We start from the raw sequence: 56,231 nt of genomic DNA on the forward strand, positions 1-56,231 counted from the left end.
ATCGATGCGCTGGCCCTGGTGCTGGGTGAGCGCGCCGACGCCGGCGTGGTCCGCGAAGGCGCCGCCCGGGCCAGCATCAGCGCCACCTTTTCCACCCCGGCCGGGCTCGACGCCTGGCTGGCCGAACACGATCTCACCGGCGACGAAGGCACGGTGCTGCTGCGCCGCACGGTCGACGCCAGCGGGCGCGGCAAGGCCTTTATCAATGGCGCCGCCGCCACGCTGGGCCAGCTGCGCGACATCGGCGACCGCCTGGTCGATATCCACGGCCAGCATGCCCATCAACTGCTGCTGCGCCCCGACGCCCAGCGCCTGCTGCTCGATGCCCATGCCGGGCTCACCGCGCAGGCCGGCGCGGTAGCCGAAGCCTGGCGCTCGTGGCGCGCGTGCGTGCGCCAGCGCGAAACCGTCGAGCACCGCTCGCGCGAGATGCAGCTGGAACGCGAGCGTCTCGAATGGCAGGTCGGCGAGCTCGAGAAGCTGGCGCCGCAACCCGGCGAATGGGAAGACATCCAGGCCGAGTACAACCGGCTGTCGCACGCCGCCGGGCTGATCGAGGGCAGCCGCGCCGCGCTCGAGGCGCTGTCCGAGGCCGATGGCTCGGTGCTGTCCGGGCTTAACAGCGTGGTGCAGCGCCTGCGGCAGATGGCTGACGTCGACCCCGCGCTGGGCGACGTACTGGCGGCGCTGGACCCGGCGCTGGTCCAGGTCGAGGAGGCCGCTCACTCGCTCAACCGCTACGTCGACCGGATCGACCTGGACCCCGAACGCTTGCAGGTGGTGGAGGCGCGCATGCAGGCGCTGCACACCACCGCGCGCAAGTACCGGATGCCGCCCGAGCAGCTGCCGGACGAACTGATGGCGCGCCGCCAGCAACTGGACGATCTCCAGTCCGCGCAGGACCTGAACAAGGCGATGGCGCGCGAAGCCGCGGCCCGCGCCGCCTACCTCACCATCGCCCAGCACCTCGGCGCTGCCCGCAAGGTGGCGGCCGAAAGCCTGTCGGCCGCCGTGACGGATGCCATGCAGGGCCTGTCCATGGCGGGCGGCAGTTTCGCGGTGGCGCTGCACCCGCTCGACGAAGGGCAGAGCCACGGCCTGGAACAGGTCGAATTCCTGGTGGCAGGCCATGCCGGCGTCAGCGCGCGCCCCTTGGCCAAAGTGGCGTCGGGCGGCGAACTGGCCCGGATCAGCCTGGCGATTTCCGTCATTACCAGCGAGGCCGCGCCCACCCCCACCCTGATCTTCGACGAAGTCGACACCGGCATCGGCGGCGCGGTGGCCGAGGTGGTAGGCCGCCGCCTGCAGGAACTCGGCCGCGCCCGCCAGGTGTTGTGCGTGACCCACCTGCCGCAGGTGGCCGCCCAGGCCGGCGCCCACCTGCTGGTCAGCAAGGAGACCAGCCAGCGCGATGGCACAGGCTCGGTCACCCGCTCGCGCATCCGCGCCCTCGACCCCGCCGGCCGCGTGGTCGAAACCGCGCGCATGCTGGGTGGGACCACGGTGACGCCCACCACAGTGCAACACGCCGAGGAGATGCTCGCGCAAGGCCTGCGCGGCACCACCGGCACGGCCCGGGAGGCGCGCCGCTCGCGGCGCAGCGCAGGCTGATCGCCTGCGCCCTGGCCCGTAACCATTCAGGAGTTTCCCCATGTCACTCGGCAAACAGCCACACTCCCGCTCGCTGGCTCGCCCTCTGCGGATCACCGCCGCCTGCGGCCTGCTGGCCTTGCTGGCCCTGACCGCTTGCCAGGCGCAACAGCGCCCGTCGGCGCCACCGCTCAACAGCATCAGCGCCGATCGCGCCGTAGGCGACATCATGGTGCGCTTCTCCGCGCCGCCCGTCACCGTGTCCGAAGACGCCGATCGCTTGCTGGCGTCGATTGCCGGGCCGATCCGCTTCGTCGTCAAGCGGCCCATGTCGGGCGGCGTGTGGCTGGTCACCGCGATCTCCGCGTCGGCCGATGCCACGATCGACCAGGCGCTTGCCACGCTGCGCGGCACCCCCCGCATCGAGCTGGCCGAGCCTGACCGCGTGCTCAAGCCGAACCGCACCCAGCCCATTGGCCGCGACATGCCGGCGAGCTGATTCCGGCGGCGACCCGATTCCTGTCGTCGGAATCCATGACTTGGACGTTGAAGGTTGAAAGCTGAAGGTGGAAGGTTGAAAGCTGAAGGTGGAAGGTTGAATGCTGTAACCGCGGTCAGTCCGAAGCGGCATCAACGGGAGAAGGCAGACATGCAGGCAAAGCGTCAATTCCAATCTGGCGAAACGCGGCGCGTGGCGCCCCATGTCGCCCTGCTGCTGGCGCTGGGCGCCGCCCTCTGGCTGGGTGCGCCAGCCGCAGCCAGCGCAGCCCCCGACCCCGCCGCGCGCCCCGCGCCGCACTACACCGGCAACTTCATCGTGCGCTGGCGTGACGGCAGCACAAGCACAACCGCCGGCGCAAGCGCCACCAGCGCCAGCGACAGCGCCGCTGCCAGCGGCCTGTCCGAGCGCATGCTGAGCGTGCGCCAGAGCACCGGCGTGGCGCTCTCGGTCAAGCGCCAGATGGGCGGCAGCCTGCAACTGCTGAGCGTCTCCGGCAGCGATGCCGCCGACCCGGAAGGTACCGCCGCCCGGCTGCGCCAGGATCCGCGCATCGCGGAAGTGGTGCCGGACCGCTGGCTGCGGCTGCACGACACCGTGCCTAACGATCCCGAGTTCGCACTCAACCAGCCCTACCTCGGCACCCCCGCCCAGGTGGTGGGCGGCGTGAACCTGCCGCCCGCATGGGACCGCACGCGCGGCAGCAGCAGCCTGGTGATCGCCGTGCTCGATACCGGCTACCTGCCACACCCCGATCTGGCCGGCCGCATTGTGCCCGGCTATGACTTCATTACCGATCCGTCCATCGCCAACGACGGCGATGGACGGGACGCGAATGCCACCGACGCCGGCGACGGCGTGCCGGCGGGCTTCACCTGCCCAGGCACCACCACGCCGACCACGACCGCAACCAACAATAGCTGGCACGGCACCCGCGTGGCAGGCACGCTTGGCGCACTCACCAATAACGGGGTGAATATCGCCGGTGTGGACTGGAACGCCCGCATCCAGCCGGTGCGCGTCTCCGGCCGCTGCGGCGCGCTGCTCTCGGACACGGTGGATGGCATGCGCTGGGCTGGCGGCCTCTCCGTACCCAATGTGCCGGCCAACCCCACCCCGGCGCGCGTGATCAACGTGAGCCTGGGCGGCGGGACCTGCTCCAGCATCGAGCAGCAAGCCGTGACCGACCTCGCCGCGAATGGCGTGGTGGTGGTTGCCGCCACGGGCAACAGCGCCGGCGCGGTCGAGGCACCCGCCGACTGCGCCGGCGTGGTCGCCGTAACGGCACATGCCAATGACGGCGAGAACGCCAGCTATGCCAATGTGGGGCCGCAGGTTGCGCTGAGCGCGCCGGGCGGCGGCTGCGGCAACTCCAAGGTGTCGGGCGGCAAATGCTCGGTGGCGGAGTCGTTCATCCGGACCCTGTCCAATGACGGCACCACTTCGCTTGGCAACTACAACGTCATCAACTCGCAAGGCACCAGCTTTGCCGCGCCGCTGGTATCGGGCGTGGTGTCGCTGATGCTCGCCGCCAACCCGGCCCTAACGCCCGCCCAGGTGCTTGCCACCTTGAAGAGTTCGGCACGGCCCCATCCGGCTGGCACCTATTGCACGGCCGCCGCCAATGCCGGCATCTGCGGCGCAGGCCTGCTCGATGCCAATGCTGCCGTGGCCGCCGGCACGCAGGTGGTCCAGCCGGCCCCCGCCGCGCCAGCCGCCTCCTCGGGCGGCGGCGGCGGCGCGATTTCGTGGCCGCTCGCGCTCGGGCTGGGCGCGCTTGGCTTGCTGTTGAACTGGGTCGGACGCCGCCGGCGCCCGGTGCGGTCGCGCTGAAACCGCGCTGAAACCGCGCTGAATTCGCGCTGAATTCGCGCTGAATTCGCGGCGCGCGGGGCACCGTCCGGCCTCCGCCCGGCGCGCCCCTTGTCCGCGCGCCTATGCCGGTGGCTCGCCCCGGCGGCGCTGCCACCACTCCTGCACCAGCCATAGCCCCAGGCCGGCCAGCGCGCCGGCCGCGTGCGAGATGCGCACGACCCCGAACCCCCACTGCGGGTCGAACACCACGGGCGCGAGCCACGACTGCTCAAGCCAGGTCTTGACCAACACACCAAGGCAGAGCGCCACGCCGAGCACGCGCGACACGCCGCTTCCATAGAGCAGCCGCAGCCCGCCCCACAGGGCCAACCCGTGCAACGCGCCGGACAATCCGCCATACCAGCCCACCGACGGCACCCGGCATAACGCCAGTTGCACCGCAACGCCGCAGGCGAACAGGACCGCCAACATCGCGCCGGCGCGCGCCTCGCGGCCAATCAGCAGGAACAGGCCCGCGGCGGCCAGCAGGTCCGCCAGCCAGTGCTGCCAGCCAAGGTGGACCCACATTGCCGTCAGCAGGCGCCACCACTGGCCCGCCACGCCGTGGCCCATGACCGCATCGCGCAGATAGAGCCCGTGCGCGTGCAGCCACGGAATGAAGGTAAAAGCGGCACCCAGGGCGGCCGTGAGCGCCAGTACGGCCAGCACGCCCGGCCATCCCGGCCGGCGCGCCGCGCCAGCCGCCGGCACGTTCATTTGCCGCCGGCGGCAACCGGCTCGCCGAACACCGCTTGCCAGAGGGTGCGCACGTGTTCCGCCTGCTGCGCCACCACGGCCGGCGCAACCCGTGCGTGGACCTGCCCGTCCAGGCGCAGCTGGTGCTGGCGGGCACGGAACAGGCGATAGGCATCGCCCACTTCGCGCGCCAGCGTGGCATCGATCAGGCCGATTTCGCCGGCCGTGCGCAGCAGCGCGATATTGCCGGCATTGCGCGTGAGCGCGGGATGATCGTGGCTGTGCAGCAGCACGAGGTATTGCACCGTGAACTCGATGTCGACCATGCCGCCGCGATCATGCTTGAGGTCGAACAATCCGCTTGGATTGGGATGGCCATCGGCCACCTTGTGGCGCATGGCGACGATCTCGCCGCGCAGCGTGGCGGCGTCGCGCGGCTGGCGCAGGATCTCGTCGCGCAGGCTCTCGAAATGCGCGCCGATCTCGGGGTCGCCCGCGCAAAAACGCGCGCGGGTAAGGGCCTGGTGCTCCCACACCCACGCGGTGTTGTCGCCCTCGCGCTGCTGGTAGCGGCGAAAGCCCTCGAAGCTGGTCACCAGCAGCCCGGCCTCGCCGTTGGGGCGCAGGCGCGTGTCGACATCGAACAGCGTGCCGGCCGCGGTATGGCTGGTCAGCCAGGTGATCAAGCGGCGCGCGTAGGCGGCATAGACGTCAGGCGCGCGCTCGTGCTCGTCCTCGTAGAGGAAGATGATGTCGAGGTCGGAGGCATAGCCCAGCTCCTTGCCGCCCAGCTTGCCGTAGGCGATCACGGCAAAACGCGGCTGCTCGGCATGCCGGGTCGCCAGCTGGCGCCAGACGGCCTGCAGGGTCACCTCGAGCATGGCATCGGCCAGGTCCGACAGCCGGTCGGCGATCTGCTCGACGGTCAGCATGCCTTGCAGGTCTTGCAACAGGACGCGGAAAGTCTCGGCGTGGTGCTCGCGGCGCAGGATGTCCATCTGCGCTTCGATCTGCCCGTCGGCCGCGTCGAGGCGCGCGGCAAGGCGGCTGCGAAAGCCAGCCCAGTCGGGCGCGCCCGCCAGGGCATCGCTGTCGAGCAGTTCGTCGAGCAGCTGCGGGTGGCGGGTCAGGTAGGCGGCGGCCCAGCTCGATGCGTGCAGCGTGTCGGCCACGCGCGCCATCGCCTGCGGGTACTCGGAAAGCAGCGACAGGTAGGACGCGCGGCGGCTGATGGCATCCAGGAAATCGACAAAGCGGGCGATGGTGCGGTCGGCATCTTCCTGGCGCGAGGCCAGGTCAAGCGCGCGGTTGACCAGCAGGTCAAAACGCACCCGGCTGGGCTCGGACAGCGCACGGTAGCGCAGCGAGCCGCCGATGGCGCGCAGGCGGTCGAGCAGCCCGGTGCAATCGCCGAAGCCGGCTGAGGCCAGGCGTTCGCACGGCGGTTCATCCTGTTCTTCCTGGATCAACGCCGGCCACAACGCCTCGCACGGCGCGTGCGCTTCATCGGGGTCCGAGAAGGTGGCCTCGAACTGTTGCGCCACCGGATCCTGCAGCGACGCCAGCCGCTCGAGCAAGGCCGGCCAGTCGGCGCAGCCCATCATCTTCGCCACCGCCAGCTGCTCCTCTTCCGAGGTTGGCAGGTGGTGCGTCTGGGCATCGTCGCGATACTGCAGGCGGTGCTCGAGCTGGCGCAGGAAGCGGTAGGCGTGCGCCAGTTGCTCAGCCTGGCCCGCAGGCAACAGCCCATGCTCCACCGCCACCGTCAACACCTCCAGCGTGGGCCGGATGCGCAGCGCCGGGTCCTGGCCGCCGCGGATCAGCTGGAAGACCTGGGCCATGAACTCGATCTCGCGGATGCCGCCGCGGCCGAGCTTGATATTGAAGGCACGCTGGTTGACGCGCTGGCCGCCGCCTGGCGCCGCCAGCCCGCCGCTGCGCTTGGCCGCCTCGGCGCGAATCTGCGCGTGCAGCGAGCGGATCGCCGCAATCACGCCGTAGTCGAGATAGCGGCGGAAGACGAAGGGCGTGGTCAGGCTGGCCAGTTGCGCGGCGGTACGCTGCGCATGCGGGGTATCCAGCGCCGACACCACCCTGCCCTTGATCCAGGCGTAGCGCTCCCACTCGCGCCCCTGCACCATCAGGTATTGCTCCAGCATGCCGAAGCTGCAGGCCAGCGGCCCGGCGTCGCCATTGGGGCGCAGGCGCATGTCGACGCGGAACACGTAGCCGTCTCCGGTCACGTCGGCCAGCAGGTTGATCAGGCGCCGTCCCAGGCGGATGAAGTACTCGTGATTGGACAGGCTGCGTTGCCCGCCACGCGTGTCGCCGTCTTCGTCGTACAGGAAGATCAGGTCGATATCGGACGACACATTGAGCTCGCGGCCACCCAGCTTGCCCATGCCGACCACCACCAGCTCCTGGACTTCCCCACTGCTCTGCCCGACTGGACGGCCGTAGGTCGGGGCGAGGTCCGCTTCCAGCATGGCCAGGCCGTACTGGATGCCGAGCTCGGCCAGATCCGTCATCGCGCCGGTGACTTCGCCCAGCGTCGACTGCCCGCGCAGATCGCGCTCGATCACCACGCACATCACTTCCGCGCGCAAGCGGCGCAGCGCGCGCTTGATGGCGTCGTCCACGTCGGCCGACGGCGCATGCAGGACCTTGAGCCGTGCCTCCATCCAGGCGCGCGTGAGCGGCTGGTCGCGCGCGAGCGCGACGATGTCGGCCAGCTCGGGACGGGCCTGCACCATGCGGCGGGTGTAATGGGAATAGGCGGGCGAGTACAATGCCATGCCGGCACAATCGACCGGCACGAGTTCAACGGCGGCCACCACCGCGAACGGGCCGGTGGCCATGTCGGCCACGGCCTGCCTGGCAGCGCTGGAAGTGTTGCCGGGCGCATGTTCGCCGGCAGCCCCATCGGTTGCGGCGGTATCGGGCGCGGCTGCGGAACTCGTCGGATCAGTGGAAGTCATTCCTGTTACTTGGTAGCGCGTGAGCCGGCCCTGGGCCGGCGCGCGCGTTATGCACGGCCGGTCAGGCACCGAATTGGAGAGCGCCTAGTATTGTCGGATAATCTGCGCATGTCCAGCCGCGCCACCCCACCTGCCGATCCCTCCGCCGCCACCGCCGGCGGCACGCCGGCACTCGAAGGGGCCGCCGGTGCAGGCTCACCCCCATCGCAGCAAGGCAACCTGCGCGCGCTTGCGTTTGCGCGTGCTTGCGGCCGCGCCCTGCTCGCAGGCTTGCGCCATCCCGTCTGGCGCGGCCTGGGACGCGTGCTGGTGCGCCTGGCCCTGGCGCTGGTGCTGCTGGCGCTGCTCGCCGGGCTCCTGATCCGCTTCGTGCTCTGGCCGCAGGCCTCGGCCGCGCGCACCTGGCTCGAGCAGCGCGGCTCGGTGGCGCTCGCGGCCCATTTGAGCATCGGCCAGCTAGATACCTACTGGGATGGCTGGCACCCCGCTTTCCATGCCCGCGACGTCAAGGCCGTCGATGCCGAGCAGCGCGTGCTGCTGGCGGCGGGCGAGCTTGACGGCAAGCTGTCATGGCGCTCCCTGTTCAGCATGGACGTGCTGTTCCAGCGGATCTCCGCCAGCCGGACCGACCTGCTGATCCGCCGCTCCGCCGACGGCAAGCTCAAGGTGGCCGGCATGGCCGTGGATACCACCGGCGCCCAGCCGCAGGACAACCGGCTGTTCGACTGGCTGCTGGCCCAGGGCAAGGTCGAGCTCACCGACGGCAAGCTGCGCTGGCTCGACGACAAGAACAAACTGCCACAACTGGACGTGGGCGATATCCAGCTCAGCGTGCAGCGCCACGGCTCGCGCCACACGTTCAAGCTCGAAGCGCAATCGGCCACGCTTGCGCCACGCCCGCTAGTGGTGCAGGCGGACTTCCGCCATGAATACCTGCACCGCACCGGCGACTGGCACAACTGGTACGGGCAGGCCAGCTGGGATCTTGGCCGGCTGGAGCTCCCGGTGCTGCAGCGCTATCTCGCGGTCTTCGACCGGGTCACGCGCGGCACCTTCAGCACCGACGGCACCATCGAGTTTCGCGGCGGCCAGATCACCCGCAGCCAGGCCCGGCTGCGCGCCAGCAGCGTGGACCTGAAGCTCTCCGGCGCGCCCGAAGCGCTCAAGCTCGCCAGTGCCCAGGCCTTTGTCCTGCACCGCGCGGGGCGCGACCGCGACAACATCCTCACCATCGACACCCTGCTGTGGCAGCCCGAGCCGGCGGAAGGGCCGGCCGTGCCACCGGCGCAGCAAGCGCAGGCTGCTTCCGCAGCCGCGGCCTCCCCCCCCGGCGGCGCCAGCGGCGAAGGCGCCTGGCGCGAGGGCATGCGCAAGGTAGTGGTCGGCTGGGCCACCGACAACAAGGGCGCGCTGCGCAAGTTCACGCTCAAGGCACCCACCTTCGACCTGAACACCGTGCGCGCGCTGGCCACCTCGCTGCCGCTCGACACCGCTTTGTCGCGCCAGCTGCGCGCGCTCCAGCCCTCCGGCCATGTCGACAACCTGGACGTGAACTGGACCCGGGATCGCCAGGGCATGCTGAGCCGCCGCGATGGCCAGCGCCACTTCAACGTGCAGGGCACGCTGCGCAGTGTCTCGGTGCTTGGCCAGCCCGCCAACCCGCCCGTCGGCGCGAATGGCAAGCCCCACCTGGGCGTGCCGGGCTTTTCGCGGATCTCCGGCAGCTTCAGTTTCGACGAACGCCAGGGCAGCGCCCGTTTTGAAGGCAACAACGCCGCGCTGATGCTGCCGGGCATGTTCGAGGATCCGCGCCTGTCGTTCGACCAGATCAACGGCGAAGTGCGCTGGACCAACGACAATGGCAAGCTGGCGGTGCGCACCGACGGCGTGCAATTCGCCAATGCGGATACCGCTGGCAGCGTACGCGGCACATGGCACGCCGGCGGCGACGGGCACGGCGGCATTGCCGACCTGACCGGCGAACTGACCCGCGCCCAGGTCAGCCGTGTGCCGCGCTACCTGCCCATGGGCATACCCGCCTCCACGCGCCAGTACCTGGCTGGCGCCCTGGTCGGCGGCGATGCCAGCGGCGTCAAGTTCCTGCTCAAGGGCGACCTGGAGCACTTCCCCTTCCACAGCCCGTTCGAGGGCGCCGGCGACTTCCGGGTCGAGGTGCCCATCCAGCATGTCAGCTACCAGATCGCGCCCCATGTCAGCGCGCCGGCGGGCAGCGCTGCCAGCGCCAGCAATGGCGGCAAGGCCTGGCCGAACTTCACCGACATCAACGGCCACTTGCTGTTCGAGCGCGGCGGCCTGTCGTTCGTCGCGCAGCGCGCCGGCGTGCAAGGCGCCACCGGCGTCACGCTGCAGGACGTCAATGGCCGCATCGCAGACCTCGGCGAGCATGGCCGCCTGGTGCTGGACGGCAGCGCCAGCGGGTCGATGGCAGGCTTCCTGCGCTTCGTTGCCGCCAGCCCGGTGCGCGACTGGACCGGCCAGGTGCTGACGGATATGCGCGCCCAGGGCAACGGCGAGCTTCGGCTCAAGCTTGACCTGCCCCTGACCGAGGCGCAGGCGACCAAGGTCGACGGCCAGTTCCGGCTGCCCGGCAACGAGGTGGTGCTGATCCCGCAATTGCCAGTGCTGGCCGGCACCACCGGCGTCGTCGCATTCAACGAGCACGGCTTCCAGCTCAACGACCTGCGCGCCCGCTTCCTGGGCGGTGAGATTCGCGCTGGCGGGGGCAGCCAGCCCGACGGCACGATCCGGGTCAATGCCGGTGGCAACCTCACCGCCCAGGGCATCCGCGAAGCGTTTGGCGCCTCGTCGGCGGCCGGGCTGGTACAGAAGCTGGAAGGCAGCACCGCCTACAGCGCCGTGATCGGCGTGCGCGATCACCAGCCCCAGATCACGGTCGCATCGGAGCTGGCCGGGCTGGCGGTGAACCTTCCCGCACCCATGGCCAAGAGCGCGGCGCAGGCCGTGCCAATGCGCTTTGAGCTGCGCCCGTCATCCGCCCGCGCCGGCAGCGAGGAGATGCTGGCGCAATATGGCAACGTGCTCAATGCACGCTACCTGCTGCGCCGCAATGGCGACGCTGTGGAAGTGCAAGCCGGCGGGATCGGCATCGAGCAGCCGGCACCGCAGCCCGCCAGCGGCGTCACCGCGGCGCTCACGGCCAGCCGCTTCGACCTGGACGCGTGGCGCGCCCTGCTGGCGGAAGCCAGCAAGGCCAGTGCAGGCAATGCCGCACCGGTGTCCGCCTACCTGCCGGAACGCATTTCCGCGCGCGCGCGCGCGCTGCACGCCTTTGGCCGCGAGTTTGACGATGTCGTGCTCGAGGCCACCCGCGAAAGCGCTGGCTGGGGCATGCAGATCGAGTCCCGCCAGGTGGCGGGGAACCTGCGCTGGCGCAGCGATGCGGCCACCCCCGCAGGCGCGCTCACGCTGCGCCTGTCGCATCTGAGCATTCCGGACACGGGCGACGCCGCCAGCGCCGGCGATCCGCTCGACGGCAGCACCAGCGACCTGCCCGCGCTGGACCTGGTTGCCGATCGGTTCGAACTGCACGGCCGCGACTTCGGCAAGCTGGAGGTCAAGGCGCGCTCCAGCGAAGACGGCGGCGAGCCCGTATGGACACTGGACCGTCTGGTCATCGAGCAACCGGGCGCGACATTTACCGGCAGCGGCAGCTGGCGCTTGCCGCGCCGGGTGCGCGAAGGCGCTGCCGCCGAGCGCCGCACGCTGCTCGACTTCAAGCTCGACGTGCGCAACGGCGGCCAGGTGCTGGAGCGTATGGGCCTGCCCCACATGCTGGCTGATGGCCACGGCACCTTCGAAGGCCGGATTGGATGGCGCGGCTCGCCGCTGTCGATCGACTACCCTACCTTGTCGGGCCGGATGAAGCTGCAGCTGGAGAATGGCCAGATCCTCAGCGTGGACCCGGGCGCGGCCAAGCTGCTGGGCGTGCTCAGCCTGCAAGGCCTGATGCGGCTGGCCACCTTCGACTTCCGCGGCGTGGCGGGCCAGGGCATGGTGTTCGACGAGATCACCGGCACCGGCACGATCGAGAACGGCGTGGCCAGCACCAAGGACTTCGCGCTCAAGGGCGGACAGCTGCGCGCCTCGATGACCGGCAGCGCGAACATCCCGCGCGAAACGCAGGACCTGGACGTGACGGTCGTGCCGCGCATCAACGCCACCTCCGCCTCGGTGGCGGCGGCGTTCATCAATCCCGCGCTCGGCATCGGCACACTGGCGGCGCAGTTGCTGTTCGCTGACGAATTCTCCAGGGCCTTCAGCCGCCGCTTCCATATCAGCGGTGGCTGGGCGAACCCGCAGATCATCAAAGTGGGGGAGAATAAGACCGATTCGCCGCCCGTGCAGGGTTTGTTCAATCGTGTCTACCCGGCGCCATAACCGTAGCGACCGGCCCTGCCGTCCGAGCCCCGCCGCGCAGCCGCCGCAAGCCAAGGAAACCGCTTCATGACCGCAAACGCCTCCGCATCAGCACCCAGCGCAGCCCCTAGCTCGGCCCACGGCGCGACCCCTTTTCGCGTCGCTGCCATCCAGACCATCAGCGGGGTTTCGCCCGAGGCCAACCTGGCCCGCGCCGACGCGCTGATCGCGCAGGCCGCCAAGGGCGGCGCCGAACTGGTGCTGCTGCCGGAGTACTTCTGCATGATGGGCCTGCGCGAAGGCGACAAGGTGGCGATCCGCGAGCGCGACGGCGACGGGCCGATCCAGTCATTCCTGGCCGATGCCGCGCGCCGCCACCGGATCTGGCTGGTCGGCGGCACCCTGCCCTTGTGGTGCGAGGACGAGGCCCGCGTCTACAACACGTCGCTCGTCTACGACCCGCGCGGCGAACGCGTGGCGCGCTACGACAAGATCCACCTGTTCGGCTTCACGCGCGGCACTGAAAGCTACGACGAATCGCGTACCATCCTGGCCGGCCAGACCCCGGTCAGCTTCGAGGCGCCCTGTGGACGGGTCGCCATGTCGGTCTGCTATGACTTGCGCTTCCCGGAGCTCTACCGCCAGCTCGCCGAGAGCGGCGGCACCAGCTTGATTTTGATGCCGGCCGCCTTCACCTACACCACCGGCCAGGCACACTGGGAGATCCTGCTGCGCGCCCGCGCCATCGAAAACCAGTGCTATGTGCTGGCCGCCGCACAGGGCGGGAAGCACGAGAACGGACGGCGCACCTGGGGCCACTCGATGCTGATCGATCCCTGGGGCGAGGTGATGGCGGTGCTGCCGGAAGGCGAAGGCGTGGTGAGCGGGCTGATCGACCCCGCGCGCCTGGACGAGGTGCGGCAGAACCTGCCTGCGCTGCGCCATCGGGTGCTGTAGCATGTACAAGCAATGACCTGGCCGATTCCCCGATTCCCCGATTCCCGGGAATCGCCAGCATCCCAGATTTTTACGCGGCGGCGTCATTTCGCCACCGCGGCACGACGATAAAGGACAACCATGAACGCCGGCGACCTCGGAATCCGCAACCTCGCCACCGCCCAGCAGTTGCTGCTGGCGCCCTACGGCCTGGACGAAACCAATCTGCAGCGCGTGCTGGCGGACATCTTCACGCATAAGGTCGACTACGCCGACCTCTACTTCCAGTACACCCGCAACGAGGCGTGGAGCCTGGAAGAAGGCATCGTCAAGTCGGGCAGCTTCAGCATCGACCAGGGCGTTGGCGTGCGCGCCGTGTCCGGCGACAAGACCGCCTTTGCCTACTCCGACGACATCAGCCTGGACGCCTTGCTCAAGGCCGGCTCAGCAACCCGCACCATCGGCCGCGCTGGCAGCGGCCGCGTCAAGGTGGCGAGCAAGATGGCCTCCCAGGGCGGGCGCAACCTGTACTCGCCCAATGACCCGCTGGACTCGATGGACGCCGCCGAAAAGGTGGCGCTGCTCGAGCGCGTGGAACGCATGGCCCGCGCCAAGGACCCGCGCGTGGTGCAGGTGATGGCAGGCCTGGCCGGCGAATACGATGTGGTGCTGGTGGCGCGCAGCGACGGCGTCATCGCCGCCGACGTGCGCCCGCTGGTGCGGGTCTCCGTCACGGTGATCGCCGAGCAGAACGGACGCCGCGAGATCGGCTCCTCCGGCGGCGGCGGGCGCTATGCCTACGGCTATTTCACCGATGAGCTGCTGCGCCAGTACGTGGACGAGGCCGTGGCCTCGGCGCTCGTCAACCTCGAGGCGCGTCCGGCTCCCGCCGGTGCGATGACCGTCGTGCTCGGCCCGGGCTGGCCCGGCGTGCTGCTGCACGAGGCCATCGGCCATGGCCTGGAAGGCGACTTCAACCGCAAGGGCTCGTCGGCCTTCGCCGGCCGCATGGGTGAGCGCGTGGCGGCCAAGGGCGTGACGGTGGTGGACGACGGCACGCTGGCCAACCGCCGCGGCTCGCTCAACCTCGACGACGAGGGCAACCCGACCCAGTGCACCACGCTGATCGAGGACGGCATCCTCAAGGGCTATATCCAGGACACGCTCAACGCGCGCCTGATGAAGATGCCGGTAACCGGCAACGCACGCCGCGAGAGCTACGCTGCGCTGCCGATGCCGCGCATGACCAACACCTACATGCTCAATGGCAACCGCGACCCGCAGGAGATCATCGCCAGCGTCAAGCGCGGCCTCTACGCGGTCAACTTCGGCGGCGGCCAGGTCGACATCACCAACGGCAAATTCGTCTTCTCCGCCAGCGAGGCTTACCTGATCGAGGACGGCAAGATCACCGCCCCGGTCAAGGGCGCCACGCTGGTCGGCAACGGCCCGGAATCGCTCAAGGACGTCACCATGATCGGCAACGACATGCGCCTGGACTCGGGCGTGGGCGTGTGCGGCAAGGAAGGCCAGAGCGTGCCGGTGGGCGTGGGCCAGCCGACCCTGCGCATTGAGAACATGACGGTGGGCGGCACGGCCTGATTGCCGTCCCGCTGGTCGGGCAGGTCGGGCGCGGTCCCTAGCCGTTCAGGGCCGCGCCTCGTAGATCAGGTTGAACGGCGTTTGCGCTGCCCGGCGAAAACGCGAAAACCCGCCCTGCTGCACCACCGATCGCATGCGTGCCTCGCCCGACTGGGCGCCCAGGCACAGCCCCACCTCCTGCGAGCGCGACGCTGGCGTGCAAATGAAGGTCGAGGCCGAGTAAAACACCCGCCCGACCGGGTTCAGGTTGTCTTCGAGCCGGTCGTTGGCGAAAGGCTCGACGATCATCCAGGTGCCGTCCGGGCGCAAGGTCTCGCGCACATGCGCGGCGGCGCCTACCGGATCGCCCATGTCGTGCAGGCAGTCGAACACGGCCACCAGGTCGTAATCCTTGCCGCCATACTCCTTGGCTTTTGCCACCTCGAAATGCACGCGGTCCTGCACGCCGGCGCGCGCCGCCGCCTCGGTGGCAAAGCGGATCGACGGCTCGTGGTAGTCAAAGCCGTAGAACTCCGATGCCGGATACGCCTGCGCCATGATGATGGTGGAGGCGCCATGCCCGCAGCCCACGTCGGCCACGCGAGCGCCAGCCTGCAGCCTGGCCTGCGCATCCTCTAGCGCGGGAATCCATTCCGCCGTCAGGTGCGCCGCATAGCCCGGACGGAAAAACCGCTCGGTGCCGTGAAACAGTGACGGATCGTGTTCATGCCAGCCCAGCCCGCGCCCGTTGCGAAAGGCGTCCACGATCTTGGGAATCGCCTTGAACTGCGCGACGGCGATCTGGAAGGCGCCTGGAATAAAGGCGGGGCTGCCCTCCTGCGCCAGCGCGAAGGCCTGCTCCTCGGTCAGGCTGAACAGATCGGTGGCCGGGTCGTACGCGACATAGCCGCTGGCCGCCTGTGCGGACAACCACTCGAGCAGATAGCGCTCATCGGTATGGGTTTTCTCAGCCAGCACCTGCACTGTCATCGGTTTCTCGGCCAAGGCTTTGTACAGGCCAAGCGTATCGCCGACCACGATGGTGGCTGCATGCATCACCGCGCCCAGATCCTGGACGAACTGCCCCATGAAGGCGTTTAGCCTCCCCTCATCGATCGCCATGATGTTTCCCTCCCCCTCGCCTCAGCCCCGCGTGCCCGAGCCGCCCAGCACGCCGCGTTCGCCTGTCTTCCCCCCGGGCAAACCGGTGCAGGCGCCGCCGCCGCACTGCGGTGCGCGCTGGCGACGCCTATACTGGCCTCATTCATGTTGGTTCACGCACGGGAAGGCGCCAATACGCAGCATTGCGTACCCACGCGCTACCCAAAGCCGCCGCAATGCTCACATCCAGCCGCTGCCAGGATGGCCAGGCGCTCTCCATGCTCGCCAGGCTGACCGCGCGCGAGCAGCAGGTGCTGCGCTGGCTGGCGCACGGCAAGACGGACCGCGAAATTGCGGGCATGCTCGGCATCAGCGCCCGCACGGTGCAAAAGCACCTCCAGCATGTGTACGTGAAGCTGGGCGTGGAGAACCGCACCGCCGCTGTGATGCGCGGGCTGGAACTGGATCCGGGCGCCGCCATGGAACGGCCGGAAATTGTGGCCAGTCCAATGCCGGACGCTTGCCAAGCCCCTTAAAACGCGCTATAAAGATGCTTCGTTACCCGATGGTCAACGGCCTCAGCCGGCAGAATTGGCAAGGCCGGCGCAATTTTCTGCCATCTCGTGACGCATTGCCGCAAATAACCGACGCCATTTGAGCCGCATCCCATCCATGTCCGCTAAGTTTTATTTTTACTTTTTTAGCGATCTCGCACCGCTGGCGGATGGAGAGGGACGATCGTAAGTGCCTCCAGAATTCAAAACAAGCCGCCAGCGAACCTGGCGGCTTTTTTTATACCGGCCCGCACCCAGCTCTAGCCCAGACACCCCAAACACACGACCCTACAAAATCCGGAGCCATCATGCTGAAGAACACCGACGACCTGCGCATTCGCGAACTCAAGGAATTGTTGCCCCCGGCGCACCTGATCCGCGAGTTCGGCTGCTCCGAAAAGGCGTCCGACGTGATCTATGGCGCGCGCCAGTCCATGCACCGGATCCTGCACGGCATGGATGACCGCCTGATCGTGATCATCGGCCCCTGCTCCATCCACGACACCCGCGCCGCGCTCGAGTACGCCAAGCTGCTCAAGGTCCAGCGTGACCGTTTCGCCGGGGAGCTGGAAGTCGTGATGCGGGTATATTTCGAAAAGCCCCGCACCACCGTGGGCTGGAAGGGCCTGATCAACGACCCGCACATGGACGGCAGCTTCAAGATCAACGACGGCTTGCGCACCGCGCGCGAACTGCTGCTGAACATCAGCGAGCTGGGCGTGCCGACCGGTACCGAATACCTCGACATGATCAGCCCGCAATACATCGCCGACCTGGTCAGCTGGGGTGCCATCGGCGCACGCACCACGGAAAGCCAGGTGCACCGGGAGCTCGCCTCCGGACTGTCGTGCCCAGTTGGGTTCAAGAACGGCACCGATGGCAACGTCAAGATCGCTGTCGATGCGATCAAGGCCGCCTCGCAGCCCCACCATTTCCTGTCGGTGACCAAGGGCGGGCACTCCGCCATCGTGTCGACCTCGGGCAATGAGGATTGCCACATCATCCTGCGCGGCGGCAAGGCGCCTAACTATGATGCCGCCAGCGTGCAGGAAGCCTGCGAAGCGATCTCCAAGGCCGGCCTGGCCGCGCGCCTGATGATCGATGCCTCCCACGCCAACAGCAGCAAGAAGCACGAGAACCAGATCCCGGTCTGCGAGGACATCGGCCGCCAGATGGCCGCGGGCGACGAGCGCATCGTCGGCGTGATGGTGGAATCCCACCTGGTGGGCGGCCGCCAGGACCACGCCCAGGGCACGCCGGTGGAAGACCTCACCTACGGCCAGTCGGTCACCGATGCCTGCATCGGATGGGACGATTCGGTAAAGGTGCTCGAAACCCTGGCCAGCGCCGTCAAGGCACGCCGCCTGGCCAAGGGCACCGGCAACTGAGCCGCCTGACGCGGCCCGGGGCGCTTGCGCACCGGGCGCGCGGGCAAAGAAAAAGCCGCTGGGACCAGCGGCTTTTTCTTGTTCCGGACCCGCGCGCGGCCTGGGCCGGCGCCGTCTGGCTTACTTCTTCAGGACCAGGCCGCCCGGCAACGATTCGATGTAGGCGGCGATATCCTTCAGCTCATCCCGGGTGAAGGGACGCGGCTTGCCATCCTTGCCCGTCACGCCGGGGTTGGCGTTGACCTGGCCAGCCATGATGGCGTTGGAGCGGCCCACCTGCGGGTTGGTGGTGATCTGGTAGGCAGCCAGCGCGTGGTACAGGTAGTCGGCATGCTGGCCGGCCAGCTTCGGGTAATCCGGGGTGATCGGGGCATTCAAGCCGGCGCCGTGGCAGGCCGCGCAGTTGCCCTTCTCCACCAGCGCCTTGCCGCGCGCGAGGTCGGCAGCCGAGGCGGTGATGGCCGAGGCGCCCAGCACGAGTGCGCCGATCGCGAGCGAAAGCGTCTTAAGCGTATTCATGGGTGGGTCCTCTTACTTCTGGGTGTTGTTTTGCGTGCTGGAAGACTGCTGCGCGTAGTAGGCAGCCACGTCGGCGATGTCCTGGTCGGTCAGGGTCGCGGCAATGCCACGCATGGTCGGGTGCTTGCGGTCGCCCTTCTGGTATTCCTTGAGCGCATTTTCGATGTACTTGGCGTTCTGGCCGCCGAGCAGGGGCACCTGGTACACCTCGGGGAAGGAGGCGCGATAGCCGGGAATCCCATGGCAACCAATACACATCGCGACCTTGTTTTTGGCGGCGTCCACATTGCCCTTGACTTCCTGGGCTTGCGCAGCCGTTGCGGCCGCGCCCAGCACCACCATCGTGAGGAGCTTTTTCATTGTCGTAGCTGATTGGAAGTGTTAAACCCTGCGTGACCTGCCCAACCGGTCGGAAATGGCTTCAGAATGCGTCCGGCCGGACCGTATCTGCCCGCGGGTAGATGCGGTGCTGCCAGCGTGGGCCGGATACCCGGGCGCCGTGGTAAGCGCTGCCGGTGCATCTCGGCGTTGTCTCCGCCTCATTCTGTAACCATCTCTTGTCATCGCCGCCTCCCGGCAAGGACCGCGGGAGTGACAAGGCGGACAAAGCGAGGGGGGTGGAGTCTTGGACGTGGGGGGCGCGTCAAACCGCCGCATTGTACAGCACGCTGCACGTGGCAGTCCAGCATGGCACGGCGAGCCACACGCGAACCGAAAAGCTCTTTTATACTGGCCAATTCCGACACGCACAAACCCCTTCAGGTTGCCCCATGTCCAACACCACCAACGCCAGCCAGAACCAGCAAAACCGTTTCGAAGGCACGCAGCAATACGTCGCCACCGATGACCTCAAGCTGGCCGTCAATGCCGCCCGCGCCCTGCAGCGCCCGCTCCTGATCAAGGGCGAGCCCGGCACCGGCAAGACCATGCTGGCCGAGGAAGTGGCCGCGGCGCTCGGCATGCCCCTGCTGCAGTGGCACATCAAGTCCACCACCAAGGCGCAGCAGGGCCTGTATGAATACGACGCGGTGTCGCGCCTGCGCGATTCACAGCTCGGCGACGACCGCGTCCACGACATCCGCAACTACATCATCAAGGGCGTGCTTTGGCAGGCCTTCGAGGCCGACCAGCAAGTGGTGCTGCTGATCGACGAGATCGACAAGGCCGACATCGAATTCCCGAACGACCTGCTGCGTGAAATCGACCGCATGGAATTCTATGTGTACGAGACGCGCGAGCTGGTCAAGGCGCGCCACCGCCCGCTGGTGATCATCACCTCGAACAACGAGAAGGAGCTGCCCGACGCCTTCCTGCGCCGCTGCTTCTTCCACTACATCAAGTTCCCCGACGCCGAGACCATGCAGCGCATCGTCGACGTGCACTATCCCGGCATCAAGCGCGAGCTGGTAGCCGCGGCGCTCGAATCGTTCTATGAGATGCGCAACCTGCCGGGCCTGAAGAAGAAACCCTCCACGTCGGAACTGATCGACTGGCTCAAGCTGCTGATGGCCGAGGACATCCCGCCCGAAGCGCTCAAGAGCCCGGACAAGAAGGCCGCGATTCCGCCGCTGCACGGCGCGCTGCTGAAGAACGAGCAGGACGTGCACCTGTTCGAGCGCCTCGTCTTCATGAACCGCGCCAACCGCTGAGCGCCGCGCCATGGCACGCTTTATCGAACCCGTCACCCTGCGCGGCCAGCACGCCCTGCTGGAGCCGCTGCGCCCCGAGCATGAGGCCGAGGTACAGGCCGCCGTCGCCGATGGTGAGCTGTGGAAGCTCTGGTACACCTCGGTGCCGGCGCCGGACCAGGTGCGCGCGTGGACCGACACCGCACTGCAGATGCGCGAGCAGCAGGGCGCGATGCCGTTCGTGATCCGCGAAGTCCGCGACGGCGTGCCGGGCGCGGTGGTGGGCGCGACGCGTTACTTCAATGTCGACGGCGCCAACCGGCGCCTGGAGATCGGCCATACCTGGCATGCGCAGCGCGTGCAGCGCAGCGCCGTGAACACCGAATGCAAGCTGATGCTGCTCACGCACGCGTTCGAGCAACTGGCATGCATCGCCGTGGAATTCCGCACGCACTGGATGAACCACCAGAGCCGCACCGCCATCGCCCGGCTTGGCGCCAAGCAGGACGGCGTGCTGCGCAACCACCAGCGCATGCCCGACGGTTCGCTGCGCGATACCGTGGTGTTCTCCATCATCGCCAGCGAATGGCCGACGGTGAAGCGCCACCTGCAATACCGCCTGGACCTGCCGGGGCGCGCCTCGTGAACCTGCACGCAAACCGCCGCACCCGCTCCGGGAAACTCTAAGCGAGCCCACCATGCTGATCGATTTTTTCTTCTCGCTGCGCCACGCCAAGCTGCCCGTCTCGGTCAAGGAATACCTGACCATGCTGGAAGCGCTCAAGGCCGAGGTGATCACGCCGTCGATCGACGAGTTCTACTACTTGTCGCGCATGACGCTGGTCAAGGACGAGAAGCACTTCGACAAGTTCGACCAGACCTTTGCCGCCTACTTCAAGGGCATCGAAAGCCTGGTCGACTGGAAATCCGACATCCCCCTGGACTGGCTGCAAAAGACGCTGGAGCGCGAGCTCTCGGCCGAGGAAAAGGCCAAGATCGAAGCCATGGGGGGCCTCGACAAGCTGATGGAGCGGCTCAAGCAGCTGCTCGACGAGCAAAAGGAAAAACACGAGGGCGGCAACAAGTGGATCGGTACCGGCGGCACCTCGCCGTTCGGGCACGGCGGCTATAACCCGGAAGGCATCCGCATCGGCGGCCCGTCCAAGGGCAACCGCACCGCCATCAAGGTGTGGGAAACCCGCGCCTACAAGGACTACGACGACCAGGTCGAACTCGGCACGCGCAATATCAAGGTGGCGCTGCGCCGCCTGCGCCGTTTCGCGCGCGAAGGCGCGGAAACCGAGCTGGACCTGGACGACACCATCCACTCCACCGCCGCCAATGCCGGCCTGCTCGACATCAAGCTGCGCCCGGAGCGCCACAACAAGGTCAAGGTGCTGATGCTGATGGACGTCGGCGGCTCGATGGACGACCACATCAAGCGCGTGGAGGAATTGTTCTCGGCCACCAAGACCGAGTTCAAGCACCTGGAGTATTACTACTTCCACAACTGCGTGTATGACTACGTCTGGAAGAACAATCGCCGCCGCCATGCGGAGAAGATCGCCACGTGGGACCTGATCCACAAGTACACGCCGGACTACAAGGTGATCTTTGTCGGCGATGCCACCATGAGCCCGTACGAGATCCTGCAGCCCGGGGGCTCGGTGGAGTACAACAACCCCGAAGCCGGGGCGGTATGGCTCAACCGCCTGATCGAGCAGTTCCCGCGCTTCGTCTGGCTCAACCCCGAACCCGAAGGCCTGTGGCAATACCGGCAGTCGGTCACGGTGATCAACCAGATCATGAAGTCGCGCATGTATCCGGTCACGCTCGGCGGACTGGAGCAGGCGATGCGCCTGCTCTCCAAGTAACGCCACCGGGTCTGGACTGCTGCCCCTGTGTTTCAGGCGCGCAGCAGTCCGCCCAGCATTCCCCCCTGCTCGCCCCCTCCCCCCCGCCCGCGCCCGAACAGCGTGCGCGCCACGCGCTCGCTATCCAGCCCGAAGCTCTGTGCCGCTGCCGCGGCGATCAACCCATCCAGTTCCGTGGTCGGCGCCAGGTCGCGCCCCTGGTAAAGCGATCCCTGCGCCAGCCCCGGCCAGTCGGCCAGCACGCGCCCGCCTTTGACCCCGCCGCCCAGCAACATCGCCGCCGCGCCGGTGCCGTGATCGGTGCCGCCGGTGCCGTTGGCAGCGGCGGTGCGCCCGAACTCCGTGGCCACCAGCACGGTGGTGCGCTCCCATGACGGGCCCAGCCCGTCGCGCAGTGCTGCCAGCATGGTGTCCAGGGCCTTGAGGCGGGCCGCCAGGCGTGGCGCTTGCGCGCTGTGCGTATCCCAGCCGCCGGTCTCGATCATGGCAATGCGCGGCCCGTCCGCGCGCGCCAGGAAGCCGGCGGCGAGACGGCCGAGGCTGGCCGGGTCCTGGCGTGCACCGGCGTCGCCTGCCAGCCCGCGTGCCTGCATGGCCGCGTTCCAGAGCGGATGCAATTGCGGATCCATCTCGTAGAGCTGGCCGACGCGCGCGAGCAGGTCATCAGGTGCTGACGGCAGTGCCGATGGCGCATAGGAGCCGACCTCCACCGGCCCGCGCAGCGCCGCCGGCACCGTGGGCGCGAAGGCAATGGCATTCTCGGGCCGCTTGGGCAGCAGGCTCACCAGCCGGTTCATCCAGCCATCTTTCACCTGGTAAGGCGCGGCGCCGCCGGTCTCCAGCACGTTCTGGCCGTCGAAGTGCGAACGCTCGCGATATGGCGATGCTACCGCCTGCACGAACAGCGCCTGCCCGGCGGCGTACATCCGTGCCGTTTCCGTCAGCGCGGGATGCAGCGCGAACGTGCCATCGAGCTTGGTGGCTTGCGCCGCATCGATGGCCAGCGCGCCACGCAGGCGGGCGTAACCAGGATCGGCGTAGGGAATAACCGTGTTCAGGCCATCGGCGGCACCGCGCTGGATGACGAAGACGAAGCGGCGATCGGAATCGACGCTGGCGAGCGTGAGGCGCGGCAACGCAAGCATGGCGGCGGCACCGCCCGTCGCGCGGAGGAAATCTCGGCGGGAAAACATGGCAATCACCTCCGTTGAAAATCGGGCGACACCAGCAGCAAGGCCAGTGCGGTCTGCGCGCTTTCGGCACGCGCGATGGCGGCAGCGGTTGGTGCCGACAGCGTGCCCGCAAGCAGCTTGGGGCCGAGCTCGCGCGCGTCGATCCGGTCGCCGACGCGTGCGGCCAGCCGCTGCGCCAGCTCAACCCGGCGCACCAGCGCATCGGGTGCGGCCCAGCTTGCGGCAATGTCGTCGTAGCCCGCTGGCGAGCCCGGGCGCCAGACCGGCTGTCCGAGCTGGGTCAGCATGGGCGCGAAGTGCTGTGCGCCCGCCTCGCGCAGACCCAACCCGCGCAGGGAGGAAAGGGTCCACTCCCACGGCGTCTTGAATTTTGCCGGCTCGCTGGCCCAGGCCTCGGGCGACTGCACCAGCGCGCGGTACATCTCGGGCAGCGCGCCACCGCTACGCAGGTACGCCTGCGACACGCGCGCCACTAGCGCGGGCGGCGGCGCATCGGCAACGAAGTGGCGCACCAGCTTGGTGGCCAGGTGATTGGCCGTGGCCTCGCTCTGTGCAAGATCATGCAGCACGGCCAGCGCCTGCGCCTCGCCCTGCTGCGGGTAGCTGCGGCCGAGGATAGTGCGGGTGCCAGGCTCATGCACGCGCGCGCGGAACTGGAAGCGCCCGGGCTCGCCGTCGTCGCGCGCGCCCAGGCCGCCGATGCTCCAGCCGGTCAGCGCACGCGCGAACTCGGTCACGTCGGCCTGCTGGTAGCCGCTGCGCACGCCGAGCGTATGCAGCTCCATGATTTCACGCGCGAGGTTTTCGTTCAATCCGAGCTGGCGCTCGGGTGCGCGCTGCGCAGCCACCCGCGCGGCCATGCTGCCGGGGCCGATCGAGCGGACCTGGTCCAGGAAGACTTGCATGGCGGGATGGCGCTCCACCGCGACCAGCATGTCCTCGAAGCGTCCGAGCACATGCGGGCGGATCGCCTCGGCCTCGAAGGCGCCGGCCAGCGCGGCGACGGCCGGCTTCTCCACCGAGACCGCGAAGTGGTTGGACCAGAAATGCACCAGCCGCTCGACAAACGGCGCTTGCGTCACCAGCGCACTGGTCACGCGCGCGTCGACGGCATCGCGATAGGCCTCGCGCGTCTCGCGCTGCAATTGCTGGCGTGCCGCGGTCTTCGCATCGGCCTGCGCCTGGCGCACCTCGCGCTGCTGGGCGCCGAACTCGCCGGCCAGCGCGGCCGTGTCCGGCTGCGCGCTCCAGGCCGCGGGCCTGGCCTCGTAGTGCGCGAACTGGCCCAGCAGCCAGCCACGCGGATCGGCCGGCAGCGGCTCGTCCGGGCGCGCGCCCAGCCCGAACCGGTTGACCGCGACAGCCGCAGCCGTCATGGCGGTGTTTGTCATGCGTTGCTCCCCTGGGAAGTGCCTGTTGGCTTTGTCGCTATCGCCATTGCCATTGCCATCGTTGTCGTGGTCGATCGCCGCATCATGGCGCCGCCTTCGCGGGCCGCGCCTGGCCGGTGCGCAGCGGGCCGCGCTGGACCAGTGCATCGGCCAGCGTCTGCCGCTCCTCGGGCGACAGCGTGGCGGCGAAATCCACCACGCTGCTTTCCAGGCGGGCACGCACCGCGGCATCGGCCTCGCGCGTGCGGGCCAATGCCGCCGCCAGCGCGTCGCGCTCGAACTGCGGCTGCCGCAGCAATTGCTCCACCTGGTGGCGTCCGTCGCGCGCGGCGTCCACGTCCGACGCCGCGGCACGGCGCGCCGCGCGCAAGCCTTGCAGGAATTGCCTGCGCTGCTCGGCCTCCAGCCCGTCGGCGGCAAAGCGCAGGCCGCGCGGCTGCGCGGCCGCTTGGCGCTCCACGGCGTACCAGCGATAGCCGCCACCGCCAATCGCGCCCAGCAGGAACACGTTGACCAGCACGGAGACCGCCAGCGCTACCTTGAGCCGCTTCGGCGTACGCTCGTTCATTCCTCGCTCCCGTTATGCGCCATGCCACCAAAGCCGGTCGGGGCGTAGGGCAGATCGATAGCGGCCGGCGCCGACACCGTGGCCAGCACGGCCGAGACCAGCAACGCGCCCGCCAAGGTGCCGGCCAGGCCGACGCCGGCCAGCCCTAGCCCGGACCACCACCACGGCGCGCGCGGCGCGGGCGCGCTCTGCGCAATGCGGCGCTGCAACGCCATCTCCGGGGCGGCCACCTGATGCGCGGCCAGCAAGCGGTCGAGCGCGGCGGCTTCGGCCAGCGCGCCACGATGCCCGGGCGCGGCAGCCATGGCCTGGCCCGCGGCGCGCTCCCCTTCGGGCCAGCGTGCCGGATCGGCGCCATAGCTCTCGGTCAGTGCGCGAAATCTCTCGGGTGTCATCGCAAATCCTCATGATGGCCGTCTTGCATGAGCAAATCGCGCAGGTTGCGGCGTGCGCGAGCGAGCAAGCTTTCCAGCGCCTCGATACTGATGCCCATCAGCGCGGCGGCCTCGCCATTGGGCAACTCCTGGTAATACTGCAGCACCAGCGCCTCGCGCTGGCGCGCGGGCAGCTTCGCCAGCGCCGCGCCTACGCGCGCGCCCTGCGCCGCCGCATCCAGCGCTTCCTCGGGCCCAGCCCCGGGCGTCGCCTGCTCGGGTCCCAGCTCCATGGCCTGCTCGCGCACGCCGCGCAAGCGGTCGTAGCAAAGGTTCAGCGCCACACGATGCAGCCAGGTGTCAAAGCGCGCCCGCCCGGGTTGCCAGCGCGCGGCCTGCTTCCACAACCGCACGAAGACTTCCTGCGCCACGTCTTCCGCTTCGCCGCGGTCGCCCAGCATGCGCGTGGCCAGCGCCAGCACGCGCGGCAGCTTGCGCGAAACCATCTCGCGCACCGCGGCTGCATCATGCCTGCCGACCCGCGCCAGCAGCGCATCGTCCGGATCTGTGTCGCTCAATGGGTGTGGTTCCGCGTTGCCGGTTCGTCCTTCTCATATGCCGCGCCCCCCTGGGGCGGGCGCGGCTTGCCTCGTCAGTAAACAAAAACCGGCGCGCGATAGTGGTAATAAGCGGGCCGGGCCGGCACGATCACACAGCCGGACAACGTGACGGCGAGAAGCGCCGCGATCAGAAGGCTTTTCATCGGTTACCCCTTGCTGTGGTTACTGCCATCGCACTTGACGAATGTCGTGCCGCGCACGGCGGTCGCGCCGGTCACCGCGCCCAATGCCCTTCGACCCAGCGCCATTGCGGACCACGCGCCATCCAGTGCCCCGGCACCCAGCGGTAGCCCGCCCTGGCCGGGCGCCAATGGCCGCCCACCCAGACGTAGGCGCCATTGCGCCATTGCCAGTGGCCCGGATCCCAGACATAGCCGCCGCGCGCGGGCGGCAGGACCTCCTGGCGCATCGGCGGGGGCGCCGCGGGTGCAATCACGATGGTTTGAGCGAATGCCGGCGCCAGCGCGAACGCCGCCGTCACGGCGACGCCCAGGCGGATAAGGCGAGATGAGAGGAGCATTGATCTGCGCATGAGAACCTCCAGTCCACAATCCACAGCCTGGCGCGGTTTGCACGCAGGCTTGTCATGTCTGTCTGTCTCTTAAACGCAGGCGGGCGGAAAAAACCGTCGCGGAAAAGCGTAAGTTTTGATTACAGCGGCGGCGCGCGGCTCACGCCACCACGTCGACGCCTTCCATCACCCACTGGCGAAAGGTCTGCAGCGCCGGCAGATGCTGTTTCTGCTCGGGATAGCAAAGGTAGTAGCCCTTCTTGCTCAGCACCCGCGCCGGATGCGCCACCACCAGCACGCCGGTGGCGAGTTCCTCCTCGATCAGGCAGCGCGGGATCAGCGCGATGCCGAGCCCCGACATCGCCGCCTGCGTCAGCAGCGAGAACTGGTCGAAGCGCGCGCCGCTCCACGCCTTGCGGGTCGCCACGCCAAGCTCGGCGAACCAGTCGGGCCAGGCTTCGGGTACGGTGGTGTGATGCAGCAGGGGAAAACGCAGCAGCGCCGAGGGCACGCGCGCCATGCCTTCCGGCTCGCCGGCCAGCAGGGCCGGGCGGCACACGGGAAGCACTTCGCGGCCAGTCATGTAGTCGGCAAGGCTGCCGGGCCACATGCCGTCGCCGAAGCGGATGGCGGCATCGAGGTCGGGCTGGGAAAAGTCGTAGCCCTGCGCGTGCGGCACGAATTCAAGGCTGACGTCGGGATGCTTCTCGAAGAATTGCGGCAAGCGCGGAATCAGCCACTTGGCGCCCAGCGTGGGCATGCTGGCGATATGCAGGGTGCCGCCGCGGCCCTGCTTGGCGATCAACTCCACCGTGGCGGCCTCGATCTCGGTCAGGCTCGGGCGGATGCGGTCCAGGTAGCGCTGGCCGGCATCGGTCAGCATCAGGCGCTGGCGCACGCGCTCGAACAGTTCCACGCCAAGGAAGGCCTCCAGGCTGCGCACCTGCTTGCTCACGGCACCCTGGGTGACGTGGAGCTCCCGCGCCGCGGTGGTGAAGCTGTTGTAGCGTGCGGCAGCCTCGAAGGCCTGCAATTCAGTCAGCGACGGACATAAGCGTCGCATAGATAACCCCTTACTTCACTACCAAACGGAATGATCGCACGATTTTATTTCGTTTGCGGTGTGCCTGCACGAACAAGCAGAATCAGGGAAGCCTTTCTTTTCCGCGCTTTCACCGCTTTCACCGCTTTAATCGCTCTCCTTCTCTCCTCCCTCCATTCAGGAACCGAACCATGCAACGCCGTAACATGCTCCGCCTCCTTGCCGCCGCCACTGGCGCCGCCGCCGCCGGCCTGTCGCTGTCGGCCGCTGCCCAGGGCACGTACCCGACCAAGCCGATCTCGCTGGTTGTGCCGTTCCCGGCAGGTGGCACCACCGACATCGTGGCGCGCATCGTGGCCGACAAGCTCGGCCAGCAACTGGGCCAGACCGTGGTGGTGGACAACCGCGGCGGCGCCGGCGGCAGCATTGGTACCGGTTACCTGGCCAAGGCCGCGCCGGACGGCTACACCCTGGGCATCGCCACCGCGTCCACGCACGGTATCAACCCGGCCGTGTACCCGCGCCTGTCGTACGACGCCACCAAGGACTTCACCACCATCACCAACCTGGCTTCGGTGCCCAACGTGATGAGCATCAACCCGGCGGTGAAGGCCAACGACATGAAGGCCTTCATCGCGCTGGCCAAGGCCCAGCCGAACAAGATGGCCTACGGCTCGGCCGGCAACGGCAGCGTCTCGCACATGATGGGCGAGCTGTTCAAGATGAGCAGCAAGACCGAGCTGCTGCACGTACCTTACAAGGGCGTGGGCCCGGCGCTCAACGACGCGCTGGCCAACCAGGTGCAGGTGCTGTTCGACAACCTGCCGTCCTCGCTGCCGTTCATCGAAGGCGGCAAGCTGCGCGCCCTGGCCGTGGCCTCGCCCAAGCGCGTGCCGGCCCTGCCCAACGTGCCGACATTTGCCGAACTCGGCCTGCCTGAAGTCAACGACGCCGCCTGGTTTGGCCTGATCGCGCCGGCCAACCTGCCCGCCGACGTGCAAGCCAAGCTGCACGACGCCACCGTGAAGGTGCTGGCGCTGCCAGAAGTAAAGGCTAAGCTGGAGAAGCTGGGCGCGGTGCCGGTTGGCAACACGCCGGCGCAATTCGCCGCGCAGATCAAGTCCGAAGTGGCGAAGAACAAGCGCATCGCCGCCGCAGCCAAGATCACCCTGGATTAAACGACGCACATCATGACGGAAGCAGACCGAAAGACCGGGCTCAGCCCTTACCTCCTGCAACTGCCGCAAGGCGAGAGCAGCCCGCTCTTTCTCGATTCGCCGCATAGCGCCACCAGCTACCCGGCCGATTTCCGGCCGGCGGCCGGCCTGCCCCTGGCGCTGCTGCGCCAGGCCGAAGACACCTTCGTCGACGAGCTGTACGCCGACGCTCCCGCACGCGGCATTGCACTGCTGTGCGCGGGCTTCCCGCGCAGCTACCTCGATGCCAACCGCGGCATCGAGGAAATCGACGAAGCCGTGCTCGACGCGCCCTGGCCCGGCCCGCGCCAGGAAACCTCCAAGACCCGTCTTGGCAAGGGCCTGGTGTGGCGCGTGCTGGACACCGGCGAGGCCATCTACGACCGCAAGCTGAGCGTGGCCGAGGTGCAGGCGCGCATTACGCAGTACTACCTGCCCTACTACGCGCAACTGCAAAAGCTGGCCGACCAGGCCATCGCCACGCACGGCAGCGCCTGGCACATCAACTGCCACTCGATGCCCAGCCAGGCGGCGCAGTACGCCACCGAGCATCCCGGGCTGCAGCATCCGGACTTCGTGGTGGGCGACCGCGACGGCACCACCTGTGACACGCGCTTCACGGACCGCGTGGAAGGCGTGCTCAAGGAGATGGGCTACGACGTCTGGCGCAACCACCCCTACAAGGGCGTGGAAATCGTGCGCGTGGTGGGCCAGCCGGCGCAAAAGCGCCACAGCCTGCAGCTTGAGATCAACCGCAAGCTGTACATGGACGAAGTCGGCCTGGTGCACAACGCGGGCTTCGGCAAGCTGAAGGCAGACCTCAACGCGCTGCTGGACGACCTCAAGGCCTTCGTCAAGACAATCTGAGCGGGTTCAGCGTTTTCGCATTCGAGGGCGTTGAACGCCGGGAGGCCCGCCGCGCATTGCGTGGCGGGCCTCACTGGCACCCGCGCCGGGCTCACTCGTGCCTCACGCTTGCATCACCCCTCGCGCCGCCATCCCCGGGCGGCCCGTGCAGCCGGGCAAAACACTGCCCTGCGCTGCACTCTGCTGCACATCCGGCATGTATTCCCTTCGGGTAGAACCCTTAAGTCGGGAGATTTCGGAACTTTGCCGCATGGGTTTCCTCTATCATGGCAGACCTTTGCCAACCCCTTACGCTCCAAAGCAAGACGATCCCGTGATCCGACGAATCTCTGACCTCCTCAGCAGCCGGCTGTGTGCGCTCGCTGCTGCAGTGGCAGGTGCGATCGCCCTGGTGGGCTGCGCCGATACCCCGCTCAATGATCGCGACGCCGTGATGTCCCCCAGCATCGCCACCCCGGCAGCCGCTGCCAACTCCGCATCCACCCGCGCCGCGCCGACCCCGCCAGCCACCGCCGCACCGCCCACCAAGACAGTGACCCTGCCCGCGCAAGGCCGCGTGAGCCTGGCCGAGTACCGTGCGCAGATGCGCGAGCAACTGATGCAAACCGAGAACGCCAGCGCGGATGTGGCCGATTGCGCCGCGCACGCCAGCTGGGTCGTGCCCCGCTCGGCCACCTACGACGCCTTGAAGATCCCCACCGGCGCGCTCGGCGCCGGCCAGGCTACCGTCGAGCCATGGGACGGCCGTTTCTCGCAAGGCAAGCAAGCGGTGCCGGTCAGCTCGGTGGTGACATTTTCCGCGACCGCCCACAAGCGCCGCGCCGAAGCCCAGTGGGAACCGGTCAAGGTGCGCTGCGGCTATGCCGACGGCATGATGCTGGCCTATGAATTGCTCGATGGCAGCGGCACCGTCATCAGCGAGCCGGCGGCAGCGCCCGCGGTGCGCACAAGCGGCGGCAGCAATACGCGCCAGGCCACCAGCAGCAAGGGCCACAAGGGCAGCAAGGCAAGCAAGTCCGGCTCCGGCAAGGCCAGCAAGTCGACCTCCTCGTCCAAGTCGAGCAGCAGCAAATCGACGGCCAAGAGCAGCAGCGCCAAGACCGGCAAGGCCACCACCAGCAAGTCGACCACCAAGAAGCCGCACTGAGGCCTGCCCAGGCGCTTCGGCCCCGCATGGGGCCGCCCTGCACCTTGGCCCGTCCAAACGGCGGCCAGGTGCCTGGGGTCACATCCTCAGCCCAGTTGCGCGAGCACCGCCTGCAGCATCGCAGCGCCCAGCAGGGCGCTGCGCGCGCCATTCCAGCCCACCGCCGGATCGGGCTGGTCGGCATTGTCCTTGAACGGCATCTCCAGCGTCAGCGACAGGCAGCCAAAGGTATGGCCGATGTACTTCGAGGCCAGTTTGAGCGCGTCCTGGTTGTACTTGCTGGCAGCGTAGCCGTGCACATCCTGGAAGTCCGGCGTGGCGCGCTTGAACGCGTCGATGAAACGCAGTTGCTCAGCCTTCTGCACCTCGGTAAAGCCGGGCAGCATCTCGCTGCCCGCGACGAAGTTATAGGGCAGGCCCTCGTCGCCATGGATGTCGAAGAACATGTCGCAGCCGGTGGCCTCGATGGCACGGCGCACGTGATACACCTCCGGGCTGGTCTGCTCGCTGGGGGCCATCCATTCGCGGTTGAGGTTGGCGCCAGCCGCATTGGTGCGCAGGTTGCCACGCGCCGAGCCGTCGGGGTTCATGTTCGGCACGATATGGAACACGGCGCGCTCCAGCAGGCGGCGCGCCACCGGGTCGCCGGCCCACATGCCGGTGCCCGTCAGGCGCTGCAGCACGCCCTCGCAGAACCATTCCGCCATGGATTCGCCGGGATGCTGGCGCGCGATCATCCAGATGGCCTTCTTGCCGTCGCCAGGTGTGCCGACCGTGACCGCGGTCATGTCGCGGCCGTCCACCGTGCTGCCCAGGTGTGAGAGCCGCGCCAGCGGCGAACGCTGGCAAGTGGCTAGCAGGGACAGGTGGCGGTCCTCGGAGTACGGCTCGAAGTAGGCCAGCCACACGCTGTCGTGCTCGGGCGTGAAGGCCACCGTCATGGTGCTGCCGTCGAAGCTGGTCGGCACGCGGAACCAGTGCGCGCGGTCATAGGAGGCCACGACCTGGTAGCCGCGCCAGCCGTCGGGGTAGGTGCAGTCGCCGGCATTGAGGAACTGCAGGCGGCATGCCTGGCCAGCCGCGCCCTGCAGCCGGAAATGGAACCACTGGCGGAACTCTGCATGCGAGTCGGCCCGGATGCGCAGGCGGATGTCGCTCGCCTGCGCAAGCGATTCGACTTCAATCGCGCCCGAATCGAAGCTGGCGGAAATATGCAGGGCTGAACTCATGATGTGGCGTCTCGGAGGGTTCGGGCCGGGATGCCTGTAGGCCATCCCTGGCACTGGGTTCGGGGGCGATAGGGCGTAGCCGGCGCAGCGTGCGTCAGTCTTCCAGGCGGCGGCGGAAGACCCAGCGGGCGTCGTCGGATGCCGCGGCATCAAAGGCGTAGCCATGCTCGGCGAAACGCTTGAGCTTGGCCGGCTCGGTGATGCGATGCGTCACCGCGTAGCGGGCCATGAAGCCGCGCGCCCGCTTGGCGTGGAAGGAAATGATCTTGTAGCGGCCGCCCTTCCAGTCCTCGAACACCGGCGTGACGATCCTGGCGCCAAGCACCTTGGGGCGCACCACCTTGAAGTATTCCTCGGAGGCCAGGTTGACCAGGGCCGGGCTGCCTTCTGCCTTCTGTGCCTTGAAGTCATCGTTGAGCAACTGCGTGACGTCATCGCCCCAGAACGCATAAAGATCCTTGCCCGCCACGTTGTCCAGGCGCGTGCCCATCTCCAGGCGGTAGGGCTGCATCCAGTCGAGCGGGCGCAGCACGCCGTACAGGCCGGACAGGATGCGCACATGCTTCTGCGCGAAGCCAAGGTCATCGTCCGACAGGCTGGATGCGTCGAACCCCTCGTACACATCGCCGTTGAAGGCGAGCACGGCCTGCTTGCTGTTGGCCGCGGTAAATTCCGGCGACCAGTCGCCGTAGCGGGTGGCGTTGAGCACCGCGAGCTTGTCGGAGATGTCCATCAGCGCCCCGATATCCTGCGGCGCGAGCTTGCGCAGACGCTCGATCAACACCGCCGAACGGTCGATAAAACGGGGCAGCGTATGGGTCTTCAGACGCGGGGGCGTCTCGTAGTCGAGCGACTTGGCAGGGGACAAGACGATGAGCATGGCAAAATCGCGGCAAACACAAAGGCCAGATTGTAACGAATGCACCCCGACTCTACCGCAGTACCCCTCAATTCCCCGCCGTCCCCACAGGCCAACCCCGTCGCCGGCCCGCCGGCACCGCGGGTCGTGCTCGACTCCAACATCTGGGTCGACCTGCTGGTCTTTGCGGACCCGCACGTCGAGCCGATCCGGGCCGCGCTGGACACCGGCGCCATTGCCGCGGTGATCCGCGCCGATTGCCGCGAGGAGTTGCGCCGAGTGCTGGCTTATCCGCAATTTGCCCATTTTGGTGTCGATATTCCCGCCGCCATGGCCACGGTCGACCGGCTGACCGCCCTCATCGCCATCCCGGAAGAAGCCGACATCGCGGCGGCCCGCCTGCCGCGCTGCCGCGATACCGACGACCAGAAGTTCATCGAGCTGGCGCACTTTGCCCAGGCCGCCTGCCTGGTCTCCAAGGACAAGGCCGTGCTCAAGCTCAAAGGCCGCCTGCGCCGCCAGAGCGGCGTGGATATCCTGCTGCCCCAGGCCTTCGCCAACTGGCTGACGGCGCGCGAGGAGGCCGCGGCACAGGCGCCGGCCGATCCCCGCTAGAATGCCAGCATCGTTTTCCGCCCATCCCGACCGCCCAGCCTGACGCAGCTTCCCATGCCCACGAACCTTTCCGCCCAGCCCGGCACCCTTGCTCCCCTCACGCCGCCGGCTTCGCGCCTGCCCAAGGTCGGCACCACCATCTTTACCGTGATGTCGGCGCTGGCCGCCGAGCGCAATGCCGTCAACCTCGGCCAGGGCTTCCCGGATTTCGACTGCGACCCGAAGATCGTCGATGCCGTCGCGCACGCCATGCGCGCTGGCTTGAACCAGTACCCGCCGATGGCGGGCGTGCCCAAGCTGCGCCAGGCCATCGCCGGCAAGATCGGCAAGCTGTACGGCCATGCCTACGACTGGGACAGCGAGATCACAGTCACCGCGGGCGCCACCCAGGGCATCCTGACCACCATCCTGTGCGCCGTGCATCCGGGCGATGAAGTGATCGTGCTGGAACCCTGCTACGACAGCTACATCCCCGCGATCGAAATGGCCGGTGGCAAGGTCGTGTCGGTGGCCCTTGACGCGCCGCACTTCCACATCCCCTTTGACCGCCTCGCCGCCGCGATCACGCCGCGCACGCGGATGCTGCTGATCAACACGCCGCACAACCCCACCGGCACCATCTGGCGCGCCGGCGACATGGATCGCCTGGCCGCACTGCTGGCCGGCACCGACATCCTGCTGCTGTCAGACGAGGTGTACGAGCACATGGTGTTCGACGGCCAGCCGCACCAGTCGGTATCGCGTCACCCCGAGCTGGCACGCCGCAGCTTCGTGGTATCGAGCTTCGGCAAGACCTACCACGTGACTGGCTGGAAAGTGGGCTATGTGGCCGCGCCGGCCGCGCTCTCGGCCGAGTTCCGCAAGGTGCACCAGTTCAATGTGTTCACGGTGAACACCCCGGTGCAACATGGCCTGGCCGACTACATGGCGGACCCGGCGCCCTACCTGGACCTGGCGACCTTCTACCAGGCCAAGCGCGACTTCTTCCGCGCCGGGCTGGCCGGCACGCGCTTCAAGCTGCTGCCGTCGGACGGCACCTACTTCCAGTGCGTGGACTACTCCGCCATCTCGGACATGAGCGAGGCGGATTTCTCGATGTGGCTCACGCGCGAGATCGGCGTGGCGGCGATCCCCGTCTCGGCCTTCTACTCCCAGCCGCGCGAGTCCGGCGTGGTGCGCTTCTGCTTTGCCAAGAAGGAAGAGACGCTGGCGCTGGCGCTGGCGCGGTTGAAGGCGCTGTAGGCACCGCTTTGGCCAGCGAAAAAAGCGCCCGCGGCATGCCGCGGGCGCTTTTCTTTTTGCTTTGTGCAAACCCTTCGCTTACTTCCGGCCGCTCAGCATCAGCTCGGTATTCGCCTTGCGATCCTCATTCACCTTTTGCACCGTCGGGCGCTCCGACATGCGCTTGAGGTACTCCTTGACCGGCAGGTCGGCCAGCATGTCCGTACCGTAGATGATCTTGGTGCAAGACGAGATCAGCGGAAAGTGCACCACCGCGGCGCAGTCCGCCAGTGTAAAGGTGTCGCCCGCCAGGTAGGGCGAGAACTTCGCCAGCTTGGCGAAGGCGGGGATATAGCGCTCCAGCAGCTTTTTCTGGCGTTCCTTGACGCCGTCGCTGACCTTGCCGCCGAAAAACGCTTCAGCGTAAAGCTCGCGCGCGGTCAGCTCCAGGTACAGCTCCAGGAAGGTCACCAGTTCGCGCACCTTGGCCGCCTCGTAGGGGCTGGCGGGCAGCAGCGGCGTTTGCGGGTAGGTCGCCTCGATGTAAGCGTCCAGTACTTCGGACTCGCATAGCGGGCCGTGATCGGTGATCATGTAGGGCACCTTGCCCAGGGGGGTGGCTTCGAGATCGGTCTTGCCGATCCAGGCCAGCTCCTCCTCGAACGGCAGGTTCTTTTCCAGCAAGGCCAGCTTGACCTTGTTGTAGTAGTTGCTGGCGGCAAAACCACAGAGTTTCAGCATGTCGTCTCTCTCCTCGTTATGGCGTGATTGGCGTGATTGGCAACCCACCGGGTGGATTGCGATGAAATCAGGGGCTAAGGTACCCTGCCCACACACAGGCAAGCAGGCATTGTGTGCCATGACAGACTCTGGCGGTCCGCGTTGGCCGATCAGCGCACGCCGCCTGCATCGCCCCACTGTCGCGGATGATGCAAAAAACGTACGATCGTGCTAATTTAACCACACTTTTCTGGACGCACTATGAGCACTTTCACCATTGACTCGCTAGGCATCGTTGGCACCGGTGCCATGGGCCGGGGCATTGCCCAGATCGCCGCGCAGGCCGGGCTGAGCGTCAGCCTGTACGACACCAACCCGCAGGCCGTGGCAGCCGCCCGGCAATACCTGCAGGATACGTTCGCCAAGCTGACCGAAAAAGGCAAGATGAGCGCCGAGGACGGCGCCGCCGCGCTGGCCCGCGTGCTGCCCTGCAATGCGCTGGAAGACCTGGCCGGCTGCGACATGGTGCTCGAGGCCATCGTCGAGAAGCTCGAAGTCAAGCGTGACCTGGTCGCCAAGCTCGAAGCCGTCCTGCGTACGGATGCCGTGATTGCCTCCAACACGTCGTCGCTGTCGATCACCGCGATCGCGGTGGGCGCCAAGCAACCTGGCCGCATCGCCGGCTACCACTTCTTCAACCCAGTGCCACTGATGAAGGTGGTCGAGGTGATCGACGGCCTGTCCGGCGACCCCGCCGTGGGTGACGCGCTGATGGCGCTGTCGCGCCGCCTGGGCCACACGCCGGTGCGCTGCAAGGACATGCCCGGCTTTATCGTCAACCATGCCGGGCGCGGCATGAACATCGAAGGCCTGAAGGTCGCGCAGGAAGGCGTGGCCGGGTTCGCCGACATCGACGCCATCATGCGCGAGCAGGCGGGTTTTCGCATGGGCCCCTTCGAGCTGATGGACCTGACCGGGCTGGACGTGTCGCACCCGGTGATGGAGTCCATCTACAACCAGTTCTACCAGGAACCGCGCTACCGCCCGTCGCCCATCACGGCGATCCGCTCGGTGGGTGGCCTGATCGGCCGCAAGGCCGGCGCCGGCTTCTACCGCTATGTCGACGGCCAGAAGCAGCTGCCCGCCACCGCCGCCGTGCCCACCGCGCGCCCGGCCAGCGTCTGGGTCAGCCTTGCCGACGAACGCGGCCACGGCATGGCCGTCAAGCTGCTGCTCTCGCTGGGCATCACGCCCGAAGCCGGCAACCGGCCCTCGGACGACGCCCTGATCGTGGTCACGCCGCTCGGGCTGGACGCCACCACCTGCGCCCTGCATGAGGGCCTGGACCCCACCCGCGTGGTCGCCATCGACACGCTGCTGCCGTTCGAGGCCACCAAGCGCCGCACGCTGATGACCACGCCAGCCACGTCAGCCGCCATGCGCGAGGCCGCACACGGCGTGTTTGGCAGCGACGGCGTGCCCGTGACCGTGATCCGCGACTCGGCCGGCTTCGTGGCCCAGCGCATCATCAGCTGCATCGTGAACATCGCCAGCGACATCGCGCAGCAGCGCATTGCCACGCCGGTGGACATCGACCTCGCCGTCAATCTCGGCCTGGGCTACCCCAAGGGCCCGCTGGCGCTGGGCGACGTGATCGGCCCGCACCTGGTGCTGACCGTGCTGCGCAACCTGGAACGCCTGACCGGCGACATGCGCTACCGCCCCAGCCCGTGGCTGTGGCGCCGCGCCGGGCTCGGCCTGTCGCTGCTGGCCGAAGAGCAGTAAGAACCGCGACCGCAGGCTTGTTTCTGGCCTGCGGTCGTTTCGTATCCGACACCGCGTTGCATCGTTGCATTCGCGCATCCGCACAGGCCGCCATGACCGCACAGCTGCTATCCGAACGCGTCGACACCACCCTGGTGCTGACCATCTCGAACCCCGAGGCACGCAACGCGCTGCATCCGGACATCTACGCGGCCTCGCAGGAAGCGCTTGAGCTGGCCTCGCGCGACGACGAAATCCGCGCGGTGGTGATCACCGGCGCCGATGGCGTGTTCTGCGCCGGCGGCAACCTCAACCGCCTGCTCGGCAACCGCGCCAAGCCGCGTGAGGTGCAAGCCGAGAGCATCGAAGTCCTGAACCACTGGATCGAAACGCTGCACGCCTTCCCCAAGCCGATCATCGCCGCCGTGGAAGGCCCCGCCGCGGGCGCCGGCTTCTCGCTGGTGCTCGCCTGCGATTTCGTGGTGGCCGCCAGCGACGCCAAGTTCGTGATGGCCTACGTCAACGTTGGCCTGACACCTGATGGCGGCGGCTCGTACGAGCTGGCCCGCGCCCTGCCCCGGCAGCTCGCCTGCGAACTGATCATGGAAGGCAAGCCCGTGGATGCCGCGCGCCTGGCGCATTTCGGGCTGGTCAACCGCGTGGTGCCGCCCGGCCAGGCGCTGACCGAAGCGCTGCGCCTGGGCGAATCGCTGGCCACGCGCTCGCCGCACGCCATGGGCCGCATCAAGGGCCTGATCAACCACGCCGCCACCGCCAGCCTGACCGAGCACCTGGCGCAAGAACGCGACAACTTCGTGGCCGCGCTGCATCACAAGGATGGCGGCGAAGGCATCGGCGCCTTCCTGGAAAAGCGCAAGCCAAACTACCGCTGAGCCGCCCTGCCCGCCGGGTCCGCCAATGCGCGCACCCGGCCTCGCAATGCCACGCCAACGATGCCCGCGCAGACGGGCACGGCAGCACAAGCACCGGAGACTTGCATGGAATTGCCACCCTCGCCCCGCCGCCGCGTCTACCTGATGCGCCATGGCGCGGTGACCTACTTCGACGAGACCGGGCGCCCTGCGCTGCCCGAACTGGTGCCGCTCAACGAGACCGGGCGCGAACAGGCCAGCGCGGCTGGCCGTGCCTTTGCCGCCGAGAACATTGGCTTTGACCGCATCATCGTCAGCGGGCTGCCGCGCACGGTGGAAACCGCCGAGCGCGTGCTGGCGGAGTTGCCGGGCATGGCCGACGCCGCGATGGAAACCTGGCCCGAGCTGCAGGAAATCCGCGGCGGCAAGCTGCAAGGCATCAGCGACGACAAGCTGCGCGACGCATTTATCGGCGCCTTTGAAGGCGAAGTGCCCGAAGACAAGCGCTTCCTCGATGGCGAGAGCGTAGGCGAATTCCTCGACCGCGTGCTGCCTGCGCTGCGCCGCCTGCGCGAAGACCCGAACTGGGACACCGCCCTGCTGGTCCTGCATGGCGGCACCAACCGTGCCATCCTCTCCCACGCCATCACCTGCGGGCGCCGCGTGTTCTACGGCAGCCTGATGCAAACCGCCGGCTGCATCAATGTGCTCGACGTGGGCGACGATCCGCTGGACTGGGTGGTGCGCATGATGAATTACTCGCCGCCCACGCCCGTGCACAGCGGTTCGCGCCACACCACCATGGAAGTGTTGCTGCATCAATACCTGCGCTTTCGCGACCTGCGCGGGCCGGCCGGCTAGCCACGCCGCACAGAGATAAAGATAAAACAGACAAGACGGACAAGACGGACAAGACAGACGTAATCGAATCTCGGAAAACCCGGAACATACCGAAAACATGGAGACAGCATGAGCACCAACGTTTCGAATTTCGAAGGCACCCGCGAGGTAGCCGAGCAGCAACGCTTTGACCTGGCCGCGCTGGAAGCCTGGATGCGCGAGCATGTTGCCGGCTTTGCCGGCCCGCTCTCCATCGAGCAGTTCAAGGGCGGCCAGTCCAACCCCACCTTCAAGCTGATCACACCTGGCCAGACCTACGTGATGCGCGCCAAGCCGGGCCCCAAGTCCAAGCTGCTGCCTTCGGCCCACGCCATCGAGCGCGAGTACCGCGTGATGGCCGCGCTGGCCGGCACCGACGTGCCGGTGGCCAGGATGTACGCGCTGTGCGAAGACGAAGCCGTGATCGGCCGCGCCTTCTACATCATGGAATTCGTCGCCGGCCGCGTGCTGTGGGACCAGTCGCTGCCCGACATGACGCCGGCCGAGCGCGCCGCCATCTACGACGAGATGAACCGCGTCATCTCCGCGCTGCACACCGTCGACTACAAGGCCATCGGCCTGGGCGACTACGGCAAGCCGGGCAACTACTTCTCGCGCCAGATCGAGCGCTGGACCAAGCAGTACAAGCTGTCCGAGACCGAGAGCATCCCGGCCATGGACTCGCTGATGGCCTGGCTGCCCGAGCATATCCCGCAGGAAGACGCCGATCTCACGTCCATCGTGCATGGCGACTACCGGCTGGATAACCTCATGTTCCACCCCACCGAGCCGCGCGTGCTGGCCGTGCTCGACTGGGAACTGTCCACGCTGGGGCACCCGATGGCCGACTTCGGCTACCACTGCATGAGCTGGCACATCGCCCCGGGACAGTTCCGCGGCATCGCTGGCCTGGACCATGCCGGGCTTGGCATCCCTGACGAGGCCACGTACCGCCGCACCTACGAGCAACGCACCGGCCGGCCGATCACCGGCGACTGGAATTTCTACCTGGCGTTCAGCATGTTCCGGATTGCCGGCATCCTGCAGGGGATCATGAAACGCGTGGTGGACGGGACAGCTTCCTCCGCGCAGGCCGCGGATGCAGGAAAGCGCGCCCGGCCGATGGCGGAAATGGGCTGGGAGTACGCAAAGAAGGCAAAGCAATAACAATCTGGCAATCTGGCGCTTTGCCGGGATCATCGGAAAACCTCTTCCCCCAGCGCGGGGAAGAGGTTTTTTTTACGGGGCAAGTTATCGTATCAGATGATGTGTAGGCCAGTTTTCGGCAACGACTTCACCGCGACTCTCGCCAGGCTCGCCATCCGTCACGCCTGAAATCCTGCCAGAAAATGCCCTGGACCCGCCCAGGACTTCCGGCTATGATCCAACACATACGACAACATACAACACGTACAAAGAAAACAAAGCCGGAGACAACGCCCATGCCAAGCAGCCGCCGCACCTTCCTGACCCAACTCTCGTCCCTCGGCGCAACCGCCACGCTGGGCAGCCTCGGCGCGGCCGGCACGCTGCTGTCGTCGCCGGCGCAAGCCGCCGACTGGCCTACCCGCCCGATCCGGCTGGTTGTGCCCTATCCCGCCGGCGGCTCCTCCGACATCATTGCCCGCCTGATCAGCCGCCAGCTCGGCGAAGCCCTCGGCCAACCCATCGTGGTGGATAACCGCCCGGGCGCCAACGGCAATATCGGCGCCGCCATGGTCGCGCAGGCCGGCACCGACAATCACACGTTGCTGCTGTGCGATGTCGGCGCGCTGGCCATCAGCCCGTCGGTCTACACCAAACTCACGTTCGATCCGGGCAAGGACCTGAAGGGCGTTTCCATGCTGGCGTACTCGCCGCATTTGCTGGTGGTCCATCCTTCGGTGCAGGTCAGCAACCTCAAGGAACTGGTGGACCTGTCCAAGCGCACCCAGCTCAACTTTGCCGTGACCGCCATCGGCAGCGCCCCGCACCTGGCGGGCGTGGCGGTGGCGCAAGCTACCGGCGCGAAGTGGCAATACGTGCCTTACAAAGGCGGTGCGCAGGCGGTGGCCGATACCGTGGGCGGCACCGCCCAGGTGCTGATGAACGGCATGCTGGCGACGCTGCCCCAGGTGCAGGCCGGCAAGCTGAAGGTGATCGCGGTGTCCAAGAAGACGCGCATGCCGCTGGTGGGGCAAGTGCCGACCATTGCCGAGCAAGGGGTGCCAGGCTTCGAGTCGGGCACCTGGCAAGGCGTGATGGCGCCCGCGGGCATGCCCGATGCGCTGGTGGCACGCATCAGCAGCGAGCTGATCCGCATCATCCGCTTGCCGGACGTGCGCGCGCAGCTCGCCGGCCAGGGTGCGGAAGTGGTGACCATGACGCCACCGGAGACCAACAAGTTCTTCATCGCCGAGCGTGCGCGCTGGGCAACCGTGGTGAAGCAGGCCGACATCCGGCTCGACTGACCCGCGCCGGGTCTTGGCGCGTTCTGACTTTTTTTGATCGCGCTTAACCCCTTGCGCCAGGCTGCCTCGTTTCACTGACAGCGCCCTGCCGCCGGCATCGCCGGCGCGGCCCTTCAGGAGAAAAGAACATGCTTAAGCGCTTGGGAGCCTTGGCCATTGCCTTTGCAGTGGCCGCTTGCGGTGGTCATTCCACCACTGCCCCTACCCCGCCGGATTTGCCCGCGCGCGCCGACAACGCGGCACCGGCCACGCAGCCGGTGCCGCCACCCCCGGTTGCCCCGGCCGCTCCCGTGCAGTCCGTGCCCACCGTGCCCATGGCAGAGGCCCGCGACACCGCATCTGCCGCCAAGGAGGCGGTCGCCGGCGCCGTGGCCAATGCATACGCGCCTGCCATGCGCGCCATGCCTGCGGCGCCCATGACCCTGATGGCACGCCCCATGCCCTACCCGCAGCCGCAGCCTGGGCCAGACCGTGAGCGCTATGGCGCCATCGACGAGAACGGCGTGCAGCAGGTAGCGCAAGCGCCTGTCTCCACCTTCAGCATCGACGTCGACACCGGCAGCTACAGCAATGTGCGCCGCCTGCTCAATGCCGGCCGCCTGCCGCCGGCCGACGCGGTGCGCGTGGAGGAAATGGTCAACTACTTCCCGTACGACTACGCGCAGCCGCGCGACGGCCGCCCCTTTGCCGTGCACGCTGACGCCGCGCCCGCGCCATGGCAAGCGCGCAACGTGCTGCTGCGCATCGGCATCAAGGCCGCCGACGCGGCACGCGACAGCCTGCCGCCGGCCAACCTGGTCTTCCTGGTCGATGTGTCGGGGTCGATGTATTCGCCCGACAAGCTGCCGCTGCTAAAGTCCTCGCTCAAGCTGCTGACCAACGCGCTGCGCGCGCAGGACCGCATCACGCTGGTGACCTACGCCAGCGGCACGCGCGTGGTGCTGCCGCCGACGCCAGGCAGCGACAAGGCTACCATCTCGTCGGCCATCGATTCGCTGGTAGCGGGCGGCTCGACCGCCGGCGCGAGCGGCATCGCGCTGGCCTACCAGGCGGCGCAGCAGAGCTTTATCGCGGGCGGCATCAACCGCGTGCTGCTAGCCACCGATGGCGACTTCAACGTGGGCATCACCGACTTCCGCCAGCTCAAGGCCCTGGTCGCGGAGAAGCGCAAGTCCGGCGTTTCGCTGTCCACGCTGGGCTTTGGCACCGGCAACTACAACGACCAGCTGATGGAGCAACTGGCCGACGCGGGCGACGGCGCCTACTCGTACATCGACAACCTGATGGAAGGCCAGAAGGTGCTGGCCGAGGAGTTCAGCTCCACGCTGGCGACGGTGGCGCGCGACGTCAAGATCCAGGTCGAGTTCAACCCCGCCACGGTCAAGGAATACCGCCTGATCGGCTATGAAAACCGCGCGCTCAAGCGCGAGGATTTCAACAACGACCAGGTCGACGCCGGCGACATCGGTGCCGGCCACACCGTGACAGCCCTCTATGAGCTGACGCTGGCGGGCCAGCCCGGCCTGATCGACCCGCTGCGCTACCAGCCGGCGAGCCCTGCCGCCCAGCCAGGCAAGGGCGCCGCTGGCGAGCTGGCCCACATCAAGCTGCGCTACAAGCTGCCGCAGGCGCAAGCCAGCGAGCTGATCGACCTGGCCGTGCAGGACAGCGCGGTGCGGCCGCTGGCGCAGGCCGACGACGCCATGCGCTTCGCCGCGGCGGTAGCCGGCTTCGGCCAGATACTGCGTGGCGGCAATCATGTCAACGGCTGGACCTACGCCGACGCGCGCACCCTGGCGCTCGGCGCGCGCGGCGCCGACCGCTTTGGCTACCGCGGCGAGTTCATCAAGCTGGTCGACCTGGCGCAGGCCCTGTCGACGCGCGCACCGCTGGCACAAGGCGGCGAGCCTGCCGGGGAGCCGCCACGCTGAGGCCGCCTCGCCCACCATCCGCCGGGTTGCCCGCGCGCAGGCACCCGGCACCGACAGCCCCTCGCGGCGGCGCGCGGGGCTGTCATATACTCCCGCGCATGCATGCCCCCTCACCTGGCGCCCCGCCCTCCCCATCCTCTGCCGGACTGTCCGCGCTGCCGGATACCGACCTGATGCTGCTGGTCGCCAACGGCCTGATCGAGCAGCCGGTGGCCGAGCTGTTCCGCCGCCACAACGCGGCGCTGTACAACTACGTGGCCTGGCTTTGCCAGGGCAACACCAGCGAGGCCGAGGACGTGACCCAGAAGACCTGGGTCAAGCTGATGACCCGCTGCGCGGACTACCAGCCCAGCGCGGCCCTGCGCACCTTCCTGTTCCAGATCGCGCGCAATACCTGGCTGGACCAGTTGCGCGGCGCCTACGAGCGCCAGCGCGACACGCTCGACGAGACGCATCTCGCCATGCCTGCCGACGACCTCAGCCCCGAGGCCGAGGCGCAGTTGCGCCAGAACCTGCAGGGCGTGCGGCAAGCGCTGCTGGCGCTGCCGGCGGCGCAGCGCGAGGTGATCGTGCTGCGCTTCTTCAGCGAGATGAGCGTGGAGGACATCGCCCTGACGCTGGGCGAGAAGTTCGAGACCATCAAGAGCCGGCTGCGCTACGCCTTTGCACGGCTGCGCGAGAACCTGGTGGCCACGCCATCGCAGGAGCGGCTGCCATGAGCGCGGACGAACGCTTCATCGCCGGCGAGGACCGGCTCGCGGCATTGCTGCGCGAGTTGCCCGCTTTTGTACCGCCGGCCTCGCTGGAGGCCTCGGTGATGGCTGCGGCGCGTGCGGAGCAGGCGGCGCGCAACGCGCCAGCGCCGCTACCGCCAGCCTCGCTGCCGGCCAAGGTCCGGGCCTACGCCGAACAAGCCGAGGCGCCCGCCGACGATGACGAACTGGATTTCACGCCGCCGGCGGGATTGCAGGCAGCGGTCATGGCGCAAGCCGCGCGGATGCAAGCGGCGCAGGCCACGCGCCGCAATGCCGTGCTGGAGGAAATCCGGCGCGGCGACGTGCCGCAAAGCGTGCTCGGCGCGCCTGTCAGCGAGGCGGCGCAGGCGTGGCTGCGCGAGCAGGCGCTGCCCGCACAACCGGCCGCCGGCGCAGAGCCAACTGGCAAGCCGCCCCGTGCCCGCCCCGCACGGCGCTGGTGGCCCGCGCTGGGCGCGCTCGCCGCCACCCTCGGCGTGGGCGTCTTGTCGCTGCAGATCGTCATGCGCCAGCTTGACCTGCGCCACGGCGAAATCACGTTACCCGCCCAAGCCCCGGCCCCCATGGCGGACACGGCGGCAAACAAGACGGCAAAGCAGGCGGAACCCGCCAAGCCGGTTGCACAAGCGGCGGTGCAGCCAGCGGCTCCGGCCCCGGCTCCAGCTCCGCAAGCGGAATCCGCGGGACAGCCGGCATCGCCGCGCGCGGATGCGCCAGTGCCTCCGCCCGACACTCAAGCCGCTCATGCCGCACAGCCTGCGCCTGCACCGGCCCGCCCGCCCGCCGAGGCACAGGCCAAGGCCGCGCCTCGCGAGCCGGACCGGCTAGCGGACCAGCGTGCACCTGCATCCAGGGAAAGCGCAGCGGGCGCGACCGGCTCACTCTCTGCCGGAGCGCCTCCCGCCGCAGCGGCAGCGCCTGCGGTACCTGCCCCGGCACCCATGGCGCCGATCGCGCCGATGGCTGCCATTGCGCCGCCAGCCCCGATCGCCCCCATCGCCCCACCGGCGCCAGCGCCCACCATCGATGCACCCAGGTTGGCACTGCGCGCCAGCCCGTCGCAGCAGGCCGATGCGGCACGCGCACCCGCGCCTGCCGCACGCGTGCAAAGGGTGGGAACGTTGACGATGAGCTTGCGGGAAGAACCTCAGCTAGCGGTGGAGCGCTTGCTATCCGCCCCGTCGGGGGCCGAGCCCGCCGCCGGGGCGCAGCTGGCGCTGCGTGTCACGGCGTCGGCGCCGGCCAGCCCCGAGGTCAGGGCGTGGGTCGAGCGGCTATGGCAGGCGGTGCCGGCGCAATACCGGCCGCCGCTGCCCTATGCGGTGCAGGCCGACAGCACATTGCCGCCAGCCACCGTGCGCATCGAGCGCCAGGCCGATAGCGCATCCTGGTAGGCGCAGGGGACGAGGCTCGGCGCACTCAGTCCAGGGCCACCTCGCCCACACCGCCGCCGAGCGAGTTGATCACCGCCAGCAGTTGCTCGCGCAGCCAGCGATTGGCGCCATCATTCTCGCCGCCGGCATGCCAGTAAAGGTGCAGTTCCAGCGTAGGCACCTTGAAGGGCAGCGAGAGCAAGCGGTTGGCATATGGCTCGTTGGCGATGCGCGCGTAGCGCAGCGGCAGCGTGGCCAGCAAGTCGGTGCAGCTCACCACCCGGCAGGCCGCGGCGTAATGCTGGCAGCGCAACCGCACCCGGCGCGTCAGGCCCATGCGGTGCAGCGCCTGGTCTTCCAGGCCGGCCCCGCGCCGGCGGGACGACACATGCACGTGCTCGGCGGCCAGGTAGCGCTCCAGCGTCAGCTCCTTCTTCATCAGCGGATGGTCGCGGCGGGCCAGCACCACCATCGGGTCGGCCATGAAGGGCGTGTGATGGATGGCCGGCGACACCGGCAGCAAGATATCGATGGCCGCGTCGAGCGTGCCGGCCAGCAGTTCCGACTCCATCTCGCGCCGGTCGAAGCGGATCGCCGCGATCTCCACCTGCGGCGCCATCGCGGTCACGCGGGCCATCAGGGGCGGCAGCAGGGTGGACTCCAGCGCATCGCGCATGCCAATGGTGAAGCGGCGCACCGTGGCCGCCGGATCGAAATGCGGCGTGTCCTGCAAGGTGCGGGCAAAGGACTGCAGGGCCGTGCGCACCTCGGCGGCCAGCGAGCGCGCCAGCGGCGTGGGTGCCATGCCCTGCCCCCGCCGCTCGAATAGCGGGTCGTCAAACAAGAGGCGCATGCGCCCCAGCGCGTGGCTGACCGCGGGCTGGGTCAGGTTAAGCTGGCGGGCGGCGGCCGTGATGCTGCCTTCGCTATAGATAGCGTCGAACACCACGAAGAGATTCAGGTCGATGCGGGATAGCTGCATGACGGGCATTCTGGCATGGAATGCACGGTATTGATACTGGCAAATCCAGAAAATTCATTTTTCTAATTACCTGGATTGCGGTACAGTCCTCTCCAGTCGGCGCAAACCGCGTCCGCCGGTGCCGGAAACGGCCCACCGCAACCCGCGGCGGCCCAACCGATGCCGGCCTCATTCAGAGGTGGAGGAGACAACATGCAATTCGAGTACACCCCCAAGGTCAAGGAAATGCAGGCTCGCCTGCTGGCCTTCTTCGACAAGCACATCTATCCGAACGAGAAGCGCTTCTACGCCGAGATCCAGGCCAACCGCCAGGCCGGCAACGCCTGGGTCCCGACCAAGGTGATCGAGGAACTCAAGCCGCTGGCGCGCGAAGCCGGCCTGTGGAACCTGTTCCTGCCCCATTCCAAGCGTGCCCCGGAAGGCCTGTCCAACCTGGAATACGCACCGCTGTGCGAGATCATGGGCCGGGTGCCCTGGTCGGCCGAAGTCTTCAACTGCGCGGCGCCCGATACCGGCAACATGGAGACGCTGGAGCGCTACGCGTCGGAAGAACTCAAGGACAGGTGGCTGGAGCCGCTGCTGCGCGGCGAGATCCGCTCGGCCTTCCTGATGACCGAGCCGGCCGTGGCTTCGTCGGACGCCACCAATATCTGCTGCAGCATCCGCCGCGATGGCGACGAATACGTGATCAACGGCACCAAGTGGTGGTCGTCGGGCGCGGGCGATCCCCGTTGCGAGGTCTATATCGTGATGGGCAAGACCGACCCGGAAGCGGGCCGTCATGAACAGCAATCGATGATCGTGGTGCCGGCCGATACCGCAGGCATCACCATCAAGCGCTTCCTGCCGGTGTTCGGCTACGACGACGCGCCGCACGGCCACATGGAGATCGAGCTGAAGGACGTGCGCGTGCCGGCAGCCAACATCCTGCTGGGCGAAGGCCGCGGCTTCGAGATCGCCCAAGGCCGCCTCGGCCCGGGCCGCATCCACCACTGCATGCGCAGCATCGGCGTGGCCGAGCGCGCGCTGGAACTGCTGTGCAAGCGCGCCCTGTCGCGCGTTGCATTCGGCAAGCCGGTGGCCGCCCAGGGCGTGACGCGCGAGCGCATCGCCGAAGCCCGCTGCGAAATCGAAATGGCGCGCCTGCTGACGCTCAAGGCCGCCTACATGATGGACACCGCCGGCAACAAGGTGGCCAAGGCCGAGATCGCCATGATCAAGGTCGTCGCCCCCAACATGGCGCTGAAGGTGATCGACTGGGCCATCCAGGTGCACGGCGCCGCTGGCGTCTCTGACGAATTCCCGCTGGCCAACTGGTGGGCGCACCAGCGCACCCTGCGCCTGGCCGACGGCCCGGACGAGGTGCACCGCAACGCCATCGCCAAGCTGGAGCTGGCCAAGCACATGGGCGTGAGCCCGGACGACATCAGCATGCCGGTGGCACGCGGCTTCTAAGCCGCAACGATCCGCAATCCGCCACAAGCGGCCACAACCGGCCACAACCGGTCTCACCGCCGGCCCTGCTGGCAACATGGAAAACGCGCAGCCAGTCTGCGCGTTTTTTTCTTCTGTGCTTAAATCGCGCGGTTCGCCACGCCAGTGGTTGATGTGGCGATTCACCGATTGCACGATCGCAGCCAGGAGCCCTTCCCGATGATCGACGTCTACAGTTGGCCCACGCCCAACGGCCACAAAATCCACATCATGCTCGAGGAGTGCGGCCTCCCGTACAAGGTCCACCCCATCAATATTGGCGCCGGCGACCAGTTCGGCGAGGACTTCCTCAAGATCAGCCCGAACAACAAGATCCCGGCCATCGTCGACCCCGATGGCCCGGACGGCAAACCCATCTCGCTGTTCGAGTCCGGCGCCATCCTGCTTTACCTCGCCGGCAAGACCGGCAAGTTCCTGCCCGAGGACGTGCGCGGCAAGTACGACGCGCTGCAATGGCTGATGTTCCAGATGGGCGGCGTCGGCCCGATGCTGGGCCAGGCGCACCATTTCCGCATGTATGCGCCACAGCAGATCGAGTACGCCATCAACCGCTACACCAACGAGGCCAAGCGCTTGTACGGCGTCATCGACAAGCAACTGTCGGAACATGCCTGGCTGGCTGGCAGCGAATACTCCGTGGCGGATATCGCGACCTTCCCGTGGCTGCGCAGCTGGCAGAACCAGGGCGTGGAGCTGGACGACTATCCGCACCTGAAGCGCTGGTTCCTTGAGATCGCCGAGCGGCCCGCCGTGCAGCGCGGTGTCGCGGTGCTGGCACAGGAACGCAAGCCGCTGAGCGGCGACAAGGAACGGGAAATCCTGTTCGGCGCCACGCAGTACCAGCGCCGCTGAGCAGCCCGCCAGCGCGGCCATGGCGCCAGGCGGTCAATGGAGGGAAACCACCTGCATCTCGCCAGCGCCGGCCACGCGCGCCGGCGCCTGCAGGCAGCACAGCAGGCTCGCCACGGGATGCAGCGCGTCGATCCGGTACGCCTCATCGGGATCCGGCGCGAAGACCATGCCGGGCTGCAGGTACGCCACCTGCCGCTCGACGTGCGGCCATGGCGAATGCCACTGCAGGCATAGCGTGCCCGCATGGCAGGCCGCCCAGTTCAGCCCGCCCGCGCGCAGGCGCAGCGCCCATTCAGGCTCGCCCTCGGCCAGCGAGACAAAAGCCGCATTGGCGCGCGGCACGCCATCCGCACCGCGCTGTGCGCCACCGGCCCGCCAGAAATCCGCCTGGCCCACGGCAAAGGCATCGTAGCTGCTGGTCACGCCCGCTCCCACCAGCCCGACGGCATTCGGGTCCAGGATCGCACGGATCAATACCGTGTCCTGCAGCACCGCCAGATGCACGCGCTCGGCCTGGCGCAGCGCATAGACGCCGCCCGCCGACACCAGCACCGGCTCGCCACCCACCGGAGTCAGCTTGATCGTGCCGTGCAGGCAAGCCCACCACTCGGCACGCGTGGTGACAATGCCGGACTGCATCGCGCCTTGGCGCAAAAAGACGTAGTCCCCGCTGCTGCCCAGGCCAGCGGCTTCCGGCACCACCCTCACCTGCAGGCCCACGCGCAACTGCGACGCGGTTCCGCCTGTCAGGATTTCGCCACGCATCTGCGCGTCGAACAACGAAAAAATACGCATGGCACTCACTCTCCACGTAATGGAAAAATACAGCGCCGCGCTTCCCCGGGGATTTGAGTGCCTCTATGTCGAGGTCGTAATCTTTTTTGGCCTGGTGCTTCGCTGCTTTAACAAGATGCCGAGGCGGGGCGCCTCTTTCCTTGTGGCCGCGAAACCCATTCGTAACATTTGGACAAGCTTTTACCCTTCGCCGGCGGGCATCATCCGCAGGTTGCCGGTGACGCATTGGCGCCGCGCTTCGTCCGGCATGCAAGGACGTCCGGCGACGTCCGGCGACGTCCGGCGACGTCCGGATACATGGGATTACATGCGAGGACATGCGAGGGCATGCGGCGAGTGCCAGGTCAGTGACCTATAGTGCGTACTACTATAAGGCGTCGCTACAAAGAGGTCAAACCCTTAGCCTCGATCCGTTCTCAATCACGTACAGAGCCATGGTCGCCGATCCTCTCAAGCGCTTCGGGCTGCACCTTGCCGAGCTGCGCAAACAGCGTGGCTGGTCACAGGAAAAGCTCGCTCTCGAAAGCGGCATGGCGCGCTCCTACCTCAGCGGCATCGAGCGCGGCGTGCGCAATGTCTCCTTGATCAATATCTGCGCGCTGGCCGGCACGCTGGGCGTGGACGCCAGCGAGATGCTCAACTTCAGCGAGGCCGACAGCGGCGGCCGCGGCGGCGCGCTCGTGCTGGAACAACGCTGCGCCGAGTTCAACATCACGCCGGCACAGCGTGTCACGGTGCGCCATATGGCCTTGATGACCGATGCAGAGCAGGACGTGATCGCATCGGTGGCACGCACGATCGCCGTCCGGGCCATGCAGGCCTGACGGCGCCGGATTCAGCTAGCGCAGGCGGGCTCGTCCACTGCCAGCAGTTCGGCAAAGCGCGCTGCGTCGAGATTGGACCCGCACACGATCAGCGCGACCTTCTTGCCCGCCAGTGTCTGGCGCAGGGGCCCCAGCAGCGCCGCGGTGGACACCGCGGTAGCCGGTTCCGTGGCCAGCTTCATGTCGCGATAGAGGATGCGCATGGCCGCGCGTATCGCCTCGTCTGAGACGCGCACCATGCCGTCGACAAACTGGCGGCACACGCCGTAGCTGTAGTCCAGCGCATAAGGCGCGCCCAGGCTGTCGGCAACCGTCGTGACGCGCTCCAGCGTTTGCGGCCGCCCGGCCTCGAAGCTGCGGTTCATGGCATCGGCGCCATCCGGCTCGACCCCATAGACCCGGCAAGCCGGATTGATCTGCTTGACCGCCGCGGCAATGCCGCCGCACAGGCCGCCACCGCCTACCGGCACCACCACCGCATCCAGCCCAGCCACCTGGCGCATCAGCTCAAGCCCGACCGTCGCGGTGCCCTGCGCGATCAGCGGGCCATCGTAGGGGTGCACCATGGTGCGGCCTTCGTCGGCCACCAGCTGCAGCGCGTGGTCAAAAGCGGCATGCACGTCCGGCAGCAACAGCACCTCGGCGCCTGCCTCGCGGCAGGCCGCCACGCGCGCGGGGCTGGCGGTGGCCGGCATGGCCAGCTTGGCGCCGACGCCGGCCACCTTGGCCGCGTAGGCCACCGCCATGGCATGGTTGCCAGCGCTGGCCGCCACCACGCCGCGCGCCCGCGCAGAGGCATCCATGTGCTCGATGCTGTTGAGCGCGCCACGTACCTTGAAGGTGCCGGTGAGCTGGAACAGTTCCAGCTTGAGCCAGACCTCGGTACCGGCATCGAGTTGCAGGGCCGCCCCGGTCTGCCAGCGCCACACGGGTGTCTCCAGCACCTTGCCTTGCAGGCGCCGCGCGGTGCTCTGGATTTCGGTCAGCAAGGGATAGCGGGCGTGCGCGCGCAGGTCTGAAAGATCGGACATCGGGTGTTCTCCATCGAATCGGTTGGTCGCGTGCAAGCCCCTATGGCCGTGCACGGCAAGGGAGGGACCACGGGCCACCAAGCACCAGCCAAAGCCGCAGCTCAGCGACCCCGGATAATTCGAATAATGGAGAACGAGAAGGAAATCGACGACGCGCCGGACGTGGAGGCAACCCCGACCGGCAGCTCGGCACCCACGCATGCAGCAGCGCCACCGGTATCGGTGGTACGGCACAGCGAGGAAGGGGCGAGCGATTGGAACGTCATGGATCGGCAAGTATGCCACAACCCGCGGCGCCGTGGCGGCATGCGTGCGCGTGGCTGTCGCGTGCGCCCTGCTTCCTGTGCGTGCTCGCACGCCGCCGTTGAAGACGCGGTCGCGGCAGCCCGGCGTTACACGCCCAGCATGCCCTGGCGCTCGATGAATGCGATCACCTCAGCCAGCCCCTGCCCCGACTTCACGCTGCCCATCACAAACGGGCGCGCGCCACGCATCTTGCGCGCATCGCTTTCCATCACGTTCAGGTTGGCGCCAACATAAGGGGCCAGGTCGGTCTTGTTGATCACCAGCAAATCAGACTTGGTGATGCCCGGTCCGCCCTTGCGCGGGATCTTCTCGCCGCCGGCCACGTCGATCACGTAGATGGTCAGGTCCGACAGCTCCGGGCTGAAGGTGGCCGCCAGGTTATCGCCGCCGGACTCGATGAAGACGATGTCGGCATCGGGAAACTTGCCCAGCATGCGCTCGACCGCTTCCAGGTTGATCGAGGCATCCTCGCGGATCGCGGTGTGCGGGCAGCCGCCGGTTTCCACGCCCATGATGCGCTCCGCCGGCAAGGCGCCGGAGATGGTCAGCAGGCGCTGGTCTTCCTTGGTGTAGATATCGTTGGTGATGGCGACCAGGTCATAGCGCTCGCGCATGGCCTTGCACAGCATCTCCAGCAAGGTAGTCTTGCCGGAACCGACGGGGCCGCCCACGCCGACGCGCAACGGGGGATTCTTCTTGGTACGAGCCTGGGTCATGGTGGACATCTTGTCTTGGGGAATCGTTTGAATGCTGCCGTGGTTCGCTTCAGGAACGGAACAGCCGCGAGTACTGCGTCTCATGGCGCGCGGACAGCAGCCCCAGCATCGGGGAAAAAGTGGACAGCTGCGGTGGCTCGGCAGCGGCGCGCCGCACGGCCTCGTCGACAGTCTCCAGCACCGCGGGATGCAGCCGGCGCAGGATGTGCTGCCCGGCCACCTGCCCCAGCGGCACCGCCTTGAGCGCCGCCGACACCTGGTTCTCCGCCCAGCTGAAGCAATAAGCCGCCAGGCCGTCGCGCTCATTCACGTCCAGCGCCACGCAAGCCGCGGCAAAGGCGGTAGGCAGGCACACCGGCGACAACGCTGCCAACTGCGCGCGCAGTGCGGCATCGCCCCACGCCATCTGCGCCACCAGCCGCGCAAGCGACCAGCCCATCTGCTCGGTCTCCAGCCGCAACTCGGCGCTTTCGCGCGTGGCATGGAACCAGTCGTTCCATTCGGCCACGCGCGTTGCATCCAGCGTGCGCCAATGGCGATACAGCAGCAGCCACACGGGCGCTTCGCACTGCGCCTGCACGTCCAGCAGGTTGCTGCGCACCCACTGCTCCGCGCTGCCGGCATCGCGCACCATGCCGCACTCGATGGCGGCCTCCAGCCCTTGCGAATAGCTGAAGCCGCCGATCGGCAGCGCCGGCGAGGCGAGGTGCAGCAGGGAGATGAGTTGGGCGAGCTGGGTCATGGGCGCTTGCGCATAAGGCGCTGACTTGCGTCGCCCGGGGGCTCGGAGGCCGCAGGCTTCGGCGAGCGCCCGCCCTCTCCCCCCACCCCTCTCCCGCGAGCGGGAGAGGGGAGCGTTGGCGAAGTCGACGATATCGATCTAGCATGCTCCGATGCGCAGCCGGTTTGCTCCCCTCTCCCGCCTGCGGGAGAGGGGCTGGGGGAGAGGGCGGGCGCATCCATATGCCCCAGCTCCAAAACTACCTCACGCACTCTTTCCAGCACGGCATCCGTTTGCGCCAGCACTTCGTTATTCCAGAAACGCAGGAGCGTATAGCCGCTGCGCTTGAACCACGCGTCGCGCGCGCCATCGGACGCATCGCCGTGTTGCCCGCCGTCAGCCTCGATCACCAGCTTCAATTCCATGCACACAAAGTCGGCAATAAAAGGACCGATCTGCTTCTGGCGCCTGAACTTGAGGCCCATGAAGCGATAGGCGCGCAGGCGATACCAGAGTCGCTGCTCGGCATCGGTCTGGCTGGCACGGAGCAATTTGGCGAACTGGGGCTTCGGCACCCGCTCGCCCTCCTCCCCCTCCCCTCTCACGCAAGCGGGAGAGGTGTGTTCAGGCATCGGAGTTTGGGTGCGCGGTGGCTTGCTCATACGTGTGGGACAAAGCCTCAGTGCTTGTGCCCGCAGCTCTCGTCGTGCACATGCGGCGCGTGGTCGTGGCCATGTTTATCGCCGTGGTCATGACTGTGCGCATGGCCATGATCGTGATCGTGGTCGTGCCCATGGTGCTCATGGAACACCGCCTGCGCCGCGGCATAGTCCTCGGCAAACGTCGCATCGTGCCCATGCTTGTGCCCGCCGCCGTAAGCGCCGGCTTCCGGCTCGAACGGCAGTTCCGCGCGTTCGGCCTGCACACCGAGGCGGGCCAGCATGTCCGCGAGCACCGGGTCGAATTCCAGGCGCAGGTAGTCGCGGCCCACTTCCACCGGCGTGTGGCGATTGCCAAGGTGGTAGGCCGCGCGCATCAGTGCCTGCGGATCGCTGGCGCCGACTTGCAGCACGGATTCCGGCGCGGCCTGCACTTCGACAAAGACGCCGCCTTCGGTGACCAGCAGGTCGCCGCCGCGCAGCACGGTGCCGCGCGCAAGGAACAGCGCCACTTCTTCGCCGTTGTCGAGGGTGGCGCGCAGGCGGCTTTTGCTGCGCTCGGAAAAAGGCAGCACCAGCTTGGGCGCGCGGCGCACCAGCACGGCGGCGATGCCGTGCGGGGCGGCGAGATGTTTGTCGATCTTTTGCAAAGCGGCCCTTCAGAAGAGGAAATAACGCTGCGCCATCGGCAGTACGGTAGCCGGCTCGCAGATCAGCAACTGGCCGTCGGCCACCACCTGGTAGGTCTCGGGATCCACCGTGACGTTCGGCTGCCAGTCATTGTGCACCATGTCGCGCTTGCCCACGGTGCGCGTGCCTTGTACCGCCGACAGCACCTTGTTCAGGCCGTAGCGCCCGCCCACATCGGCGGCCAGCGCCGCTTGCGAAACGAAGGTCAGCGATGACTTGTGCAGGGCGCGTCCGGCGGCGGCGAACATAGGGCGGTAGTGCACCGGCTGCGGCGTGGGGATCGATGCGTTGGGGTCGCCCATCGCTGCCGCGGCGATCATCCCGCCCTTCAAGATCAGGCTCGGCTTGACGCCGAAGAAGGCCGGCTTCCACAGCACCAGGTCGGCCCACTTGCCGACTTCTACCGAGCCCACCTCGTGCGCGATGCCGTGCGTGAGCGCGGGGTTGATCGTGTACTTGGCGATGTAGCGCTTGACGCGGAAATTGTCATGCCCGCCGCGCGCGTCGTTGGGGTCGCCGGGCAGCTTGCCGCGCTGCGCGGCCATCTTGTGCGCGGTCTGCCAGGTGCGGATGATGACCTCGCCAACCCGGCCCATGGCCTGCGAATCGCTGGAGATCATCGAGAACGCGCCGAGGTCGTGCAGGATGTCCTCGGCGGCAATGGTCTCGCGCCGGATGCGGCTTTCGGCGAAAGCGATGTCCTCGGCGATCGACGGGTCCAGGTGGTGGCAGACCATCAGCATGTCGAGGTGTTCGTCGAGCGTATTGATGGTGTACGGCCGCGTCGGGTTGGTCGACGACGGCAGCACGTTGGGCTCGCCGCACACCTTGATGATGTCGGGTGCATGGCCGCCGCCCGCGCCTTCGGTGTGATACGTATGGATGGTGCGGCCCTTGAACGCGGCCACGGTGGCTTCGACGAAGCCAGCCTCGTTGAGCGTATCGGTGTGGATCGCCACCTGCGTGTCGGTGGCATCCGCCACGCTCAGGCAGTTATCGATGGCCGCGGGCGTGGTACCCCAGTCCTCGTGCAGCTTGAGCCCGATGGCGCCGGCCTCGACCTGCTCCATCAGCGGCCCCGGCAGGCTGGCGTTGCCCTTGCCGAGCAGGCCGATATTCATCGGATAGGCCTCCACCGCCTGCAGCATGCGCTCCATGAACCAGGGGCCGGGTGTGACGGTGGTGGCAAAGGTGCCGGTGGCCGGCCCGGTGCCGCCACCGATCATGGTGGTGACACCGCTCATCAGCGCCTCCTCGATCTGTTGCGGGCAGATGAAGTGGATGTGGCTGTCGATGCCGCCAGCGGTGACGATCATGCCCTCGCCCGCGATCACCTCGGTGCCCGGCCCGACGACGATCGTCACGCCCGGCTGGATGTCCGGGTTGCCGGCCTTGCCGATGGAGGCAATGCGCCCGTCCTTGAGGCCGATGTCGGCCTTGACGATGCCCCAGTGATCGACGATCAGCGCATTGGTGATAACCGTGTCGACGCAGTCCTTGGCCATGCGCTGGCTCTGCCCCATGCCGTCGCGGATCACCTTGCCGCCGCCGAATTTCACTTCCTCGCCGTAGACGGTGAAGTCCTTCTCCACCTCGATGATGAGCCCGGTGTCGGCCAGCCGCAGGCGGTCGCCGGTGGTCGGGCCGAACATCTCGGCATAAGCCTGCCTGGAGATTTTCACGCTCATCACAGCGCTCCCATGATCTTGCCGTTGAAGCCGTAGACGATGCGCGCGCCCGAAAGCGCCACCAGCTCCACCGTGCGGCTCTGGCCCGGCTCGAAGCGCACGGCAGTGCCGGCGGCGATATTCAGGCGGAAGCCGCGCGCGGCCTCGCGGTCAAAATCCAGCGCGGGGTTGGTCTCGTAGAAATGGAAATGCGAGCCGACCTGGACCGGGCGGTCGCCGGTGTTGGCCACCGCCACGCTGACCGTGGCACGGCCGGCGTTCAGTTCGATCTCGCCCTGCGCGGGCATCAGTTCACCGGGG

At 67.7% G+C, this 56,231-nt stretch carries 51 protein-coding genes (2 of these 51 running past the window's edge); 27 read left to right on the forward strand and 24 right to left on the reverse strand.

Features of this window, described 5'->3' with window-relative positions:
* From recN to AC1RQC_RS27300, 3 genes are all read left to right on the forward strand, one after another.
* Nucleotides 1-1,611, forward strand: the 3' portion of a protein-coding gene (recN, locus tag AC1RQC_RS27290) for a DNA repair protein RecN (protein WP_416048056.1). 114 nt of this gene lie to the left of the window's left edge; 1,611 of the gene's 1,725 nt are visible here — the last part of the coding sequence; its start codon lies off the left edge, out of view; the stop codon is at nt 1,609-1,611.
* A 40-nt stretch (nt 1,612-1,651) separates the two neighbouring features.
* Complete coding sequence (locus AC1RQC_RS27295; protein WP_492375765.1) at nt 1,652-2,089, forward strand: hypothetical protein; 438 nt, start codon at nt 1,652-1,654, stop codon at nt 2,087-2,089.
* A gap of 150 nt (nt 2,090-2,239) precedes the next feature.
* Nucleotides 2,240-3,922 carry a S8 family peptidase gene (locus tag AC1RQC_RS27300; protein ID WP_492807802.1) on the forward strand — a complete coding sequence of 561 codons (1,683 nt, stop codon included), beginning with the start codon at nt 2,240-2,242 and terminating at the stop codon, nt 3,920-3,922.
* Nucleotides 3,923-4,024: 102 nt separating this feature from the next.
* Here AC1RQC_RS27300 and rrtA read toward each other — a convergent pair whose 3' ends face one another.
* Nucleotides 4,025-4,660, reverse strand: a complete 636-nt coding sequence (rrtA, locus tag AC1RQC_RS27305; RefSeq protein ID WP_492375767.1) for a rhombosortase — start codon at nt 4,658-4,660, stop codon at nt 4,025-4,027.
* Complete coding sequence (gene glnE, locus AC1RQC_RS27310; protein ID WP_492375774.1) at nt 4,657-7,497, reverse strand: bifunctional [glutamate--ammonia ligase]-adenylyl-L-tyrosine phosphorylase/[glutamate--ammonia-ligase] adenylyltransferase; 2,841 nt, start codon at nt 7,495-7,497, stop codon at nt 4,657-4,659. Before glnE ends, rrtA begins: the two co-directional genes overlap by 4 nt.
* 228 nt (nt 7,498-7,725) lie before the next feature.
* On the opposite strand from glnE, the gene AC1RQC_RS27315 reads away from it, so the two are divergent.
* From AC1RQC_RS27315 to tldD, 3 genes are all read left to right on the forward strand, one after another.
* Nucleotides 7,726-12,036 carry a YhdP family protein gene (locus AC1RQC_RS27315; RefSeq protein ID WP_492807804.1) on the forward strand — a complete coding sequence of 1,437 codons (4,311 nt, stop codon included), beginning with the start codon at nt 7,726-7,728 and terminating at the stop codon, nt 12,034-12,036.
* A 66-nt stretch (nt 12,037-12,102) separates the two neighbouring features.
* A complete protein-coding gene (locus AC1RQC_RS27320; RefSeq protein WP_492375769.1) occupies nt 12,103-12,972 on the forward strand; it encodes a carbon-nitrogen hydrolase family protein in 870 nt (289 codons plus the stop codon).
* 120 nt (nt 12,973-13,092) lie between these two features.
* On the forward strand, nt 13,093-14,553 hold the full coding sequence (gene tldD / locus AC1RQC_RS27325) for a metalloprotease TldD (protein ID WP_492375770.1): 1,461 nt from the start codon (nt 13,093-13,095) through the stop codon (nt 14,551-14,553).
* Between the two features lie 45 nt (nt 14,554-14,598).
* On the opposite strand, the gene AC1RQC_RS27330 is transcribed toward tldD, so the two are convergent.
* A complete protein-coding gene (locus tag AC1RQC_RS27330; RefSeq protein WP_492375771.1) occupies nt 14,599-15,654 on the reverse strand; it encodes a class I SAM-dependent methyltransferase in 1,056 nt (351 codons plus the stop codon).
* Between the two features lie 215 nt (nt 15,655-15,869).
* On the opposite strand from AC1RQC_RS27330, the gene AC1RQC_RS27335 reads away from it, so the two are divergent.
* Together AC1RQC_RS27335 and aroG are read left to right on the forward strand one after the other, a co-directional pair.
* On the forward strand, nt 15,870-16,169 hold the full coding sequence (locus tag AC1RQC_RS27335) for a helix-turn-helix domain-containing protein (RefSeq protein ID WP_492375772.1): 300 nt from the start codon (nt 15,870-15,872) through the stop codon (nt 16,167-16,169).
* A 326-nt stretch (nt 16,170-16,495) separates the two neighbouring features.
* A complete protein-coding gene (aroG, locus tag AC1RQC_RS27340) occupies nt 16,496-17,575 on the forward strand; it encodes a 3-deoxy-7-phosphoheptulonate synthase AroG (protein WP_416048049.1) in 1,080 nt (359 codons plus the stop codon).
* Nucleotides 17,576-17,695: 120 nt separating this feature from the next.
* Here aroG and AC1RQC_RS27345 read toward each other — a convergent pair whose 3' ends face one another.
* Both AC1RQC_RS27345 and AC1RQC_RS27350 read right to left on the reverse strand, forming a co-directional pair.
* On the reverse strand, nt 17,696-18,094 hold the full coding sequence (locus AC1RQC_RS27345) for a c-type cytochrome (RefSeq protein WP_441633577.1): 399 nt from the start codon (nt 18,092-18,094) through the stop codon (nt 17,696-17,698).
* 12 nt (nt 18,095-18,106) lie between these two features.
* The gene (locus AC1RQC_RS27350; RefSeq protein ID WP_043344837.1) at nt 18,107-18,454 is read right to left on the reverse strand and encodes a c-type cytochrome; all 348 of its coding nucleotides are present in this window, start codon (nt 18,452-18,454) and stop codon (nt 18,107-18,109) included.
* A 410-nt stretch (nt 18,455-18,864) separates the two neighbouring features.
* Between AC1RQC_RS27350 and AC1RQC_RS27355 the strand changes: the two genes are divergently transcribed.
* Genes AC1RQC_RS27355 through AC1RQC_RS27365 form a run of 3 tightly spaced genes read left to right on the forward strand, consistent with a single transcriptional unit; the run spans nt 18,865 to nt 21,596 of the window.
* Nucleotides 18,865-19,743: an AAA family ATPase gene (locus AC1RQC_RS27355; RefSeq protein ID WP_043344836.1), complete on the forward strand. Its 879-nt coding sequence runs from the start codon at nt 18,865-18,867 to the stop codon at nt 19,741-19,743.
* A 10-nt stretch (nt 19,744-19,753) separates the two neighbouring features.
* Entirely contained in the window at nt 19,754-20,368 is a 615-nt protein-coding gene (locus tag AC1RQC_RS27360) for a GNAT family N-acetyltransferase (RefSeq protein ID WP_459373306.1), read from the forward strand.
* A 52-nt stretch (nt 20,369-20,420) separates the two neighbouring features.
* The gene (locus AC1RQC_RS27365) at nt 20,421-21,596 is read left to right on the forward strand and encodes a vWA domain-containing protein (protein ID WP_006156773.1); all 1,176 of its coding nucleotides are present in this window, start codon (nt 20,421-20,423) and stop codon (nt 21,594-21,596) included.
* A gap of 32 nt (nt 21,597-21,628) precedes the next feature.
* On the opposite strand, the gene AC1RQC_RS27370 is transcribed toward AC1RQC_RS27365, so the two are convergent.
* The 7 genes from AC1RQC_RS27370 to gcvA form a co-directional block, all read right to left on the reverse strand.
* Nucleotides 21,629-22,789 carry a DUF1501 domain-containing protein gene (locus tag AC1RQC_RS27370; protein WP_492387124.1) on the reverse strand — a complete coding sequence of 387 codons (1,161 nt, stop codon included), beginning with the start codon at nt 22,787-22,789 and terminating at the stop codon, nt 21,629-21,631.
* A 5-nt stretch (nt 22,790-22,794) separates the two neighbouring features.
* Nucleotides 22,795-24,180 carry a DUF1800 domain-containing protein gene (locus tag AC1RQC_RS27375; RefSeq protein ID WP_492376730.1) on the reverse strand — a complete coding sequence of 462 codons (1,386 nt, stop codon included), beginning with the start codon at nt 24,178-24,180 and terminating at the stop codon, nt 22,795-22,797.
* Between the two features lie 82 nt (nt 24,181-24,262).
* Complete coding sequence (locus tag AC1RQC_RS27380) at nt 24,263-24,748, reverse strand: periplasmic heavy metal sensor (RefSeq protein WP_174422869.1); 486 nt, start codon at nt 24,746-24,748, stop codon at nt 24,263-24,265.
* Complete coding sequence (locus AC1RQC_RS27385) at nt 24,745-25,143, reverse strand: hypothetical protein (protein WP_492376729.1); 399 nt, start codon at nt 25,141-25,143, stop codon at nt 24,745-24,747. Before AC1RQC_RS27385 ends, AC1RQC_RS27380 begins: the two co-directional genes overlap by 4 nt.
* Nucleotides 25,140-25,700, reverse strand: coding sequence for an RNA polymerase sigma factor (locus tag AC1RQC_RS27390; protein ID WP_492376728.1), 561 nt, complete (start codon nt 25,698-25,700; stop codon nt 25,140-25,142). The genes AC1RQC_RS27385 and AC1RQC_RS27390 overlap by 4 nt, the downstream gene beginning before the upstream one ends.
* Nucleotides 25,701-25,956: 256 nt before the next feature.
* Nucleotides 25,957-26,262, reverse strand: coding sequence for a YXWGXW repeat-containing protein (locus tag AC1RQC_RS27395; protein WP_492885152.1), 306 nt, complete (start codon nt 26,260-26,262; stop codon nt 25,957-25,959).
* A gap of 151 nt (nt 26,263-26,413) precedes the next feature.
* The gene (gene gcvA / locus AC1RQC_RS27400) at nt 26,414-27,316 is read right to left on the reverse strand and encodes a transcriptional regulator GcvA (protein ID WP_441633559.1); all 903 of its coding nucleotides are present in this window, start codon (nt 27,314-27,316) and stop codon (nt 26,414-26,416) included.
* Between the two features lie 170 nt (nt 27,317-27,486).
* Here gcvA and AC1RQC_RS27405 point away from each other — a divergent pair, with 170 nt between their 5' ends.
* The 3 genes from AC1RQC_RS27405 to AC1RQC_RS27415 all read left to right on the forward strand — a co-directional run bounded on the left by AC1RQC_RS27405 (nt 27,487) and on the right by AC1RQC_RS27415 (nt 30,505).
* Complete coding sequence (locus tag AC1RQC_RS27405) at nt 27,487-28,473, forward strand: tripartite tricarboxylate transporter substrate binding protein BugE (protein WP_150983798.1); 987 nt, start codon at nt 27,487-27,489, stop codon at nt 28,471-28,473.
* Between the two features lie 12 nt (nt 28,474-28,485).
* On the forward strand, nt 28,486-29,358 hold the full coding sequence (locus tag AC1RQC_RS27410) for an N-formylglutamate amidohydrolase (RefSeq protein WP_492376726.1): 873 nt from the start codon (nt 28,486-28,488) through the stop codon (nt 29,356-29,358).
* 313 nt (nt 29,359-29,671) lie between these two features.
* Nucleotides 29,672-30,505: a BspC domain-containing protein gene (locus tag AC1RQC_RS27415; RefSeq protein ID WP_492885154.1), complete on the forward strand. Its 834-nt coding sequence runs from the start codon at nt 29,672-29,674 to the stop codon at nt 30,503-30,505.
* Between the two features lie 86 nt (nt 30,506-30,591).
* Here the strand turns inward: AC1RQC_RS27415 and AC1RQC_RS27420 are convergent, their stop codons facing one another.
* Complete coding sequence (locus tag AC1RQC_RS27420; RefSeq protein ID WP_492885156.1) at nt 30,592-31,734, reverse strand: M14 family metallopeptidase; 1,143 nt, start codon at nt 31,732-31,734, stop codon at nt 30,592-30,594.
* 94 nt (nt 31,735-31,828) lie between these two features.
* Entirely contained in the window at nt 31,829-32,614 is a 786-nt protein-coding gene (gene yaaA, locus AC1RQC_RS27425) for a peroxide stress protein YaaA (protein ID WP_253932713.1), read from the reverse strand.
* Between the two features lie 39 nt (nt 32,615-32,653).
* Here yaaA and AC1RQC_RS27430 point away from each other — a divergent pair, with 39 nt between their 5' ends.
* Nucleotides 32,654-33,208 carry a putative toxin-antitoxin system toxin component, PIN family gene (locus tag AC1RQC_RS27430; RefSeq protein WP_492829465.1) on the forward strand — a complete coding sequence of 185 codons (555 nt, stop codon included), beginning with the start codon at nt 32,654-32,656 and terminating at the stop codon, nt 33,206-33,208.
* Between the two features lie 54 nt (nt 33,209-33,262).
* The gene (locus tag AC1RQC_RS27435; protein WP_492885158.1) at nt 33,263-34,450 is read left to right on the forward strand and encodes a pyridoxal phosphate-dependent aminotransferase; all 1,188 of its coding nucleotides are present in this window, start codon (nt 33,263-33,265) and stop codon (nt 34,448-34,450) included.
* Nucleotides 34,451-34,528: 78 nt separating this feature from the next.
* Here the strand turns inward: AC1RQC_RS27435 and AC1RQC_RS27440 are convergent, their stop codons facing one another.
* A complete protein-coding gene (locus AC1RQC_RS27440; protein ID WP_492376477.1) occupies nt 34,529-35,170 on the reverse strand; it encodes a glutathione S-transferase in 642 nt (213 codons plus the stop codon).
* 240 nt (nt 35,171-35,410) lie between these two features.
* On the opposite strand from AC1RQC_RS27440, the gene AC1RQC_RS27445 reads away from it, so the two are divergent.
* The 8 genes from AC1RQC_RS27445 (at nt 35,411) to AC1RQC_RS27480 (ending at nt 45,194) form a co-directional block, all read left to right on the forward strand.
* Entirely contained in the window at nt 35,411-36,934 is a 1,524-nt protein-coding gene (locus AC1RQC_RS27445; RefSeq protein ID WP_492885160.1) for a 3-hydroxyacyl-CoA dehydrogenase, read from the forward strand.
* Between the two features lie 92 nt (nt 36,935-37,026).
* Nucleotides 37,027-37,806, forward strand: a complete 780-nt coding sequence (locus AC1RQC_RS27450) for an oxepin-CoA hydrolase, alternative type (RefSeq protein ID WP_492832459.1) — start codon at nt 37,027-37,029, stop codon at nt 37,804-37,806.
* 105 nt (nt 37,807-37,911) lie between these two features.
* Nucleotides 37,912-38,646, forward strand: coding sequence for a histidine phosphatase family protein (locus AC1RQC_RS27455; RefSeq protein ID WP_492885162.1), 735 nt, complete (start codon nt 37,912-37,914; stop codon nt 38,644-38,646).
* Nucleotides 38,647-38,754: 108 nt separating this feature from the next.
* Complete coding sequence (locus AC1RQC_RS27460; protein WP_492376480.1) at nt 38,755-39,831, forward strand: phosphotransferase; 1,077 nt, start codon at nt 38,755-38,757, stop codon at nt 39,829-39,831.
* 275 nt (nt 39,832-40,106) lie between these two features.
* Nucleotides 40,107-41,114 carry a Bug family tripartite tricarboxylate transporter substrate binding protein gene (locus AC1RQC_RS27465; RefSeq protein WP_492885163.1) on the forward strand — a complete coding sequence of 336 codons (1,008 nt, stop codon included), beginning with the start codon at nt 40,107-40,109 and terminating at the stop codon, nt 41,112-41,114.
* A gap of 128 nt (nt 41,115-41,242) precedes the next feature.
* Nucleotides 41,243-43,045, forward strand: coding sequence for a vWA domain-containing protein (locus AC1RQC_RS27470; RefSeq protein WP_492885165.1), 1,803 nt, complete (start codon nt 41,243-41,245; stop codon nt 43,043-43,045).
* 98 nt (nt 43,046-43,143) lie between these two features.
* Nucleotides 43,144-43,764 carry an RNA polymerase sigma factor gene (locus AC1RQC_RS27475; protein ID WP_492376483.1) on the forward strand — a complete coding sequence of 207 codons (621 nt, stop codon included), beginning with the start codon at nt 43,144-43,146 and terminating at the stop codon, nt 43,762-43,764.
* Nucleotides 43,761-45,194, forward strand: a complete 1,434-nt coding sequence (locus AC1RQC_RS27480) for a hypothetical protein (protein ID WP_492885167.1) — start codon at nt 43,761-43,763, stop codon at nt 45,192-45,194. The genes AC1RQC_RS27475 and AC1RQC_RS27480 overlap by 4 nt, the downstream gene beginning before the upstream one ends.
* Nucleotides 45,195-45,219: 25 nt before the next feature.
* On the opposite strand, the gene AC1RQC_RS27485 is transcribed toward AC1RQC_RS27480, so the two are convergent.
* The gene (locus AC1RQC_RS27485) at nt 45,220-46,155 is read right to left on the reverse strand and encodes a LysR family transcriptional regulator (RefSeq protein WP_492832449.1); all 936 of its coding nucleotides are present in this window, start codon (nt 46,153-46,155) and stop codon (nt 45,220-45,222) included.
* A 192-nt stretch (nt 46,156-46,347) separates the two neighbouring features.
* Between AC1RQC_RS27485 and AC1RQC_RS27490 the strand changes: the two genes are divergently transcribed.
* Both AC1RQC_RS27490 and AC1RQC_RS27495 read left to right on the forward strand, forming a co-directional pair.
* Nucleotides 46,348-47,610 carry an acyl-CoA dehydrogenase family protein gene (locus AC1RQC_RS27490; protein ID WP_492376724.1) on the forward strand — a complete coding sequence of 421 codons (1,263 nt, stop codon included), beginning with the start codon at nt 46,348-46,350 and terminating at the stop codon, nt 47,608-47,610.
* Nucleotides 47,611-47,808: 198 nt separating this feature from the next.
* Nucleotides 47,809-48,501: a glutathione binding-like protein gene (locus AC1RQC_RS27495; protein ID WP_492807829.1), complete on the forward strand. Its 693-nt coding sequence runs from the start codon at nt 47,809-47,811 to the stop codon at nt 48,499-48,501.
* A 33-nt stretch (nt 48,502-48,534) separates the two neighbouring features.
* Here the strand turns inward: AC1RQC_RS27495 and AC1RQC_RS27500 are convergent, their stop codons facing one another.
* Nucleotides 48,535-49,296: a hypothetical protein gene (locus AC1RQC_RS27500; protein WP_492807830.1), complete on the reverse strand. Its 762-nt coding sequence runs from the start codon at nt 49,294-49,296 to the stop codon at nt 48,535-48,537.
* A 434-nt stretch (nt 49,297-49,730) separates the two neighbouring features.
* Here AC1RQC_RS27500 and AC1RQC_RS27505 point away from each other — a divergent pair, with 434 nt between their 5' ends.
* Nucleotides 49,731-50,120: a helix-turn-helix domain-containing protein gene (locus AC1RQC_RS27505; protein ID WP_441633525.1), complete on the forward strand. Its 390-nt coding sequence runs from the start codon at nt 49,731-49,733 to the stop codon at nt 50,118-50,120.
* Between the two features lie 11 nt (nt 50,121-50,131).
* Here AC1RQC_RS27505 and AC1RQC_RS27510 read toward each other — a convergent pair whose 3' ends face one another.
* The 7 genes from AC1RQC_RS27510 to AC1RQC_RS27540 all read right to left on the reverse strand — a co-directional run.
* Nucleotides 50,132-51,151 (reverse strand): threonine ammonia-lyase, encoded by a 1,020-nt coding sequence (locus AC1RQC_RS27510; RefSeq protein ID WP_492807832.1) that lies wholly within the window; start codon nt 51,149-51,151, stop codon nt 50,132-50,134.
* 392 nt (nt 51,152-51,543) lie between these two features.
* A complete protein-coding gene (gene ureG, locus AC1RQC_RS27515; RefSeq protein ID WP_492885169.1) occupies nt 51,544-52,173 on the reverse strand; it encodes an urease accessory protein UreG in 630 nt (209 codons plus the stop codon).
* Nucleotides 52,174-52,222: 49 nt separating this feature from the next.
* Entirely contained in the window at nt 52,223-52,915 is a 693-nt protein-coding gene (locus tag AC1RQC_RS27520) for an urease accessory protein UreF (protein WP_492885171.1), read from the reverse strand.
* The gene (locus AC1RQC_RS27525) at nt 52,912-53,469 is read right to left on the reverse strand and encodes an endonuclease domain-containing protein (RefSeq protein ID WP_492832445.1); all 558 of its coding nucleotides are present in this window, start codon (nt 53,467-53,469) and stop codon (nt 52,912-52,914) included. Before AC1RQC_RS27525 ends, AC1RQC_RS27520 begins: the two co-directional genes overlap by 4 nt.
* A 104-nt stretch (nt 53,470-53,573) precedes the next feature.
* Nucleotides 53,574-54,203, reverse strand: coding sequence for an urease accessory protein UreE (ureE, locus tag AC1RQC_RS27530; RefSeq protein WP_492885173.1), 630 nt, complete (start codon nt 54,201-54,203; stop codon nt 53,574-53,576).
* Nucleotides 54,204-54,212: 9 nt separating this feature from the next.
* Nucleotides 54,213-55,931 (reverse strand): urease subunit alpha, encoded by a 1,719-nt coding sequence (ureC, locus tag AC1RQC_RS27535; protein WP_492376159.1) that lies wholly within the window; start codon nt 55,929-55,931, stop codon nt 54,213-54,215.
* Nucleotides 55,931-56,231, reverse strand: partial view of an urease subunit beta gene (locus AC1RQC_RS27540; RefSeq protein ID WP_492376158.1) — the 3' portion only. 5 nt of this gene lie beyond the right edge of the window; only the last 301 of its 306 coding nucleotides appear in the window; its start codon lies off the right edge, out of view — the gene reads right to left on this strand; it ends in the stop codon at nt 55,931-55,933. Before AC1RQC_RS27540 ends, ureC begins: the two co-directional genes overlap by 1 nt.

Source organism: Cupriavidus sp. GW822-FHT03E04 (assembly GCF_058801495.1).

Bases quoted from the DNA above. Each gene is read 5' to 3' on its own strand.
- AC1RQC_RS27430 (WP_492829465.1), top strand. From the start codon at position 32,654: ATGCACCCCGACTCTACCGCAGTACCCCTCAATTCCCCGCCGTCCCCA.
- aroG (WP_416048049.1), top strand. From the start codon at position 16,496: ATGCTGAAGAACACCGACGACCTGCGCATTCGCGAACTCAAGGAATTG.
- AC1RQC_RS27485 (WP_492832449.1), bottom strand. From the start codon at position 46,155: ATGCAGCTATCCCGCATCGACCTGAATCTCTTCGTGGTGTTCGACGCT.
- AC1RQC_RS27490 (WP_492376724.1), top strand. From the start codon at position 46,348: ATGCAATTCGAGTACACCCCCAAGGTCAAGGAAATGCAGGCTCGCCTG.
- AC1RQC_RS27440 (WP_492376477.1), bottom strand. From the start codon at position 35,170: ATGCTGAAACTCTGTGGTTTTGCCGCCAGCAACTACTACAACAAGGTC.
- AC1RQC_RS27345 (WP_441633577.1), bottom strand. From the start codon at position 18,094: ATGAATACGCTTAAGACGCTTTCGCTCGCGATCGGCGCACTCGTGCTG.
- AC1RQC_RS27500 (WP_492807830.1), bottom strand. From the start codon at position 49,296: ATGCGTATTTTTTCGTTGTTCGACGCGCAGATGCGTGGCGAAATCCTG.
- AC1RQC_RS27450 (WP_492832459.1), top strand. From the start codon at position 37,027: ATGACCGCACAGCTGCTATCCGAACGCGTCGACACCACCCTGGTGCTG.
- AC1RQC_RS27315 (WP_492807804.1), top strand. From the start codon at position 7,726: ATGTCCAGCCGCGCCACCCCACCTGCCGATCCCTCCGCCGCCACCGCC.
- AC1RQC_RS27330 (WP_492375771.1), bottom strand. From the start codon at position 15,654: ATGGCGATCGATGAGGGGAGGCTAAACGCCTTCATGGGGCAGTTCGTC.
- AC1RQC_RS27375 (WP_492376730.1), bottom strand. From the start codon at position 24,180: ATGACAAACACCGCCATGACGGCTGCGGCTGTCGCGGTCAACCGGTTC.
- AC1RQC_RS27505 (WP_441633525.1), top strand. From the start codon at position 49,731: ATGGTCGCCGATCCTCTCAAGCGCTTCGGGCTGCACCTTGCCGAGCTG.
- AC1RQC_RS27300 (WP_492807802.1), top strand. From the start codon at position 2,240: ATGCAGGCAAAGCGTCAATTCCAATCTGGCGAAACGCGGCGCGTGGCG.
- gcvA (WP_441633559.1), bottom strand. From the start codon at position 27,316: ATGCGACGCTTATGTCCGTCGCTGACTGAATTGCAGGCCTTCGAGGCT.
- AC1RQC_RS27410 (WP_492376726.1), top strand. From the start codon at position 28,486: ATGACGGAAGCAGACCGAAAGACCGGGCTCAGCCCTTACCTCCTGCAA.
- rrtA (WP_492375767.1), bottom strand. From the start codon at position 4,660: ATGAACGTGCCGGCGGCTGGCGCGGCGCGCCGGCCGGGATGGCCGGGC.
- AC1RQC_RS27520 (WP_492885171.1), bottom strand. From the start codon at position 52,915: ATGACCCAGCTCGCCCAACTCATCTCCCTGCTGCACCTCGCCTCGCCG.
- AC1RQC_RS27510 (WP_492807832.1), bottom strand. From the start codon at position 51,151: ATGTCCGATCTTTCAGACCTGCGCGCGCACGCCCGCTATCCCTTGCTG.
- AC1RQC_RS27460 (WP_492376480.1), top strand. From the start codon at position 38,755: ATGAGCACCAACGTTTCGAATTTCGAAGGCACCCGCGAGGTAGCCGAG.
- AC1RQC_RS27355 (WP_043344836.1), top strand. From the start codon at position 18,865: ATGTCCAACACCACCAACGCCAGCCAGAACCAGCAAAACCGTTTCGAA.
- tldD (WP_492375770.1), top strand. From the start codon at position 13,093: ATGAACGCCGGCGACCTCGGAATCCGCAACCTCGCCACCGCCCAGCAG.
- AC1RQC_RS27465 (WP_492885163.1), top strand. From the start codon at position 40,107: ATGCCAAGCAGCCGCCGCACCTTCCTGACCCAACTCTCGTCCCTCGGC.
- AC1RQC_RS27470 (WP_492885165.1), top strand. From the start codon at position 41,243: ATGCTTAAGCGCTTGGGAGCCTTGGCCATTGCCTTTGCAGTGGCCGCT.
- AC1RQC_RS27480 (WP_492885167.1), top strand. From the start codon at position 43,761: ATGAGCGCGGACGAACGCTTCATCGCCGGCGAGGACCGGCTCGCGGCA.
- glnE (WP_492375774.1), bottom strand. From the start codon at position 7,497: ATGGCCACCGGCCCGTTCGCGGTGGTGGCCGCCGTTGAACTCGTGCCG.
- ureC (WP_492376159.1), bottom strand. From the start codon at position 55,931: ATGAGCGTGAAAATCTCCAGGCAGGCTTATGCCGAGATGTTCGGCCCG.
- AC1RQC_RS27435 (WP_492885158.1), top strand. From the start codon at position 33,263: ATGCCCACGAACCTTTCCGCCCAGCCCGGCACCCTTGCTCCCCTCACG.
- AC1RQC_RS27405 (WP_150983798.1), top strand. From the start codon at position 27,487: ATGCAACGCCGTAACATGCTCCGCCTCCTTGCCGCCGCCACTGGCGCC.
- AC1RQC_RS27320 (WP_492375769.1), top strand. From the start codon at position 12,103: ATGACCGCAAACGCCTCCGCATCAGCACCCAGCGCAGCCCCTAGCTCG.
- yaaA (WP_253932713.1), bottom strand. From the start codon at position 32,614: ATGCTCATCGTCTTGTCCCCTGCCAAGTCGCTCGACTACGAGACGCCC.
- AC1RQC_RS27380 (WP_174422869.1), bottom strand. From the start codon at position 24,748: ATGAACGAGCGTACGCCGAAGCGGCTCAAGGTAGCGCTGGCGGTCTCC.
- AC1RQC_RS27475 (WP_492376483.1), top strand. From the start codon at position 43,144: ATGCATGCCCCCTCACCTGGCGCCCCGCCCTCCCCATCCTCTGCCGGA.
- AC1RQC_RS27365 (WP_006156773.1), top strand. From the start codon at position 20,421: ATGCTGATCGATTTTTTCTTCTCGCTGCGCCACGCCAAGCTGCCCGTC.
- AC1RQC_RS27420 (WP_492885156.1), bottom strand. From the start codon at position 31,734: ATGAGTTCAGCCCTGCATATTTCCGCCAGCTTCGATTCGGGCGCGATT.
- AC1RQC_RS27295 (WP_492375765.1), top strand. From the start codon at position 1,652: ATGTCACTCGGCAAACAGCCACACTCCCGCTCGCTGGCTCGCCCTCTG.
- AC1RQC_RS27455 (WP_492885162.1), top strand. From the start codon at position 37,912: ATGGAATTGCCACCCTCGCCCCGCCGCCGCGTCTACCTGATGCGCCAT.
- AC1RQC_RS27445 (WP_492885160.1), top strand. From the start codon at position 35,411: ATGAGCACTTTCACCATTGACTCGCTAGGCATCGTTGGCACCGGTGCC.
- ureG (WP_492885169.1), bottom strand. From the start codon at position 52,173: ATGACCCAGGCTCGTACCAAGAAGAATCCCCCGTTGCGCGTCGGCGTG.
- AC1RQC_RS27350 (WP_043344837.1), bottom strand. From the start codon at position 18,454: ATGAAAAAGCTCCTCACGATGGTGGTGCTGGGCGCGGCCGCAACGGCT.
- AC1RQC_RS27335 (WP_492375772.1), top strand. From the start codon at position 15,870: ATGCTCACATCCAGCCGCTGCCAGGATGGCCAGGCGCTCTCCATGCTC.
- AC1RQC_RS27370 (WP_492387124.1), bottom strand. From the start codon at position 22,789: ATGTTTTCCCGCCGAGATTTCCTCCGCGCGACGGGCGGTGCCGCCGCC.
- AC1RQC_RS27385 (WP_492376729.1), bottom strand. From the start codon at position 25,143: ATGACACCCGAGAGATTTCGCGCACTGACCGAGAGCTATGGCGCCGAT.
- AC1RQC_RS27360 (WP_459373306.1), top strand. From the start codon at position 19,754: ATGGCACGCTTTATCGAACCCGTCACCCTGCGCGGCCAGCACGCCCTG.
- AC1RQC_RS27395 (WP_492885152.1), bottom strand. From the start codon at position 26,262: ATGCTCCTCTCATCTCGCCTTATCCGCCTGGGCGTCGCCGTGACGGCG.
- AC1RQC_RS27495 (WP_492807829.1), top strand. From the start codon at position 47,809: ATGATCGACGTCTACAGTTGGCCCACGCCCAACGGCCACAAAATCCAC.